The 55,884-nt window shown below is 69.1% G+C and carries 53 protein-coding genes and 8 pseudogenes (1 of these 61 only partly in view); 24 read left to right on the top strand and 37 right to left on the bottom strand.

The window, feature by feature from the left end; translation table 11 throughout:
- From IEJ02_RS30630 to IEJ02_RS30620, 3 genes are all read right to left on the bottom strand, one after another.
- Positions 1–457: the beginning of an MBL fold metallo-hydrolase gene (locus IEJ02_RS30630; protein ID WP_191067778.1), read on the bottom strand. Its footprint begins 458 nt before the window's first position; 457 of the gene's 915 nt are visible here — the first part of the coding sequence; its start codon is at positions 455–457; its stop codon lies off the left edge, out of view.
- 63 nt (positions 458–520) lie between these two features.
- A complete protein-coding gene (locus tag IEJ02_RS30625) occupies positions 521–1,744 on the bottom strand; it encodes an MFS transporter (protein WP_275562761.1) in 1,224 nt (407 codons plus the stop codon).
- A 188-nt stretch (positions 1,745–1,932) separates the two neighbouring features.
- Positions 1,933–2,427 carry a TetR/AcrR family transcriptional regulator gene (locus IEJ02_RS30620; protein WP_317985965.1) on the bottom strand — a complete coding sequence of 165 codons (495 nt, stop codon included), beginning with the start codon at positions 2,425–2,427 and terminating at the stop codon, positions 1,933–1,935.
- A 9-nt stretch (positions 2,428–2,436) separates the two neighbouring features.
- On the opposite strand from IEJ02_RS30620, the gene IEJ02_RS30615 reads away from it, so the two are divergent.
- From IEJ02_RS30615 to IEJ02_RS30605, 3 genes and pseudogenes are all read left to right on the top strand, one after another.
- Positions 2,437–3,009, top strand: coding sequence for a TetR/AcrR family transcriptional regulator (locus IEJ02_RS30615; RefSeq protein ID WP_317985964.1), 573 nt, complete (start codon positions 2,437–2,439; stop codon positions 3,007–3,009).
- Between the two features lie 1,050 nt (positions 3,010–4,059).
- Positions 4,060–4,425, top strand: a pseudogene (locus IEJ02_RS30610) (zinc-binding dehydrogenase); the annotation flags it as partial.
- A gap of 128 nt (positions 4,426–4,553) precedes the next feature.
- Positions 4,554–5,105, top strand: coding sequence for a hypothetical protein (locus IEJ02_RS30605; protein WP_191067776.1), 552 nt, complete (start codon positions 4,554–4,556; stop codon positions 5,103–5,105).
- A gap of 336 nt (positions 5,106–5,441) precedes the next feature.
- Here IEJ02_RS30605 and IEJ02_RS30600 read toward each other — a convergent pair whose 3' ends face one another.
- On the bottom strand, positions 5,442–6,467 hold the full coding sequence (locus IEJ02_RS30600; RefSeq protein ID WP_191067775.1) for an Lrp/AsnC family transcriptional regulator: 1,026 nt from the start codon (positions 6,465–6,467) through the stop codon (positions 5,442–5,444).
- A 148-nt stretch (positions 6,468–6,615) separates the two neighbouring features.
- On the opposite strand from IEJ02_RS30600, the gene IEJ02_RS30595 reads away from it, so the two are divergent.
- Genes IEJ02_RS30595 through IEJ02_RS30585 form a run of 3 tightly spaced genes read left to right on the top strand, consistent with a single transcriptional unit; the run spans position 6,616 to position 11,080 of the window.
- Positions 6,616–8,004 (top strand): type III PLP-dependent enzyme domain-containing protein, encoded by a 1,389-nt coding sequence (locus IEJ02_RS30595; protein ID WP_275562756.1) that lies wholly within the window; start codon positions 6,616–6,618, stop codon positions 8,002–8,004.
- Between the two features lies 1 nt (position 8,005).
- Positions 8,006–9,424, top strand: a complete 1,419-nt coding sequence (locus IEJ02_RS30590; protein WP_191067773.1) for a Na+/H+ antiporter NhaC family protein — start codon at positions 8,006–8,008, stop codon at positions 9,422–9,424.
- A 51-nt stretch (positions 9,425–9,475) separates the two neighbouring features.
- On the top strand, positions 9,476–11,080 hold the full coding sequence (locus IEJ02_RS30585; protein WP_191067772.1) for an N-acyl-D-amino-acid deacylase family protein: 1,605 nt from the start codon (positions 9,476–9,478) through the stop codon (positions 11,078–11,080).
- Positions 11,081–11,319: 239 nt separating this feature from the next.
- Here the strand turns inward: IEJ02_RS30585 and IEJ02_RS30580 are convergent, their stop codons facing one another.
- The 3 genes from IEJ02_RS30580 to IEJ02_RS30570 all read right to left on the bottom strand — a co-directional run bounded on the left by IEJ02_RS30580 (position 11,320) and on the right by IEJ02_RS30570 (position 14,097).
- Complete coding sequence (locus IEJ02_RS30580; protein WP_191067771.1) at positions 11,320–12,408, bottom strand: acetate--CoA ligase family protein; 1,089 nt, start codon at positions 12,406–12,408, stop codon at positions 11,320–11,322.
- Between the two features lie 435 nt (positions 12,409–12,843).
- Positions 12,844–13,140: a type 2 periplasmic-binding domain-containing protein gene (locus IEJ02_RS30575; RefSeq protein ID WP_191067770.1), complete on the bottom strand. Its 297-nt coding sequence runs from the start codon at positions 13,138–13,140 to the stop codon at positions 12,844–12,846.
- A gap of 147 nt (positions 13,141–13,287) precedes the next feature.
- On the bottom strand, positions 13,288–14,097 hold the full coding sequence (locus IEJ02_RS30570; RefSeq protein WP_317985963.1) for a maleylpyruvate isomerase N-terminal domain-containing protein: 810 nt from the start codon (positions 14,095–14,097) through the stop codon (positions 13,288–13,290).
- A gap of 111 nt (positions 14,098–14,208) precedes the next feature.
- On the opposite strand from IEJ02_RS30570, the gene IEJ02_RS30565 reads away from it, so the two are divergent.
- The 4 genes from IEJ02_RS30565 (at position 14,209) to IEJ02_RS50505 (ending at position 16,451) form a co-directional block, all read left to right on the top strand.
- Positions 14,209–14,715: a 3'-5' exonuclease gene (locus IEJ02_RS30565; protein WP_191067769.1), complete on the top strand. Its 507-nt coding sequence runs from the start codon at positions 14,209–14,211 to the stop codon at positions 14,713–14,715.
- 144 nt (positions 14,716–14,859) lie between these two features.
- Entirely contained in the window at positions 14,860–15,852 is a 993-nt protein-coding gene (locus IEJ02_RS30560) for an amidohydrolase family protein (RefSeq protein WP_191067768.1), read from the top strand.
- Positions 15,853–15,951: 99 nt separating this feature from the next.
- Positions 15,952–16,188 carry a hypothetical protein gene (locus IEJ02_RS50890; protein ID WP_369075657.1) on the top strand — a complete coding sequence of 79 codons (237 nt, stop codon included), beginning with the start codon at positions 15,952–15,954 and terminating at the stop codon, positions 16,186–16,188.
- On the top strand, positions 16,146–16,451 hold the full coding sequence (locus IEJ02_RS50505; protein ID WP_223864737.1) for a PaaX family transcriptional regulator C-terminal domain-containing protein: 306 nt from the start codon (positions 16,146–16,148) through the stop codon (positions 16,449–16,451). Before IEJ02_RS50890 ends, IEJ02_RS50505 begins: the two co-directional genes overlap by 43 nt.
- Positions 16,452–16,776: 325 nt before the next feature.
- On the opposite strand, the pseudogene IEJ02_RS51455 reads toward IEJ02_RS50505, so the two are convergent.
- The 4 genes and pseudogenes from IEJ02_RS51455 to IEJ02_RS30540 form a co-directional block, all read right to left on the bottom strand.
- Positions 16,777–16,971, bottom strand: a pseudogene (locus tag IEJ02_RS51455) (IS30 family transposase); the annotation flags it as partial.
- Between the two features lie 151 nt (positions 16,972–17,122).
- On the bottom strand, positions 17,123–18,424 hold the full coding sequence (locus IEJ02_RS30550; RefSeq protein WP_191067767.1) for a replication-associated recombination protein A: 1,302 nt from the start codon (positions 18,422–18,424) through the stop codon (positions 17,123–17,125).
- An 89-nt stretch (positions 18,425–18,513) separates the two neighbouring features.
- On the bottom strand, positions 18,514–18,882 hold the full coding sequence (locus IEJ02_RS30545) for an MmcQ/YjbR family DNA-binding protein (protein ID WP_191067766.1): 369 nt from the start codon (positions 18,880–18,882) through the stop codon (positions 18,514–18,516).
- Positions 18,879–19,265 (bottom strand): MmcQ/YjbR family DNA-binding protein, encoded by a 387-nt coding sequence (locus tag IEJ02_RS30540; RefSeq protein ID WP_191067765.1) that lies wholly within the window; start codon positions 19,263–19,265, stop codon positions 18,879–18,881. The genes IEJ02_RS30545 and IEJ02_RS30540 overlap by 4 nt, the downstream gene beginning before the upstream one ends.
- Before the next feature lie 142 nt (positions 19,266–19,407).
- On the opposite strand from IEJ02_RS30540, the gene IEJ02_RS30535 reads away from it, so the two are divergent.
- Entirely contained in the window at positions 19,408–20,343 is a 936-nt protein-coding gene (locus IEJ02_RS30535) for a helix-turn-helix domain-containing protein (RefSeq protein ID WP_191067764.1), read from the top strand.
- Positions 20,344–20,373: 30 nt separating this feature from the next.
- On the opposite strand, the gene IEJ02_RS30530 is transcribed toward IEJ02_RS30535, so the two are convergent.
- Entirely contained in the window at positions 20,374–21,396 is a 1,023-nt protein-coding gene (locus IEJ02_RS30530) for an alcohol dehydrogenase catalytic domain-containing protein (RefSeq protein ID WP_370467156.1), read from the bottom strand.
- Positions 21,397–21,527: 131 nt separating this feature from the next.
- The gene (locus IEJ02_RS30525) at positions 21,528–22,964 is read right to left on the bottom strand and encodes a carboxylesterase family protein (protein ID WP_191067763.1); all 1,437 of its coding nucleotides are present in this window, start codon (positions 22,962–22,964) and stop codon (positions 21,528–21,530) included.
- Between the two features lie 215 nt (positions 22,965–23,179).
- On the opposite strand from IEJ02_RS30525, the gene IEJ02_RS30520 reads away from it, so the two are divergent.
- Together IEJ02_RS30520 and IEJ02_RS30515 are read left to right on the top strand one after the other, a co-directional pair.
- On the top strand, positions 23,180–23,527 hold the full coding sequence (locus IEJ02_RS30520; protein ID WP_191067762.1) for a hypothetical protein: 348 nt from the start codon (positions 23,180–23,182) through the stop codon (positions 23,525–23,527).
- Positions 23,528–23,746: 219 nt separating this feature from the next.
- Positions 23,747–24,964, top strand: a complete 1,218-nt coding sequence (locus IEJ02_RS30515; RefSeq protein WP_370467155.1) for an MFS transporter — start codon at positions 23,747–23,749, stop codon at positions 24,962–24,964.
- 383 nt (positions 24,965–25,347) lie between these two features.
- On the opposite strand, the gene IEJ02_RS30510 is transcribed toward IEJ02_RS30515, so the two are convergent.
- The 5 genes and pseudogenes from IEJ02_RS30510 to IEJ02_RS30495 all read right to left on the bottom strand — a co-directional run bounded on the left by IEJ02_RS30510 (position 25,348) and on the right by IEJ02_RS30495 (position 28,865).
- On the bottom strand, positions 25,348–25,596 hold the full coding sequence (locus IEJ02_RS30510; RefSeq protein ID WP_191067761.1) for a hypothetical protein: 249 nt from the start codon (positions 25,594–25,596) through the stop codon (positions 25,348–25,350).
- A 710-nt stretch (positions 25,597–26,306) separates the two neighbouring features.
- Complete coding sequence (locus IEJ02_RS30505; protein WP_191067760.1) at positions 26,307–26,519, bottom strand: hypothetical protein; 213 nt, start codon at positions 26,517–26,519, stop codon at positions 26,307–26,309.
- A 691-nt stretch (positions 26,520–27,210) separates the two neighbouring features.
- Positions 27,211–27,363: pseudogene (locus IEJ02_RS51450) on the bottom strand (IS30 family transposase); the annotation flags it as partial.
- A gap of 14 nt (positions 27,364–27,377) precedes the next feature.
- A complete protein-coding gene (locus tag IEJ02_RS30500; protein WP_317985961.1) occupies positions 27,378–27,938 on the bottom strand; it encodes a transposase in 561 nt (186 codons plus the stop codon).
- A 249-nt stretch (positions 27,939–28,187) separates the two neighbouring features.
- A complete protein-coding gene (locus IEJ02_RS30495; protein WP_191067759.1) occupies positions 28,188–28,865 on the bottom strand; it encodes a class I SAM-dependent methyltransferase in 678 nt (225 codons plus the stop codon).
- 280 nt (positions 28,866–29,145) lie between these two features.
- On the opposite strand from IEJ02_RS30495, the gene IEJ02_RS30490 reads away from it, so the two are divergent.
- Positions 29,146–30,279, top strand: a complete 1,134-nt coding sequence (locus IEJ02_RS30490) for a lanthionine synthetase LanC family protein (protein WP_191067758.1) — start codon at positions 29,146–29,148, stop codon at positions 30,277–30,279.
- Between the two features lie 59 nt (positions 30,280–30,338).
- On the opposite strand, the gene IEJ02_RS30485 is transcribed toward IEJ02_RS30490, so the two are convergent.
- Positions 30,339–31,862: an MFS transporter gene (locus IEJ02_RS30485; RefSeq protein ID WP_191067757.1), complete on the bottom strand. Its 1,524-nt coding sequence runs from the start codon at positions 31,860–31,862 to the stop codon at positions 30,339–30,341.
- Between the two features lie 95 nt (positions 31,863–31,957).
- Between IEJ02_RS30485 and IEJ02_RS30480 the strand changes: the two genes are divergently transcribed.
- Positions 31,958–32,686, top strand: a complete 729-nt coding sequence (locus IEJ02_RS30480) for a TetR/AcrR family transcriptional regulator C-terminal domain-containing protein (protein WP_191067756.1) — start codon at positions 31,958–31,960, stop codon at positions 32,684–32,686.
- 50 nt (positions 32,687–32,736) lie between these two features.
- On the opposite strand, the pseudogene IEJ02_RS30475 reads toward IEJ02_RS30480, so the two are convergent.
- Positions 32,737–33,447, bottom strand: a pseudogene (locus IEJ02_RS30475) (integrase core domain-containing protein); the annotation flags it as partial.
- Positions 33,448–33,606: 159 nt separating this feature from the next.
- Between IEJ02_RS30475 and IEJ02_RS30470 the strand changes: the two are divergent.
- On the top strand, positions 33,607–35,019 hold the full coding sequence (locus IEJ02_RS30470; RefSeq protein ID WP_223864710.1) for an IS4 family transposase: 1,413 nt from the start codon (positions 33,607–33,609) through the stop codon (positions 35,017–35,019).
- An 82-nt stretch (positions 35,020–35,101) separates the two neighbouring features.
- A pseudogene (locus IEJ02_RS49060) lies at positions 35,102–36,214 on the top strand (integrase core domain-containing protein).
- A gap of 18 nt (positions 36,215–36,232) precedes the next feature.
- Here the strand turns inward: IEJ02_RS49060 and IEJ02_RS30460 are convergent.
- Complete coding sequence (locus IEJ02_RS30460; RefSeq protein WP_191067754.1) at positions 36,233–36,508, bottom strand: hypothetical protein; 276 nt, start codon at positions 36,506–36,508, stop codon at positions 36,233–36,235.
- Between the two features lie 232 nt (positions 36,509–36,740).
- Here IEJ02_RS30460 and IEJ02_RS30455 point away from each other — a divergent pair, with 232 nt between their 5' ends.
- Positions 36,741–37,391 (top strand): formylglycine-generating enzyme family protein, encoded by a 651-nt coding sequence (locus IEJ02_RS30455; RefSeq protein ID WP_191067790.1) that lies wholly within the window; start codon positions 36,741–36,743, stop codon positions 37,389–37,391.
- Positions 37,392–37,613: 222 nt separating this feature from the next.
- Here IEJ02_RS30455 and IEJ02_RS30450 read toward each other — a convergent pair whose 3' ends face one another.
- From IEJ02_RS30450 to IEJ02_RS50500, 4 genes are read right to left on the bottom strand one after another with little or no spacing between them, the layout of a single operon-like run.
- Positions 37,614–38,285, bottom strand: a complete 672-nt coding sequence (locus IEJ02_RS30450) for a hypothetical protein (protein WP_191067753.1) — start codon at positions 38,283–38,285, stop codon at positions 37,614–37,616.
- Positions 38,195–38,746 (bottom strand): TniQ family protein, encoded by a 552-nt coding sequence (locus IEJ02_RS50885; protein WP_191067752.1) that lies wholly within the window; start codon positions 38,744–38,746, stop codon positions 38,195–38,197. Before IEJ02_RS50885 ends, IEJ02_RS30450 begins: the two co-directional genes overlap by 91 nt.
- A complete protein-coding gene (locus IEJ02_RS30440) occupies positions 38,743–39,810 on the bottom strand; it encodes a TniB family NTP-binding protein (RefSeq protein WP_191067751.1) in 1,068 nt (355 codons plus the stop codon). Before IEJ02_RS30440 ends, IEJ02_RS50885 begins: the two co-directional genes overlap by 4 nt.
- Positions 39,804–40,274, bottom strand: coding sequence for a hypothetical protein (locus IEJ02_RS50500; RefSeq protein ID WP_317985960.1), 471 nt, complete (start codon positions 40,272–40,274; stop codon positions 39,804–39,806). Before IEJ02_RS50500 ends, IEJ02_RS30440 begins: the two co-directional genes overlap by 7 nt.
- Positions 40,275–40,818: 544 nt before the next feature.
- On the opposite strand from IEJ02_RS50500, the gene IEJ02_RS50495 reads away from it, so the two are divergent.
- Complete coding sequence (locus IEJ02_RS50495; protein WP_317985959.1) at positions 40,819–41,145, top strand: hypothetical protein; 327 nt, start codon at positions 40,819–40,821, stop codon at positions 41,143–41,145.
- Here the strand turns inward: IEJ02_RS50495 and IEJ02_RS50490 are convergent.
- From IEJ02_RS50490 to IEJ02_RS30425, 3 genes and pseudogenes are all read right to left on the bottom strand, one after another.
- Positions 41,119–41,820 carry a hypothetical protein gene (locus IEJ02_RS50490; RefSeq protein WP_317985958.1) on the bottom strand — a complete coding sequence of 234 codons (702 nt, stop codon included), beginning with the start codon at positions 41,818–41,820 and terminating at the stop codon, positions 41,119–41,121. The genes IEJ02_RS50495 and IEJ02_RS50490 overlap by 27 nt on opposite strands.
- A gap of 83 nt (positions 41,821–41,903) precedes the next feature.
- A pseudogene (locus tag IEJ02_RS30430) lies at positions 41,904–42,565 on the bottom strand (TnsA-like heteromeric transposase endonuclease subunit).
- 24 nt (positions 42,566–42,589) lie between these two features.
- Positions 42,590–43,183, bottom strand: coding sequence for a DinB family protein (locus IEJ02_RS30425; protein WP_191067750.1), 594 nt, complete (start codon positions 43,181–43,183; stop codon positions 42,590–42,592).
- 191 nt (positions 43,184–43,374) lie between these two features.
- On the opposite strand from IEJ02_RS30425, the gene IEJ02_RS30420 reads away from it, so the two are divergent.
- On the top strand, positions 43,375–44,457 hold the full coding sequence (locus tag IEJ02_RS30420) for a PLP-dependent cysteine synthase family protein (RefSeq protein ID WP_191067749.1): 1,083 nt from the start codon (positions 43,375–43,377) through the stop codon (positions 44,455–44,457).
- 119 nt (positions 44,458–44,576) lie between these two features.
- Here IEJ02_RS30420 and IEJ02_RS50880 read toward each other — a convergent pair whose 3' ends face one another.
- From IEJ02_RS50880 to IEJ02_RS30395, 5 genes and pseudogenes are all read right to left on the bottom strand, one after another.
- Complete coding sequence (locus IEJ02_RS50880) at positions 44,577–44,993, bottom strand: transposase (RefSeq protein ID WP_191067748.1); 417 nt, start codon at positions 44,991–44,993, stop codon at positions 44,577–44,579.
- 48 nt (positions 44,994–45,041) lie between these two features.
- Positions 45,042–46,076 carry a transposase gene (locus IEJ02_RS30410; RefSeq protein WP_191067747.1) on the bottom strand — a complete coding sequence of 345 codons (1,035 nt, stop codon included), beginning with the start codon at positions 46,074–46,076 and terminating at the stop codon, positions 45,042–45,044.
- Positions 46,077–46,382: 306 nt separating this feature from the next.
- The gene (locus tag IEJ02_RS30405) at positions 46,383–46,916 is read right to left on the bottom strand and encodes a hypothetical protein (protein WP_191067746.1); all 534 of its coding nucleotides are present in this window, start codon (positions 46,914–46,916) and stop codon (positions 46,383–46,385) included.
- A gap of 283 nt (positions 46,917–47,199) precedes the next feature.
- The gene (locus IEJ02_RS30400) at positions 47,200–48,180 is read right to left on the bottom strand and encodes a threonine ammonia-lyase (protein WP_191067745.1); all 981 of its coding nucleotides are present in this window, start codon (positions 48,178–48,180) and stop codon (positions 47,200–47,202) included.
- Positions 48,181–48,235: 55 nt separating this feature from the next.
- A pseudogene (locus IEJ02_RS30395) lies at positions 48,236–49,378 on the bottom strand (IS256 family transposase); the annotation flags it as partial.
- 75 nt (positions 49,379–49,453) lie between these two features.
- Here IEJ02_RS30395 and IEJ02_RS30390 point away from each other — a divergent pair.
- The 3 genes from IEJ02_RS30390 (at position 49,454) to IEJ02_RS30380 (ending at position 51,497) form a co-directional block, all read left to right on the top strand.
- The gene (locus IEJ02_RS30390; protein WP_191067744.1) at positions 49,454–49,669 is read left to right on the top strand and encodes a hypothetical protein; all 216 of its coding nucleotides are present in this window, start codon (positions 49,454–49,456) and stop codon (positions 49,667–49,669) included.
- Positions 49,670–49,937: 268 nt separating this feature from the next.
- Positions 49,938–50,756, top strand: coding sequence for a helix-turn-helix domain-containing protein (locus IEJ02_RS30385; RefSeq protein WP_191067743.1), 819 nt, complete (start codon positions 49,938–49,940; stop codon positions 50,754–50,756).
- Positions 50,757–50,822: 66 nt separating this feature from the next.
- Positions 50,823–51,497, top strand: coding sequence for a hypothetical protein (locus IEJ02_RS30380; protein WP_191067742.1), 675 nt, complete (start codon positions 50,823–50,825; stop codon positions 51,495–51,497).
- Positions 51,498–51,516: 19 nt separating this feature from the next.
- Here the strand turns inward: IEJ02_RS30380 and IEJ02_RS30375 are convergent, their stop codons facing one another.
- The 3 genes from IEJ02_RS30375 to IEJ02_RS30365 all read right to left on the bottom strand — a co-directional run bounded on the left by IEJ02_RS30375 (position 51,517) and on the right by IEJ02_RS30365 (position 54,133).
- Positions 51,517–52,368, bottom strand: a complete 852-nt coding sequence (locus IEJ02_RS30375) for a class I SAM-dependent methyltransferase (protein WP_317985957.1) — start codon at positions 52,366–52,368, stop codon at positions 51,517–51,519.
- Positions 52,369–52,613: 245 nt separating this feature from the next.
- Positions 52,614–53,042 (bottom strand): GNAT family N-acetyltransferase, encoded by a 429-nt coding sequence (locus tag IEJ02_RS30370; RefSeq protein ID WP_191067741.1) that lies wholly within the window; start codon positions 53,040–53,042, stop codon positions 52,614–52,616.
- Positions 53,039–54,133 carry an IS256 family transposase gene (locus tag IEJ02_RS30365; protein WP_223864707.1) on the bottom strand — a complete coding sequence of 365 codons (1,095 nt, stop codon included), beginning with the start codon at positions 54,131–54,133 and terminating at the stop codon, positions 53,039–53,041. The genes IEJ02_RS30370 and IEJ02_RS30365 overlap by 4 nt, the downstream gene beginning before the upstream one ends.
- Positions 54,134–54,522: 389 nt before the next feature.
- Between IEJ02_RS30365 and IEJ02_RS30355 the strand changes: the two are divergent.
- Positions 54,523–54,982, top strand: a pseudogene (locus IEJ02_RS30355) (VOC family protein).
- A gap of 154 nt (positions 54,983–55,136) precedes the next feature.
- On the opposite strand, the gene IEJ02_RS30350 reads toward IEJ02_RS30355, so the two are convergent.
- A complete protein-coding gene (locus IEJ02_RS30350; protein WP_191067740.1) occupies positions 55,137–55,706 on the bottom strand; it encodes a DUF6262 family protein in 570 nt (189 codons plus the stop codon).
- Positions 55,707–55,884: the final 178 nt, after the last annotated feature.

The raw sequence follows: 55,884 nt of genomic DNA, 5'->3' as shown, positions 1-55,884 counted from the left end.
TGGTGAGGTAACGGGCGTTGGGAAAGGTCGGCACCCATTGGTCGCCGTCCAGGCGGGTGTTCCAGCCGACGTGGTCGGTGTGCAGGTGCGTGACGATCACCAGGTCCACCGACTCGGGCGCGAATCCTGCAGCCGTGAGGCGCCGCAGGTAGTCGGTGTCAAGGCCGTTCCAGGCGGGGTTGGCGCGTTCCTTGCCGTTGCCGATGCCCGTGTCCACGAGGATCCGCAGGCCATGGGCCTCGACGGCGAAGGTGTGACTGGCGAGGTACGGCACCTCGGCGTCGGCGAAGTGCGGGCGCAGCCATGGCGCCTGGTCGATGACCTCCTTGGTGGCTCCGGGGAGCAGCCAGGGGCCGGTCTGCGGCGGTAGGGCGATCTCGTCGATGCGGTGGACGGTGATCCCGCCGAGGTCCCAGGAGAGCGGGGTGTCGGTGGCGGCGGGGGTGGGCTGGTTCATCGTTGTGTCTTTCGGTGTGCCGTCCGGCTGGTGCGGCGGGGTGCGGGGTGTGTGCGGGCGGGTTCAGCGGGGTGCGGTGTGGTGCCGGGTCAGGAGCGGTATGGCGAGGGCGGCCAGGGCCAGGAGGATGACTGTGGCGCCGTAGAGGGACACGGCGGTGGTGAGGCCGTACCGGTTCGTCAGGACTCCGGCGAGGATCGCCGGGATGCTCATGGCGAGGTAGCTCAGGACGTAGTAGGCCGCGAGGGTCCCCGCGCTCTCGGCGGCTTGTGTCCCGGACAGCAGCCGGCGCAGCGCGCCCTGCGTCACCGACCCGAAGCCCACCCCGGCCAGCACCGTGCCGGCGAACAGCGCGAGCAGGCTGTGCTCGTAGGGGCTGCTGAGGGTGAGCAGGGCACCGGGGACGAGCAGGGCCGAGCCGGCGATGCTCGCCGTGCTCGCCGGCAGTGACCTGGCGGCGAGCACTGCCAGCGCGGCGGCGAGGCTGAGAGTGAAGAACACCAGGCCGCCGACGGCCCGGGGCGTGAGGGGGGCGATCGTACGGGCCAGGGAGGGGCCGAGCGAGGAGTAGAAGCCGCCGAGGGCCCAGGCGGCGATGACGCCGGGGGCGGTGAGCAGCATCGTCCGGCGGGCGGAGGGGGCGATGGCGATGCTGGGGCGCAGCGAGTGCCACGCGCCGGGGTGCGGGTGCGCCGTCTCGGGGGTGAGGGCGACAGCGGCGGCCTGGGCGGTGAACAGTAGGAGCAGGATGAGGTACACGGTGCGGGTGGGCGCGGGTGCGAACTGCACGAGAGCGGTGGACGCCAGAACGCCGGCCGCCATGCCGCTCACCGGGGTGACGCTGTTGGCCAGTGCGGCCCGGCCCGGGCGATGGGGGTGCTCGAAGTCGAGCAGCGCGGCCCCGGCGGCTCCGGATGCCGCGCCGGTGGCCAGGCCCTGGACGACCCGGGCGGTGATGAGGTCGGCCACCCCGTGCGCGGTGGCGAAGATCGCCATGGAGGCGGCCTCGGCAAGCAGCGCTCCGGCCAGTACCGGGCGCCGGCCCAGGTGGTCGGAGAGGGTGCCGGCGGCGAGCAGCGCCACGAGCAGGGCGAGCGCGTAGGCGCTGAACACGACCGTGACCGTGAGCGCCGAGAAGTGCCACTCGGCCTGGTAGAGGGCGTACAGCGGGGTGGGCGCACTCGAGGCGGCCAGGAGGCCGATCAGGACGGAGGCCTGGAGCGCGAACGATCCTCCGCGACGCAGCAGAGCGCGGGGGCGGGACGGGGTGGCGGTGGCAACGGACACGGACGCCTCCAAGCACTTAAAGCAACATCTTTGCGATAAGACTTTAGCGCCCCTCGGGCTATTAACGCAAAAGCTTAGCTTTTGTGTTCGCGGCGGGCGTGCCCGGACGGCCGTCGCCGGTGCACGCCGCCCACGCGCCACGCGCCGACGCACGGGCAGTGGGGGACCGGCCGCACGCCGCTGGACGCTCAGGACGGGTCGAGCGCGGCCGCCACCAGGCGGTTGACGTACTCCGTCGACAGGCCGTCGGGACGGAAGAGGATGCGGTACATCACCGGCGCCACCACGCGGTCCAGCAGACTCTCCACGTCCGGCACCGCCTCTCCGCGCCCGGCGGCGCGCACCCCGATGGCCTTCAGCTGCTCGACCGCGTAGTCGGAGCAGCGGGCGGCGCCGCCGCCCGCCGGATCACCGGCCAGCGCATCGCGAATGTAGACCACGCCCACCTGCGAGGACATCTCCTCCAAGAACTGCTCCGCCCACGCCTGAAGGTCCGCCCGAAGACTGCCGTGGTCGGCCGGGGGCTCCTCGGGGCGCAGTCGCTGCACCGCCACGTCGGCCAGCAGCGCCTGCAGGTCACCCCAGCGCCGGTAGATCGTCGAGGGAGTGACCCCGGCGCGGGCGGCGATCAGGGGCACGGTCAGCCCGGCCCGGCCGACGCCCGCGTACGCGCCGCCGTGCACCGGGCTGTCGTGGACTTGGTGCAGGAAGTCGGGACCGAGAAGGTGACCATCCCCGCGGTGGCGCGCCGCGCCGGCGTCAATCCCAGTTCCGTCTACCGGCGTTGGGGGACGACCTCCGCGCTCCTGGCGGACGTGGCCGCCCAGCGCCAGGACGAGGGGGCGCCGGAACTGCTCGGGGATCTGCGCAAGGACCTCGAACGAGCCGCTCTGTGGACGCTCGCCGACCTGTCCCGGCCGGGAGGCGTGGCGTTCTTCCGCGCCGAAGTAGCTCCGGACGTTGACGAGCGCCGAGCCGGACTGCGCGAGTGCCTGGAGCGGGTCAGCACCCGGTTCCACGCCGCCCTCAAAGCCGCGGCCCAGCGGGGCGAGGCGACACCCCCACTGGAACGGGTACTGGACCACGTGGTCGCACCCCTCTACTTCCGCGTGGTGTTCTCGATCCCGGAAACCGACGAGGACTACGCACGCGGCCTCGTCACCGACCTGTACGACTCCGCACACGCCACCCCGCAACCACCGCGCTCGCACCCCGACCCGGCCCCGCCCTCGGACGCAAACGCGACGCAGCCCACCCACACGTAGCAGAAGCAACGCCCGAACCCCGCCCCGCTATCACGGGGGATGGAACGGGCGGGGTGGAGACTGGTAAGGAGCGTGATGTCGGTGTGGTCGAAGTCGTCCCGTAGCCGCCCTGCGTCTTTGGCGCGCTGCACCAGCTGGGCGAGGTCGTTCTCGACGCGGGTACGTACGCGCTCGTAGTCGAGGCGTCGGGGAACCTGGCAAGGAACGCGGCCGTGAAGCCGCCCCAGCTTCTCGCGGACCTGTCCGCGCAGCCGGTCGTGGAACTCCCTGACCAGGCCATGGTCACGCCAGCGACGGAAGAACGCACAGACCCGGCCCTACGGCGGGAAGTCGGTGGGCATCGCCCGCCGTGGTGAGGACGTACCGGGAGAGAAACCACGGCCGAGCGGCAGGTCGACGTGCGACGTCGGCTGGCCAGGCGTGATCTGCCGTCGAACGAGCGGCGGTCGCGTCCGGCTCTTGCGGCCGCTGTCCGAGGTGCCGGCAGCGGTGGACGTGGCTTCCTCGATGCGGTCGGGCCGTTCGTACGGGGTGCACAAGCCGGGCGCGGTTCTGAAGGCAGCGCACGGTGTCCTGCAGCAGAGCCGACAGCCGTCACTCCGTTCCCAGGACGACTTGGGCGAGGGCCCGACGGCTGCTGTCAGCGGGGCGGCTGGGCGCCGCATGACCGGCCCTGGATCTCATCCCCTACGTGGAGAAGGACGTGCCAGGGCGAGGCAGCCGTCCTCGAGGGCGGGCTCGGCCGGGCGTGCGCCTGCGGTGGGCGCTCCTCAGCGATGATCCGGCAGGTGATGTGGTCGCCTCGATGCTGGAGGTCGAAATGGCGCGGGCGGTGGCGGGGTGTGGCGCGGTAGGTCGAGCAGCCAGGTCCGGCCATGGGCAGCGGTGAGCAGGCTCACGGTGTCGCCGGTGTGCGGAATCCGCCCGCCCGCCAGCCGGGGGCAGGTCGAGGCGATGCCCTCGGCGATGTGTGTGGACAGCAGCACGGTGCGGTCCTGGGCCAGGAGGTGATCGACGACACGGCGGTCGTTTTCACCGAAGTNGGGCCAGGAGGTGATCGACGACACGGCGGTCGTTTTCACCGAAGTGGTCCGCGACATCGACGTCGTGCTCGACACGATCGGGGGCGAAACCGTCGAACGGTGGCTCGAAGTGCTCCGCCCAGGAGGTCACCTGGTGACGGCGGTCGCCGAGGAGGATTCCGAGCTCATCGCCACCTACGAGGTGGCCGGCATGTGCTTTAGCGGCATCGCGGTCGACCCCGATCCGGTCGCCCTGCGAGGTCTCGGCGAACTCGTCGAACAGGGCAGGGTCCGGGCCCACGTGCAGGGGACGTTCCCATTCGAGTGCCTCGCCGACGCGCACCGACTGCTCGACAGCGGTCACTTCCAGGGCAAGCTCGTCCTCACCATCTGATCCCGTCGTGGGGCCTCGCGTGAGCAAGGCCCCACGGATGAACGGCTGGTGAGTTCCCGCTGTCCTGAACATCGAGCGGGCGATCCGCCCCCTCGGAACGTTTCTACGCTGTGAGGGATTGACAACTCTTGCCGGATCGCCACAGGCTCCTGCACCGGATGCGGCCGAACCTGCCGTTGGATCCGACCGCCGCACAACACGAGGCATGGGTCGAGCTGGTCAGCCTGCTCCGGGACGACGACTTCCGCCTGGCCGTCCGCTCGTTCTTCCATGACGCGTTCAGCGGCGCCCGGTCGTACGAGGTCACGGCGCCGTCGATGCTGGAGCGCATCGAGAGGCTGCGGCGGGTGCAGTTGGAGGCGATGGCGGCACGGCGGTCCGGTCTGCCGGCGGATGGTGCTGGGGCTCGGGACATCGCCCGCCGGGTGGTGGCGTCAATGGCCGACGTCGTCGGGCAGGAGTACACAGGCGAGCTTCGACGGCGGATCGCGACCACCGTCCCGGGCAGGACCGGCGCCACCGCGGGGTTCGCGGGCGGGTTCACCGGTGTGCTCGGCCGCTACCACGAGCTGATCGCGACGATCAACAAGACACCGCTGTTGGAGTCGGCCGATCTCGCGGCACACCAGGCGTGGCTCGCCACCGCCGCCACGGCGGGCACCCGCTGCGACACCGAATAACAGCAGCTGCCCGGTGCGAGCCGTCGGCAGTGCCCCAGGGGAGAACCACGAAGCCATGACGCGGCAAGTGCTCGCCGGGTCCCGCCCCAAGCAGGCGGTGCTGAAAGGAACGGGGAGGACTGGGGCCCTGTCGGTGACGGCCTGACCGAAGCGGCGCGTGGGGTCCGCCGTGCGGGGCCGTGGATGAGCCGGGCTGGCGCCGAGCGCCGTCCGGATGACGTACGCGACATCTCCCGAGGTCTACGCGCCACCGATGCACCCGCACCGAACTGACTCACCAGAACCAGGCCCTTGTTTGAATCCCACCGACCACACGGACGGATAGAGACCAGCCAGTCAGACGCCCAGGAACACCTCCACATTGGGCGGCACATGCCCGACGCTGCGGCCCTCGCTGTCGAGCAGTCGGCCCATCTGTTTCACGGTGTGCAGGCAGGCGGCCCGGTCCACGATGCACAGATGTCGCGAGCGTTCAGTGAGCGTTGCCTCCAGCTGCGGCAGATCTCCGAGCGACCGTAGCCAGACCATCATCAGGAGATTCCGCTCTCCCGTGAGGGCGCAGCACAGGCGTACGTCAGGGAGAGTGGTGAGCGACCGCGCCGTGGCCTCCAGGTGCTGCGATGCCACGCTCGCCCACAGGACGGCCGAGTCGGGCCAGCCCGACAGGGACTGAGCCATCTCGCAACGCAGCCGGAGCAACCGGTGGGCGAGCAGGCGCTTGACGCGGCGGCGCGCGGTGGGCTCGCTGATCCCGGCGCGGTCGGCGAGCTCGGCGTAGGACATGCGGCCGTCCTCGTGCAGCAGGCGGTACAGCTCCCGGTCCACTGTGTCCACCCGCGCACCGCCTACCGTCGCGGACGGTGCACTGGCCGGTTCCAGCACGCGTTGCTGCGACCGTTCGAGGCTGCGCAGCCGCCACCGGCTCGGCTCGCTGTAGCCCACGGTCCGCATCTGCGCTCGGTATGCCCGGACACCGGGCAGCCGTCCCACCGTGCCGCGCAGGTACGCCGATACCTCTGCGGGTGTGCGCAACGCCGCCACGGCCAGCAGGTCGTATGGGCCTGTGAGGTGGTGGACGTAGCGCACCTGGGGCTCGGCACTCAACGCGGTGGCCGTGTCGTCCAGCCGGTCGGGAATGCACTCGATCTCGATGTAGGCCATGCAGAATTCGCTGTGCAGGGCCGGGCCGACCACGCAGGTGACCCACGCCAGCCCCGCTTCGTTCAGCTGTTCCCAACGGCGCGCCACCGTCACCGGATCGAGCGCGAGGGCCCGGCCCAACTGGGCCCAGGAGGCGCGCGGACTGAGCTGGAGCGCGTTGATCAGCTCCAGGTCCTTCTCATCGACGGAATCGTGCGGCATGCCCCTGCTTATCACAGGGTGCGACTCAGTGGATAACCCTGTTCATCGGATGGTCGTGACGGAATCCTGCGTATCGTCGGCCGTTCTGCGCGGCCTGACGATTCTGGTGGCCCGAACACGCTCAGTGTCATTAAGGAGGTCCCAGATCGTGAGGGTTGCGAGAGTCGACCAGGACGGTGGAGGCGGCCGGCAGCGGCGCGACCGGGTCGTACGCGAGGCGGTGCGGTCCGGTCTGATCGGCTCCGCCCATGTGGTGGCGGGGTTCGTCGACGCCGACGGGATCCAGGAGTCCGTGCGCGACCTGCGCCGGGCCTTCGGCGACGCGCCGGTACTGCACACGTTCGCTGCCAAGGCCGCGTCGCTGGTCCCCGTGCTGCGGCTGCTCGCCCGGTCCGGCATGGGGTGCGAGGTCGCCAGCCCGGGCGAGCTGGCCCAGGCCGTCGCTGCCGGCTTCCCGCCGGACCGCATCGTGCTCGACTCACCGGCGAAGACCCGCGCCGAACTGGCCCACGCGCTCGCCCTGGGGGTGTCGGTGAACGCCGATAACTTCGCCGAGCTTGACCGCATAGGCGAACTGCTCGCTGCGAAGATGAGTACCTCGGTGCTTGGCCTGCGGATCAACCCGCAGGTCGGCGCCGGAGCCATCGACGCGATGAGCACCGCCTCGCTCAGCTCGAAGTTCGGCGTGCCACTGCGGGACCTGGGGGCACGGCAGCGCATCCTCAAGGCGTTCGCCGAGCGGCCCTGGCTCACCCGGCTGCATGTGCACGTCGGTTCGCAGGGCTGCTCCCTGGAACTCATCGGCGAAGGTGTGCGCGCCGCCTTTGCACTCGCCGAGGAGATCAACACGGTGGCGGGACGGCAGCAGGTCACCAGTCTGGACATCGGCGGCGGCCTGCCGGTCAACTTCGACGACGACGAGATCCGCCCGACGTACGCGGACTACGTCCGGCAGCTGCGCGCCGCCGTTCCCGAACTCCTGAGTGGACGCTACGGCTTGGTTACCGAGTTCGGCCGTTCGCTGGTCGCCAAGAACGGCTTCACGGCCGCGGTCGTGGAGTACACCAAGGACACCGGAGGCCGCCGCATCGCGCTGACGCATGCGGGCGCGCACATCGCCACCCGTACCGTCTTCATGCCGGAGGCGTGGCCGCTGCGGATCGCCGTGTACGACTCCGACGGCAGGCCCAAGCACGCTCCCGAGTGCGTGCAGGATGTCGCGGGCCCGTGCTGCTTCGCCGGGGACCTCGTCGCCCGCGGGCGCACGCTGCCCGAGCTGGCGCCCGGTGATGTCGTGGTGCTGCTGGACACCGGCGGCTACTACTTCTCCACGCCCTGGTCGTACAACAGCCTCGCCCGTCCCGCCGTACACGGCTTCACCACACGCGGACCAGAGATACGGTTCGCCACGGTCCGCCGGGAGCAGACCCTCGCCGAGATCCTGGCCGAAAGCGGCGCCAGCCAGGCAGACGCACTCCTCTTCCGGAACGCGGACAGCACCGCGGCCCACGCACGCCTCGTGCAGACAGGAGCCTGACGTGGCACTGACCGAAGCGCCCGCGACGCCCGTCCGCCGTATGCCCGCGGCCAAGGCAGCCGCACCCTACGCCATCGCCGGCGCGGGACTGATCGGCGCACTGATACTCGGCTTCGTCGTCCACGCGCCGACGATCTGGGGCCTGCTCCCGATCATCATGTACGCCGTGCTCTCGCTGTGCGGAATGAACCTTCTGCTGGCCACCGTGGTCTCCCTGCTGGCCGCGATCCTCCTTGTCCACCGCCCACCCACCGACGTCGGCACCCTCCTTGGCACCTCGCTCGGCGACACCGTCACCCTCATCGGCCTCATCTGCCTGCTCGGCGCCGGCCTGGGCGAGGTGCTGCGGCAGACCGGCGCGGCCGGCATCCTGGTCCGGGGCATCCTGCGCATGGCCCGCCGGGAAAGCCAGCTCGCGATATGCCTCAGCGTGATGATGTCCTGTCTGGTCCTCACGTTCGCCCTGGGGACCCTTGCGGGAGCGTTGGCGATCGTGGCTCCGATCGTCATCCCCGTCACGGCCCGCGCGGGCCTCACCCGCTCCACGACCGCGACCGTCATGTTCCTCGGCGGCTGCGCGGGACTGGCCCTGGCCCCCTTCGCCGGATCCAACATCGCCATCCTCGACGCCTCCGGCCTGGACTACGGCACGTATGTCCTCGTCGGCGCGGGCCCGCTCACCGTCCTGTCCCTGGCGCTCGCGCTCCTCGTCGTCCCACGCGTCCAGCGCCGCTCCGCAGCCAGCGGCGACGACTTCTACGCGGACATCGACACAGGCGCGGGCGACCAGCCCTCCGAGGCCCGTGGTGTGCGCGCCACCTGGGCGTTCTCGGTGGTGCTCGTATTTTCCGTCGGGTATGCCACCGTCAGCGCGTCCGGTACGGCATTCCCGCTGCTGGCCCTGCCGGCCATGGCCGCGCTCACCGCCGCCGCGGGCGGCCTGTCCGTCAAGGACACCATCGACGCGTTCTGCCGGGGCGCGGCACGCATGGTCGAGACGTTCCTGCTGTTCTGGATGCTCGCCGCGTTCTTCCTGACGGTCAACGAACTCAAGCCCTACGACGTTCTCCTGCACCGCTTCGGCCCCCAGCTGCACGGCCTTGCCCCGCTGCCCTTCGCGATCGCGGTGGCGCTCCTGGGCTGGCTCGGCGTCCCGGGAGCGACGGCCGCGCACGTGGTGTTGCTCAACAAGGTCTTCGGGCCGCTCGGTACCAGCATCGGCCTCACACCCACCGCCTGGGCGGTGACCTATCTGTGGGGATCGAAGGCCGATACCTACGGCCCCTACCCCAACCCGAACATGATGGCCGCTCTTGGCTTCGCCGAAGGTACCCGGCTCAGGACCCTGCTCTCGGTGGGTTGGACGCTCCTCGTCCCAGCAGCGGTCATGTACGCCCTCATCCTTGCGCTGCTCCTCTGAGTGACCGCGTATCCGGGCACCGCACCGAATCCCCCCTGAGAAGGAAGAAAATTGTACGAGTACGACGTACTCGCCGTCGGCGGCACCGTCATCGACGGCACCGGCGGCCCCGCCCGACGGGCCGATGTCGGCATCCGCGGCGACCGGATCGTCTTCCTGGGCCGGGCCACCCCCCACGCCAGCGCGCGGGAGGTGCTTGACTGCGCCGGCCACGTCGTCGTGCCCGGCTTCATCGACTTGCACTCGCACGCCGACTTCACCGTGCGGGACGTGCCCAGCGCCGAAGCGTGCATCAGACAGGGCGTGACCACCATCGTCACGGGCAACTGCGGCAGTTCCCCCTTCCCCGTCGTCCCGGAGCGACGCCACGCGGTGGACACCACGCTCGCCCGCACCGGCAGCGGCGACATGCCTTGGGAAGACTTCGACGGCTTCGCACGCGCGGTCGAGGAGGCCGAACCCTGCGTCAACCTCGCCGCCCTGGTCGGCCACTCGGCCCTCCGCGTCGCCGCGGTCGGCACCGAACTGCGCCCCGCGACAGCCAACGAAACCGTCCTCATGCGGGGGCTCCTCGCCCGGGCTGCCGGACAGGGAGTGTTCGGTCTGTCCACTGGGCTCATCTATGCTCCCGGGTCGTTCGCCGCAACCGACGAGGTGGTGGCGCTGGCGACCGAGGCGCAACGGGCCGGGCTGCTCTACAGCACCCATATACGCGATGAGGGCGACCATCTCCTCGAGGCCGTGACCGAAGCGCTGGACACCGCCCGGCACAGCGGCGTGCGCCTCCAGATCTCCCACCTCAAGGCGATGGGCCCCGCCAACCACGGCAAGGTGCACAAAGCGCTGGCTCTCATCGACTCCGCCGTCGAGGAAGGACTGGATGTGGCGTGCGACGTCTACCCCTACGCCGCGTCCTCCACCCGGCTCACTTCTCGACTTCCCGACTGGGCGCTGGACGGCGGCCTCGACGCGCTCCTCGCCCGACTGAACAACCCGAAGACCCGCGAGGCGATCGCCGCAGAACTCCGCGCGAAGACCGGACACACCTTCCTTCCCGAAGGCACCGTCATCGCCGCGCTGCCGCCGGGCCGCTACTCCTCTTGGGTGGGAAGCACCGTCCAGGACATCGCCGCCGCCACCGGCCGCGACCCGGCCGAGGCATCCCTCGACGTGCTGCATGCCCACCAGGCTCAGGTCTGGATCATCAACCACGCGATGTCCGAGGCGGACGTGGAGACAGTGCTGCGCCATCCCCTGAGCGCAGTGGTCAGCGACGGCTGGGAACTGGACACGGCCACCGACGACCACCCCCACCCCCGTCACTTCGGCGCGTTCGCCAGGGTCCTGGCCCGCTACACCCGCGACCGCGAGGTCCTCACCTTCCAGGAGGCCGTCCGTAAGATGAGCGCACTGCCCGCGGCCCGCCTCGGCCTCACAGACCGGGGCACCCTGAGCGAAGGCATGGTCGCCGACCTCGCCGTCTTCGATGCCGAGACAGTCAGCGACACCGCCACATACGACGCACCGCTCTCCTACGCCGAGGGCACCCGCCACGTCCTCGTCAATGGCCGCCCCGTATTGCGCGACGGCGCCTTCACCACGCACCGTCCCGGCACGGTGCTCCGCAAGACGGCCGCGCGATCGCTCTCCCACTGACTGGGCGGCATGCTGCGCCCCAGCGGCGTCCGCCAGGAGGGTCCGCAGCGGCAGTACTCCGTCCCACCGGCTGCGTCCCCCCGGCCTGCTTCTGCGCGGTGCGGCCTGCTTCCTTGCCCGAGGGCCGCACCCGGAGCACACCGAAGCGCGAGGTCATTTTGCCCATGCTGCCCTGCCCTCAGGTGCCCTCCTCGAACACCGCGGCCTCAGCAACGAGGCTGCGCAGCGAGCGGGGCGTTTCACGGTATCGGGGGCAGGATCGGCGGTCCAAGGCCGTAGGAGGCGATCTTCTTCGCCCGCTCCACGACGGCCTCGGCGCCGTCGGCCGTACCGGAGATGGTGTTGTCCCCGGGGAGCGTCGCGGGGGAAGGACGAGTGCCGGGGGGGACAGTGAAGTGGTCCGCTCGCAGGCGGTCGCGGGCCGCGGCGTCCTCCACGAGCGCGCGCACCATGACCGAGCCGGAGGCGGGCGTGGCAGCGCACGGGATGCCGGCCTCGCCGAGCCCCCGGCGGGCCTGCCGCGCCTGTTCCACGGGCCCGCCGACGACGGCGACGAGCGGGATGGAGGTGCGGGCAGCGGCAAGCACGCCCGGCAAGTCCACGGCGGTGGGCTCCAACAGCCCGTACACGGCGGTGACGTCGACACCGCGATCCTCCGAGACCCGCTCGACGACGTCCACCAGTGCGGGCGAGGGACGACCGGTGTCGACGGGGTTGTTCAAGAACGTCAGGGCAGGCAGTAGCTCTCGCGGCTCCTTCACCGTCCGTTCGACCGGCGCCGGGACCGCCACGCCGTGGGAGCGCAGGCTGTCGGTGAGCAGCAGCCCGGGGCCGGCCTGCGCGGTGACCAGGCCGACGCCTGGGCGCGCGTTGCTGGGGAGGCGTACCCGGCTGAGCGTGGTGACGGCGTCCACGAGGTCGCGTTCGTCGTCCACGAGGACCGCGCCGGCCTGGCCCAGTGCCGCCCGCGTCACACGCCGGGAAGTGGCCAGAGCGCCGGTGTGCGAGCGGGCGAAGTCGCCGATGTCGCTGCGGCCGACGACCAGGGCCACGGCGGGGACCCGGTCGGTGAGACGGCGTACGGCCTCGGTCAGGCGGCGGCCTTCCGCGGCGGTCTCCACGTGCAGGGCGACGGCCCGTACGCCGTCGTCCGCCACAAGGTGGTCCAGTACGTCGGCCTGGGTGACGTCGATGCTGTTGCCGAGCCCCACTCCGAGTCGCAGGCCGAGGCCGGCTTCGGCCAGGGCGAAGGCGAGCACGTGGTTGACCCCGCCGCTGGCGGCCACGACCGCCACCGGGCCCGGCGCCAGCTCCGCGGCGCCCGGCACGAAACTGGCCGTGAGCTGCTGGTTGGGGGGCGAGGAAGCCGGACGTGTTCGGGCCCAGGACGCGGATTCTGGTGTCCCGCACCACCTCGGCCAACGCCTGTTGGTGCATCGCACCATCGCCACCGGCTTCGGCAAATCCGCCGGCGCAGACGAGGGCGGCGCGGGCCCCGGCGGCCGCTCGCCTCGCGCAGGGCGTTCGCGGTCACGACGGCCGGGATGCAGGAGATGACCAGGTCCGGTGGTGTGCCGTGGGCTTCGGTGGCCGCCGCGACGGTCGGGAAGTAGCCACGGTCGGGGTCCGGCCGGCGTCTACCTTCATCACCGGCCCGGGGAAGGACGCCAGGGAGGCGGTCATGGCCGCGTCGAGCTCGCCGGGCGTGGCCGAGGCGCCGAGCACGGCTACGGAACGGGGTGCGAACAGCGGCTCCAGATTCGTCACTTGGTGCCCCCGCTGGTGTCTCCGACGAGGTCTGCGCGACCGGACAGCAGGAGCGTGGTCGCGCCGTCGTCGTCGTATTCCACGATGACCGCAGCGGGCAGGCCGTGCGCGAGCCGGGCCTCCTCCGCGACCAGCACGCGGGTCAGCGGCGTACCGCCGCGTACGCCGACAAGCGGGGCGCCCGCCTGCGCGGTCTCCCGGACCTGGCCGAGGGCGAGCGGCAGGCCCTGTTCGGTGTCCGGGGCGTCGATCCAGACACCCGCGCAGGACGACTCGCCGCTGCAGGGGACCATGGGGATGTCGGTACCGTCGGACCCGGTCAGGTGGCTGTCGCCGACCGTGACGCGTCGTGAGGGAAGCCGGAACGGCCCGCCGCTGAAAGGCGACTCCAGGGGCCCGGCCCCATGATGTCGGCGCCACCATCCGTCGACGCGGTCCACCTACAGGGCGTCACGTACGGCGAGTTTGCCGCGCGGGATGCTGCGGGTGAGGAAGTGGAAGGCGAACTGCGTGGGGTCGTCGAACGAGCGGACGTAACGGCCGAAATGCTCCCACCACGACAGGCTGGGCCGAGCCGAGTTCTGGATCTTCTCGACCTTGGGGCGGCGGTGCTCCTCGTAGAGCCGGAGTGCTTCCGGCACGCCGTCCGGCGTCTCCTGCGGGGCCTCGGCCGGCGCGACCGCGTCCTCCATGGCCATCTTGGTGCCGGACCCGACGGAGAAGTGCGCGGTGTGCGCGGCGTCGCCCAGCAGCACCCACTTCCCGCTTGCCCATTCCGCCGACGCGTTCTCGTGCGCCGTGCACCCGGACCTCGATGTCGTCCCAGTGCCGGCCGTGCTTCTCCAGCGCCTCGCTGAGCACGGGGTCTGCGGCGTCGATGGCGCCGAGTGCGGCGTCGGAGAAGACCACTCCGAAGCCGAAGGTGCCGTCGGGGCGGTTGCGTTCGAGGACCACGACCTCAGCGTCGGGCCGGCTCGGCCGTCCGCCGCGAGCAATTCGGCGCGCAGGTCCTCGGGGCGGCGCCGGGCATCCTCCTCGATCTCCCGTGCACGCTGGTCGGCACTCGCGTACATGGAGGTCTCGACACCCGTGCGCGCCCAGTTCAGCAGGTTGACGAGCGCGTCGGCGTCGCGGGCGACATGGGCGACGAGGTGGGCCCGGCTCCAGCCCGGCAGGGCCGAGGGCCGGGCGAATCCCACGTCGGTCATCCAGTGCACGGCGGCCTCGAAGGCCGCCGTGCCCTTGGTCACCCACTCCAGCGTTTCAGTAAGCCTTCGGCCCCCATCGTCACAAGATCCTCGACAGAGCCGAATCGGCTGACCGTCGACAGGGCCGCGCTGTTCAGTGCTGCGGTCACGGTGGTGAGCCTGGTTTCGGAGGACGACGACTCGGCGGAGATCGCCATGCGGAACGCGCTGGCGCTGCGCTACAACACCGCGGTCCGCGCGCTGCGGCGCCCGGCATCCTGGCCGCGCGAGCGCGAGCAGGTCGCCCGCTGGGCCGGCAGCCTGCTCGCCGACGAGACGCTGACCGCCGTCGATGTGGAGACGACGGGGTTGGAGAACGCGTACGCGGTGCAGATCGCCGCCGTCGACCGCCACGGCGGCGTGATCTTCAACGAGTACGCGCAGCCGAACGCCGTCCTCGAGCCTGAGGCGATCGCGGTGCACGGCGTCATGCCGGAGCGGGTCGCGTCGGCCCCGACCTTCGCCGAGCTGCTGCCCGTGCTCACCGAGCTGTTCGACGGGCGGACGGTGGTGGCCTACTGGGCGGCGCCGCCGAAGGGGCGGTGGGGGACCGGCGCCGTACGCCCGCTGGCCCGGCCCGGCCGGCAAGGGGTGTGGGGGATCTCGCGGGCTGAACTGTAGGGCGCCTTGTCGCTCCGTTGTCGCTTGAACGGAGGAGCATGTGAAGCGGGTCAAAGGTGCTGACGCTTCTAATGGGTTTCGGTGTGGGGCCCACGGCGACCGCGGATTCTTCCGCACGACTTCCCTCAAGAAAGGCACGTCTCCATGCTCGGCAAGATTGCTCTCGAGGAGCACTACGAGTCGCCGGACTTCCCCGCCACGGGAAGCCACGACTTCACTGCCAAGGACTACTTCGCCGATGTCCAGCGTCGGCTGCGGGAGGTCGACCAGCGCGTTGAGGACATGGACCGCAATGGTATTGGCATCGACATCCTGTCGCTGACCCAGCCTGGTATCGAAGGCCTCACCGACACTCAGCAGGCCGTTGACCTGGCCCGCCGGATGAACGACCACGCCGCCGAGCAGCTCGTGGTCCGGCACCCCGAGCGGCTGCGCGCCTTCGCCGCCGTGCCACTGCAGGACCCGCAGCAGGCCGCCAACGAACTCGAGCGCGCAGTCCGGGACCTGGGCTTCGTCGGTGCCCTGATCAACGGCTATAGCAACATCGGGGACGAGAACACGGCCCAGTATCTTGACGAGCCCCAGGTCGAACCCTTCTGGGCGAAGGTCGAGGAGCTCAATGTTCCCGTCTACCTGCACCCGCGCATCCCGCTCCCCAACCAACAGCGCATCTACCAGGGGTACGAGGGTCTTCTCGGTTCCGCCTGGGGCTTCGGGGTCGAAACAGCCACCCACGCGGTGCGGCTCATCCTCAGCGGGCTCTTCGACCGCCACCCGAATGTGAACGTCATTCTCGGTCACCTCGGTGAAGCGCTGCCCTTCACCCTCCCCCGGCTCGAGCATAGGCTGCGCCATCAGCGCCGCGAGACCCACGGTGCGCACGAGAAGCCGCCGATGCACTACCTGCTCAACAACTTCTACCTCACCACCAGCGGGGTCTTCCGCACTCAGGCCCTGATCAACACCCTCACGGAGGTCGGCTCCAACCGCATCCTGTTCTCCGTCGACTACCCCTACGAGTCCATGGACGAGATCTCACCCTGGTTCGACACCTGCCCGATCAGCGACAACGACCGGGAGAAGATCGGCCGGACAAACTCCGAGAGGCTCTTCGGCCTCAACCAGGCAGCCGCCTGACGCGTGTGAACTTTTCCTTCGCTCGCGACGGGAGTTGCTGGAGGAGGGGCGGAACCGGATCTTCAACCGCGCGCGGGACCGTGGGACGGCCACTGGCACATGGTCGTCTATTCAGTCCCCGAGACCGAGCGGGCGCTGCGGGAGCAGCTACGCAAGAAGCTTGCCTGGTTCGGCTTCGGTCCCTTGTCCTCGGCTGCGTGGCTCAGCCCGCACAACCGCACCGGCGAGGTTCGTGCGGCCTTCGCGGATTATCCGGCCGTACGGCTCGACACCTTCCGGTCGCGTTCGGGGGGCTGGAGGCCGACCGCGACATCGCCAGCCGCGCCCGAGACCTGAAGGAGCTGGACCAGGACTGCGCCGAGCTGCTGGAGGTCTACCGGCCGCGACTCACCCGCTACCGGGCCGGCGAGTACATCGGCATATCGACGCTGGTGGAGCGCATGCGATTGGTCCATGACTATCGCCTCTTCCCCTTCCACGACCCCGACCTGCCCCCGGAGCTGCTGCCCGCCGGCTGGCACGGGCGCCGGCCCACGAGATCTTCCTCGACGCGTCCGGATCCCGCCATGGCCCCGTCTTCGTGCCTGTCGTCCTCCTGAGGCTCGGCGGGACAACGGCGGAGGCGTTCGCGGCTGTCGTCGTCCCCCTCACGCCCCTCGCGTGGCAGGTCGGTACCACACAGTGGACCGTCGCCGACTGGAGTTCCTGGAGCAGCCTGTCGGCTTCCTCTGTGAAGGTGACCCGCCCTTTGCGTGCACAGGACGTGTCCGGCCCGTATCGCCGCGGCCTGTTCATCTTCGGCCAAGCTGCCAGCTGGGAAGCGCGCCTGACTCCGCGAGATGCCCCGCCCGGTGGGCCGACGGGCGATCTTCGGGCGGCGCATGGGCCGCCCGGCCCGCAGCCGCTGGGTGAGGCTGCGGCCGATCGCCTGACGCCGGTCACATGCCGTGGTGATCGCTGCTGCGGGGTGGGACGGACGCCGCCGCTCTGGTACAGGAACCGGCGGACGTGCTGCATCGGCGCCCCGAGCGCCCGCCCGATCAAGCTGAACGACTGCCCCTCGCGCCAGCGTCTCCAGATCTCATCCTGCTGAGCTGGCGAAAACCCGTAGTCACGCACCTGTGCCTCCACGACCACATGATCATCCGTGGGTGGTGCGTTGATCACTCGAGGGTGCCAAGGTTTGACGACACCCACGTGAAGGCCGCCGAGAAGGCCAGAAGAACCGGACAACAGGGATGGTCCGGTGGGGGCCCGCGGTTTCTCAGAACTACTCATTTCTGCGTGCGCGCAGGGCAGCCCAGTGGCGCATGCGGTCGGCGATCTGGGCTTCGTAGCCGTTGCGGGTGGGCCGGTAGTAGGTCTCGCGGTCCATGCCGCTGGGGAAGTAGTCGGCGCCGGAGAAGCCGTCGGCGGTGTCGGGGTCGTACTGGTAGTCCTTGCCGTAGCCGAGGTCCTTCATCAGCCGGGTCGGGGCGTTGAGGATGTGGGCGGGCGGCATGAGGGAGCCGGTGCGGCGGGAGGCTCGGTGTGCGGCGTTGAAGCCGCGGTAGACGGCGATGGATTTGGGGGCGGTGGCGAGGTAGACGACGGCCTGGGCGATCGCCAGCTCGCCTTCGGGGGAGCCGAGCCGCTCGTAGACGTCCCAGGCGGCAAGGGCCTGCTGGACGGCGTGCGGGTCGGCGATGCCGATGTCCTCGCTTGCGAAGCGGACCAGGCGGCGGGCCACGAACAGCGGGTCCTCGCCGCCGTCGAGCATGCGGGCGAGCCAGTACAGGGCCGCGTCCGGGTCGGAGCCGCGCATCGACTTGTGGAGCGCGGAGATCAGGTTGTAGTGGCTTTCCTGTGCCTTGTCGTACAGCGGGGCGCGCTGCTGGATGTGGTGGGCGAGCGCGGCGGGGTCCAGGGTGGTCCCGGGGTCGGGGAGTGCCTGGAGCTGTTCGGCCATGTTGAGGAGGTAGCGGCCGTCGCCGTCGGTCATGGCGATCAGGGCACGGCGGGCGTCGTCGTCGAGGGGGAGCCGGTGGCCGGTGAGGTGTTCGGCGCGGTCGAGGAGGGTGGACAGGGCGGTTTCGTCGAGGCGTTTGAGGACGAGGACCTGGGTGCGGGAGAGGAGGGCGCCGTTGAGTTCGAAGCTCGGGTTCTCCGTGGTGGCGCCGATCAGGGTGATCGTGCCGTCCTCGACGTAGGGGAGGAAGCTGTCCTGCTGGGCGCGGTTGAAGCGGTGGATCTCGTCGACGAACAGCAGGGTGCCCTGGCCGATGCCGCGTCGGCGTTGCGCGGTGGCGAAGACCTTGCGCAGGTCGGCCACGCCGGAGAAGGTGGCCGGCACCGGTTCGAAGGCCAGGTTGCCGGCGTGGGCGAGGAGCCGGGCGATGGTCGTCTTCCCGACGCCGGGCGGCCCCCACAGGATGGCGGAGCTGAGGCGCTGCTGGGCCACCATGCGGCCCAGCGGGGCGTCCGGGGCCAGGAGGTGGTCCTGTCCGACGACCTCGTCCAGCCGGGTGGGGCGCAGGCGGTCGGCGAGGGGCCGTGCGGGCTCCTGGTCGAAGAGCGGCAGGGTCGGTTCCATGGGTCTCTCGGTCGGTGGCGAGCGCAGCGAGCTTCGTACGGGGCGCTGGCAGGCGTCGGCTCAGCCGCTGGTGGGCGCGCTGGGGGTGCTCATCGGGGGCCGGGGCGATCGCGTCGTGGCAACCGCTCGACGACCAGGTCGTAGGAGTCCTCGACCGCCTCGGTGATCAGCCGTTTGGTGATGCCGGGCCCCGGCCCGAGCGTGATCCAGTGGCGTTTGTCGAGGTAGCGGCCCGGTGTGATCGAGGCGTGGGCGTGCACGTGGGCGCGGGCGCGTTCGCGTTCGCACTTGACCGTGATGATCTGCTCGTCCGGGTCGTCGGTGACGATGAGGAACACCTTGCCCGCGACCTTGTACACGTCGAGCTGGGGGGTGAAGGGGCGTCCGTGGCTGACGTCGGGCAGGGCGAGGGCCGCCTTGCGGGCGGTGTCCTGGAGCCGGTCGCCGGCCGCGCTCACCGGGATGCCCGCGTGCCGCCGGCGTAGGTGTGCGGGTCGACGGGCTGCCTGGCCTTGGGCAGGTGGGCGACGACGAGCCGGTAGGACTCGGTGACGAGCTCCCGGACGAGGGACTCGTCCACGCCGTCCCCGTCCTCCAGGGTGATCCAGTGCTTCTTGTTCATGTGGTAGCCGGGGGTGATGTGGCTGTTGTGTTCCCGCAGGGCGAGGGCCTCGCCGGGGTCCGCCTTGAGGATCACGACGGGACGCCCGGGGACCTCGGTCATCAGCATGAACACCTTGCCGCGCACCTTGAAGACCTCCCAGTCGTCCCCGAAGGGATGCCCCAGCTCGGCTCCGGGAAGCTCCTGCGCGCAGTCGGCGGCGGTCTGGTGCACAGTCATGGGGTGTTGTCCTCCGTGAAGTGGTGGCGGGCTGCGGCGCTGAAGACCGCAGAGTGCGCGCTGAGTGCGCGTCCCGCGGTTGCGGCGGCACAGTCCATCCTTGCCCGGAAACCGCCGAAAGCGGGCGGTAGGCTGCGGACACATGATGGTCGACAAGCGACATCCAGGCTCGAATGGCCAGGCCGGACCGGCCGAGGTCCCCTTGTACGGCTTCCAGCCCCCGGTCGGCACGCCCTTCGGGCTGGAGGTGAGCACCGTGGAGGACTTCTTCGCCCAGCACGACGACTGGCCGTGGAACCCGCCCCGCCCGGGCCGCGCCACCTTCCACTACCTCATCGCGGTCACCGAGGGCGAGCTGCTCCACGACGTCGACCACCTCACGCGGACCGTCGCCCCCGGCCAGTGGCTGTGGGTGCGGCCCGGGCACACGCAGTGCTGGCATCCGCCCGGCACCGCCCGCGGCCCGTTCATCCTGTTCGAACCGGACGTCCTGACACCCGGCACCGCCCGCCTGCTGGCCCCGCTCACCTCGCACGAGGCCCCCGCCGTGCTGAGCCCGCACACCGACGACGTCACCTGGCTTGAGCAGACGGCGCTCCAGCTCCTCGACGAACACCGGGCGCTCGGACGCCGCCCTCTCGATGTCCACCATGCCCTGCGGCGCAGCCTGCTCGAGTCGCTGCTGCTGCGCCTGGCCAACGCCCCCGGCATCACCGCCACGGGCGCGGCGTCGGCCGGCACGGGCCGTGGTGGCACCTACGGCCGGTTCGCGGACGCCCTGGAGCTGCACTTCCGTGAACGGCATCGGGCGGCGGACTATGCCGAGCTGCTCGGCTGCTCGGTCCGCACCCTCAGCCGCGCCGCCCGGGACGCCACCGGCAAAGGGGTGCGTGACCTCATCGACGAGCGGCGCCTGCTCGAAGCGAGGCGCCTGCTGGGAGGCGCCCGGTGGGACGCCCGGAGTGTGGCCGCTCATCTCGGTTTCTCCGATACCGCGAACTTCGGCCGCTTCTTCCGCGACCGCACCGGCCTGACTCCGGGCGCGTTCGCGGCCGGGGAAGACACGACCGGTCCGTGAGCGGAGCGCGGCGCCCCGTATGCTCGCCGCTCAGTCGTTCAGGACGACGACGTGCTTGCCCGGGATGGTGGCGGACTCGACGTCGGCCTGGGCGTCACGGACCTGTTCCAGGCCGTGGTAGACCTTCGCGACCGGGGCCGTGAGGCGCCCGTCGGCCAGGGCCTGGAGCTGGCGGGCGAAGACATCGGACGGCAGGTCGGTGGCCTGGCCCCCGTAGCTGGTCAGCCGCACCCCGCCGGGGATCATGAACGGGGTGAAGTCCGGGAGGGACCACCCGCCCGCCAGGGCACCGGTGAAGCAGACGGTACCGTGCACCCGCACACATCCGAAGGTGTCCGGCAAGACGGTGCAGCCCACCAGCTCCAGCGCCGCGTCGACGCCCTGCGGCACAAGGGCCCGGATCTTCTCGGCGAGGTGCCCGTCGTCCACGACCGGGTGGTCGACACCTATCGCCCGGAGTTCCTCGGCGCGGTCGGCGTGCCGCGTGGTGGAGATGACGGTGGCGCCGATCTCCTTGGCCATCGTCGCCGCGCTCAGACCCACCGTGGAGGTGCCGCCGCGGATCAGCAGCGTCTGCCCTGCCTTCAGTTCCAGGCCGCGGGTCAGTGAGCCGTACGCGGTCTGGAACATCTCCGGCAGGGCGCCGACCACGTCCCACGGCAGGCTGGTCCCGAACGGGATGACCTGGCCGGCGGGGACGGTCACGTACTGGGCGTAGGCGCCGTCGTAGGTGCGGCCCATGCCGCCCATCATGGTTGCGACCTGCTGTCCCGGGTGCAGCCCGCTGTCCTCGTCGGCCTCGTCGACCACGCCGACGCCCTCGATGCCGGGGATGCGCGGATAGGTGACCTCCGCGTCCGACTCTCCCTTGCGGGTGGTGACCTCGGACTCGTTGACGCCGAACGCCTTCACCTCGATCCGCACCCAGCCGGGCTTGCGGACGGGCACCGGCACGTCCTTGATCTCCAGGACGTCGAGGTCGCCCGGGTGGGTGACGACGACGGCCCGCATCGTCGCCGGTGCGGCGCCGTCGGCTGTTGTGGGGTGGCTCATGCCAAGCTCCTTGTCGTGTGCGTTCGCCCCCGGGTGCGGTCGTGGAGCCGGGTGAGGTCGTGGAGCCGGGTGGGGTTCCTGGCGCGGGCACCCGGCTGATCACGTCGGCCCTGACCGTTGTCCGTTGGCTGTCAGGGGCGGTCGATGCCCTCGAACAGGCCGAGGGCCGCCTGGTAGTGCGCGGTGGCCTCGAAAGGCATGGTGCCGACGCTGCCCGAGGTGGGCCGGTCGACGACGGCGGGCCACAGGCGATTGTGCTCGCCGGTGGCGAAGTCGAGCACGATGTCGCGGATACGGGTGTCGCGCTCTGCCTGTTCGGCGCTGCGGCCCGGCTGCTCCTGGCCGACCAGGGCGTACATCTCACTGCCGTGCACGGCGGGCACACCCTCGGCCGCCCCGACCACCAGGAGATGGGCGTTGCCGCCCGCGGCGGCGTGGGCCAGGGTGCCGCGCGCGGCGGGGAGCCCGTAGACGTAGTCCGCCAGGAGCGCGGCGCGGACCTCGGCCGGGGTGCGGCCGCCCTGGTCGTAGGCGTCGACGATCTGCCGGGCGCGGGAGCGGGGAAGGCGCCACGCCGCGACTTGATCGACGATGCCCTCGATGGTGTGCGGGTCGAACCGGTCGAGGTCCCTCGCCACCCACCAGCCCATGTCGTCACTGGCCATGCTCAGCAGGATGTCGACGTCCCGGTGTGTGCCCGAGGCCAGGACGTCCATGGGGTGGGCGCGCAGCACCGCACCGGGCTGTCCGGCGTCCAGGACGACACCGATGGCCTTGGAGTCCATCCCGGCGCGGACGCCGAGGTCCGTCGGGGTGACCTTGTGCAGGGCAGCAACCATGGCGGCCGTGTCCAGGTCGAGCAGCTTCTCCGGGTTGTCCGCGACGCCGAGTTCAGTGACGAACCGGTGCGCGACCTCCTCGGCCCACCACGCCGGCTGGACACGCGCGGCACCGCCGGAGAACCCGGCCAGACGCCGGTACAGACCGTTGGCGGAGGGGGCGCCGAGCAGCCCGAAGGCGGAAAAGCCGCCGGCGCTGTGGCCGTAGACGGTGACGTTGTCGGGATCGCCGCCGAAGTAGGCGATGTTCTGCTTGATCCAGGTCAGGGCGCAGATCACGTCCTGCAGGCAGAGGTTGCTGGCCTCGGCGAGAGCGCCGCCGTACTGCGACAGCGAGACCGCGCCCAGGGCGCCGAGCCGGTAGTTGATCGACACGCCCACCACGCGCCCGGTCGCGGCGAGACCGGAGGCGTTCGAGGTGATCTGCGTGTTGGCGCCGTACTCGAATCCGCCACCGTGGATGTACACGGCCACCGGGAGCGCCTTCCCGGCGGGCTCCTCGGGAGCCCACACGTTCAGGTTCAGGCAGTCCTCGCCCATTCCGCTGTCCGCCTCCAGCCAGTCGCCGCTGTCCGGCTGGACGGAGACGATGCCCTTGCGGTCACAGGGGCGGTCCGGATCGAAGTCCACGAGCAGCGGACGGCGGAACCGCTCGGCGGTGGCGTACGGAATCCCCCACCAGGAGCGCACCCCTGGTGCCGTCGGGGCCTTAGGTGCGGTGGCGGTCATGACATGTCCTTCCGGTGCGGTTCGGGTGTCTTCCATCGTTCTCCGGGGTCCGGCGAATCGTCCGGCAAGCAGCGGTCACCCGGTGGTCACCAGAGGACACTTCTCTGCGCTTGCTCTTCTCGTAGCGCGGACCGCCGGGGTCAGGCTGCGGTCCTGCCGTCAGCAGGCCGGTGGGCCGTGGCCTGGGAGAGACCCCTCCGAGCCTGCGGGCGCTTGTGCGCGAGGACGTCGACCAGGCCGTCCTGAGGCAGGACAAGCCCCGGCGTACCGGTTCCACCCACCTTCATGACTTCGGCCTGCAGTTCTTCGGTCCCGAGTACCTGACGTCGTGGACTGTCGGAAACTTCGACTTCCCGGGGCTGCCCGAAGGGCTGACAGTGAAGGAAGTGGTCAGCCTGCTGGGGCCCTTGGTCCGCTCTCCGCTGCACGCGAGGAGCGGGGTCGTGCCGTGTGAACTGTCCGGTCTCGCAAAGGGACGGTTCGGCACAGTGATCTATGCGTCATCGATGGCAGAGTTCCATCGCCTGGTCCGCCAGGTCCACGAGAAAATCCAGCAAGGTTGAGGTTAGAGCAAATGATCTCAGACGACAGCGCCGTTCACAGCAGGCGCTGGCTGATCCTGGCAACGGTCGCAGGGTGCTTTCTCCCGGTGGCAGCGGACGCGACAATCCTCAATGTCGCCGTGCCGTCGCTGACGGAGGCACTGGGAGCCTCGGCCCGGGAACTGCTGTGGATCGTGGACATCTATCGCCGGGCGCGCCGCCCTGGCAGTCGGCGCGTCTATGATCATCCCCGCCACCCTGGCCATCATCCGGCAGGTCTTCCACGACCCCCGTGAACGGGCCTTCGCCATCGGTGTCTGGAGCGCGATCGCCGCGAGCGGAGCCGCCGTGGGGCCGGTGGCCGGCGGCCTGATCCTCGCGCACTACTGGTGGGGCGCCGTCTTCCTGATCAACATCCCCCTTGTCGCGGCCGCGCTCTTCCTCGTGTTCTCACTGCTCACCAACCAAGTGCCCGAGGACAAGGACCCCTGGGAAGCCACTTCCCCCGTTCTTGCGGTAGTGGGGACCGTCGGCATCGTGTACGCGGTGAAATCGGCCGCGCACCAGGGCTCGGCGCCCATCGAGACATGGGTGCCCGGAGTGATCGGACTCGTCGCGGCTACACTCTTCCTGCGACGCCAACTCCACTGCGAACAGCCCATGCTTGACCTCGCCCTCTTCCGCGAGCAGCACTTCCGCATCGGTGTGATGGCGGCGACCTTCCCGGTCTTCGTGCTCGTCGGCTTCGAACTCCAACTGGCCCAGCATCTGCAGTTCGTGATCGGTAAGTCCCCCTGGGAAGCGGGCATCTTCCTGCTCCCCATGCCGATCGCCGCGTTCGCCGCCGCACCTTTGGCCGGACTTCTCTCCTCCCGGTACGGAGTGTCGGTCATTATCCCCGCCGGACTCGGGCTGGCAGCCCTCGGATACGTCGGCATCGCCATATCGGCCGACAGCAGCGCCTCACTCACTCTCATCGGTTGTCTGATCCTGATCGGCGCAGGCCACGGAGGAGTCCAGGCCGTGGCTTCTGATGCCATCATGACCGGCGCCCCGCCGAACCGGGCCGGAGCGGCGGCCTCGATCGAATCGGTGTCGTACGAAGTGGGAGCCGGGCTCGGCATCGCCCTGCTGGGCAGCCTCATGGCCGCTGTGTACAGCCACACCTTCGCCCTGCCACCCACTACTGAGGCAGCCGTCCCGGACAAGGCGTCGGACTCCATCGGGGAGGCTGTTTCCCTCGCCCACAAGATCCAGACCGATGTGGGTCAGGCCATCACCGTCGCCGCCAAGGAGGCATTTATTCACGCCTACCGTGTCACAGCGATTAGCGCCGCGGTCATCGTCGCCGTCACCGCGGTGATAATCGCCCTCATCCTCAAGCGGAGCGCCCCTGGCCATGGAGAAGAAGAACAGGTCAGCCACCGATCTGACCCCATGCCTGATAGCCGTCGCTGACCCGCGTCAGTGCCGCATTTTCACCCGAAAAGAAGCGTTCTGGCGGCCACTCACGGCTATCGAGCACGGCCCCGTCCTCGCTCTCGAACGACGTCATCGGCACCAAGGTGCCAGCTCTGGCGAACCGCGAAGCCGTCCGCGACCGTATCGACGTCCACACCGCCTCCCGCCACCACACCACAGCCGCCCTCGAAACACTTGGCCGCCGCCACGCCCGGACGAGTCCTGCCTCGAAGACCTCCAAGCCCGCCTGGCCGGCGCTGAGTGGTACGAGGACGAGGAATTCACCGTCTACGGCCTCGCTGCTCGAGCAAGGCGACATTGACGAACTCCGGCAGGGCACGCGGACCGTCTCCACCGCGAGTTCAAATCGCGTGTCCTGGTCATGCAACCGCTGGCGGCCGCCCTCCAGCGAGAACGATGCCAGCCGCCACTCGGACGCCCGCACCTTCTTGGCAATCGACCCGGCCCGCATCCAGCTGTTGCGCGGTGACGCCGTAGGCCCACAGGCGATCTTTCAGGCGCTGCATCTCCCGGCCCTCGAAACCGTTCGCCCGCGCGCGGGCCACCTGCTCCGCGTCCTCTGCCACCCGGCGAGCGGACGCCAGCACCGGGTCCTCGTCCTCCAGCATCCCGGTAGTGGGGCCCCGTAAAGCCTTCAGGGCCCGGAGCGTGTCGCGAGTAGTCACACTGATCCCTTCAACCATCTTCTATGTCTCTCTCGAGGCTTGTATGGAGCGAGGAAGGGAAAACTCGCGCGACATTTCAAAGCAAACTTCGGCGCACCGATCCCGGAGCAATCCGACGTGCACGCTGAGCCAGGGAAACGGCAGGATCAATCGCTGTAGATCCCCAAGTCATAGCCGCACTCATCCCCACTCCGGTCGCCGTCCTCGCTGCTGTGACCGCCTACGCCGCGGGCAAGGCTCAAGGCCGCGGCACTGTAGACGCCGTACGCCGCCAGCATCAACGCGACGCCTACGCCGCCCTGCACGCCGCTACCAGCAAATACCTGAGGGACACTTCCCTTGCTTCCAGATCCCGCACCGCACGCCTGGAAGGGCCATCACCGCAGGATGAGTCCACGCGCGAGCGTCCTCGCTGCCGAACTCAGCCGGTTCACCGAGGTCGCCCGCGCACATCTCAACGGGCACCCGCCACCGCCCATTAGGCGGTGGGCAGCCCACATAGGTATCCGGCGCCGGAGTCGGTCCCGTTGAGATGTCCATGAACCGATCGGTTCCCGAACACCGGCAGTCGGCTCTCCTTGACCGCACTGGGGGTGTTCGGGAACGGTCCAACAACGGTGGGTCAGCGGCTGGACCGTGGAGACCTCAGGTCCTCATTGGCGGTTGCGTATGCCGATCTGTACGCCGCCGATAGCCGTGACGGCCGTGCCGATGCTGCCGACGGCCGCTGCAGCCTCCGTGTTGTGTGTCAGGGACAGGATGACCACGGCGACGATGGAGACGAGGCCGGCCAGGATGGTCAGCCACCCGAGGGAGGCGGAGCTGGGATCCCGGGTCGCGCTTGGGGTACGGTCGACGGACGTCACTCGGTCAGTTCTTCTCACGGCAGGACGGCCCACCTCGACGTAACGAGAGGGAGACCTCCGCGCGGCCAGCCGTAGGAAGCAGGGACCGCGAAGAGGTCTCCCTTCGTCATGCCGAAGGGGTTTCGGTGAGGAGCAACCCTACTCAGCCACGTCGACAACCGGCGGGCACGCCAAAGTGCGGTCGGGTATCCGGACGGCCAGTTGTCCACAGCGGGGGAATGAAATTTCGGCGGTCAGCTAACGTGTGGGTTGACCTCTTGCCTGCATGTCGCCTGCTGGAATTTCAGCAGGTCAAGGCGCATGGCCTGCGTGCGAAACCGGCTGAGCCGATGACGAGGAGGGGCACCAGCAGCGTGATTGAAGCCACGAGGTGTGTCGGCCTTGGGCTCGAAGGCTGGTCGACGTCGATCTGGTCGAGGTGCTTGTTGGATGAGGCTCCGTCTCCTTCGCTTGTGTTCTCGCGGCCTCGAAGTCGAGGAACGCGAACATGAGGAAGATGTTCCTCAGCGCGGCACGACGCGGTCCCAGAACATCCGCCCGATCTCGTCTTGCGCGTCTTGGTGAAGACCTCGATCTGGTCGTCGAGCTCGTCGCCGACGTACAGCATGCTCCGGCGTTTGGGGATGATCAGCTGGCCGCGGTCACGTTCCGCAGTTGGGTCCGCGTCGGGTGTCGTCAAACGATGGCGGGCTCAAGGGGTCAGCGCATCACCGCTGTTCAGGAGGCCGACGTAGGCCTCTGCCGGAGTGCGGTACCCATGGGTCTTGCGTGGGCGGTGGTTGAGTTCGTGGGCGATGGCGTTCAGGTCGGTCTGGCTGAACGTGCGGAGGTCCGCGCCTTTGGGTGCCTCTGTGTTTGTCAAGGTGTCTGGTGCGGTGGCGTAGGCTCGGTTTCGGCGGGTCCGGGAAGTGACTTGTCCGAAGAGTCGGCCGTCGGGGTTGGGCCGACCGCGCTGGATGCTGCAGTCGCCCCCGGTTGTCCTCCTGGGCCCGTCGTTCGGGTGTGGCGGCGTCCGTCGCCGACCATCGTGCGCCAGACGTGATCAGCCAGGCGGCGCTTCAGGCAGCGCTGTGCTTCCCTGGGTGTCTTGCCTTCTGCGATTTTGGCCTGGAAGTAGGTATGACCCCGGGTGCCGGGCATGCGGATCTGCGTGATGGCCACGGTGTGGAGTGCCGTGTTGAGCTGGCGGTCGCCGCGCCTGGACAGGCGGTGGCGTGTGCGGCCGGCGCTGGCTATTTCGATGGGGGCGGTGCCGGCGTACTGTGCGAAGGCGCTGGCAGTTGGGAAGCGGGTGGGGTTTCCGGTCCGGCTCAGGAGGCGGGCAGCGGTTATCGCTGCGATGCCCGGAGTGTCGGTGAGTCGGCTTCCGGACTCTGCGACCAGTGCGGCCATGGCTTTGGCGTTGTCTTTCAGCTTCACGTCCCATGCGCGGACCTCCGTGATCAGGTCGGCGGCGAGGGCGTGGCGGGTGGTTTCGGCGGGGCCGACGGGGACGACCGTCTCCAGCAGCTGCCCCCGGCGGCGTCCTCGCGTACTGGGACGACACCCTCGCCGCGGCCGCGCTCGAGCTCACCGGCCACGCCCGGGCAGTCGCGATTTATATCACGGGGCCGTCCACATCCAAGGGCTCACTCGGCGGCATGGTGGGAAACCGCGGGAAGGGACCTCTCAAGCGGCTCGCGGGTCAGGCCGGGCTGTGCCCGGCGGGGCGTCGTAAACCAGGCTGTACCGCCAGAACAGGCGACGCCGGATCCGGGCGCCGGGCAGCTCCTGCGCGGCCGCAGCCCGGATGTCCCCCATGGTCTCCTGCGGAGCGGTGGTGGGTGCCGTCATGTGCAAGGGGAGTGCGGCGGCGCGGGCCGGATGCTTGATCAGTCCCATGACCGGATTCAAGAGCGCGGCCAGCAGGGATATGAGCAGATCGACGCGCCCTGCCTCCCGATAGCAGCCGACGACCACAAGACGCCCGCCCGGAGCGAGACAGCCGCGAAGTTCCCGCAGGGTGGGCACCAGCGGCAGATGGTGCAGGACGGCGACCAGGGTGATGGCGTCGAAGCGCCGGTGCGGGTCGCGCCCAGTGAAGTCGGCTTCCACGATGGTGACCGCCGGGTCGTCGGCGAAGCGCTTCGCTGCGGCGCGGGCCATCCCGGGGTCGGGTTCAAGCCCGGTGACGGTGACTGCCCGACGACGCAGAAGCGCCGCAAGATTCCCCGCACCACACCCGATGTCGAGGACGTGGTGGGCCTTGGACGCGGCCACCCGGCCGGCGATCCAGGGGCCGTAATGGTCGTTGTGGCTCCATGGGTGCCGCTGATTGAAACGGTGGAGGTAGGTAAGTAACGCCATGGGGTCACGGTAGACAGGAACGGCGCCTCACCGGGCGCCCCGGCGCCGACGTGCGGGCGACCCTCCTGCGGCAACAGCACACTCAAGGGTCCCTTTGCAATCCCCGGATGACATCACAGCGGAAGTCCCCTGTCCGGACTGTCGTAACAGATCCACGCTACCCCTGCCACGCAGGGTGATGCTGGGTCAGCGAGATGATCAGCCAGCCCCGAGCAGGCTCGGCCTGGGCGGACCTCGTCACGCTCGGAGTGCGGATCAGGTCTCGGAGACGTCGCTGTTCGTGCGCCGGTCCAGGCGGCGGATCAGCAGTTCGGCCCGGATCAGCGGCCGACGGCGCTTCACCTCGCTGGCGCTGGACGTGGCCGACGAGGTGGTACGCCGGGTCCACGCGCGCGCTGCCGCCACATCTCGTGGCCCCGCCGCGGGCAACGGCACCGACGACGACATCGGCGCGTTCGGCGGCTGGAGGGGACCGCTGTACTTCCTGGCTCACCTCGACCGGCTGCACGGCGGAACCCCGCATCTGGCCGCGGTGCGCGAGCCGGTGCTGACCGCCGCGGAACGGGCCCTGGGCGGCACGAAGGAGTTCGACGTCGTGGGCGGCTCGGCGGGCTGCGCCCTGGTGCTGCTCGCCCTGGTCGACGCCGGGCTCGACGGAGGCGGACGGGCGGCGGCCCTCGCCCGCCGCGCCGCCCGGCACCTGGTCACCGGCGCCGTGCCCAGCGGCACCGGCCGGGGCCTGGCGTGGCCGCACCACCGGATCGACAGCGCCCGCCCGCTCACCGGTTTCGCCCATGGCACGGCGGGGATCGTGACCGCCCTGGCCCGGCTGGCCTCCGTGGCCCCCGACGAGGGCTGCGCCGATGCGGTGGCCGGCGGGCTGGCGTATGACACCGAGGTGTTCGACGCCGCGGAGGGCAACTGGCCCGACTTCCGCGGCGAGGCCCCCTCGCCGTTCCGGTCGCTGTGGTGTCACGGGGCCGCGGGCATCGGCATGTCCCGGCTCGACCTGATCGGCAGGCCCGATACGGACGGCCGGGAGGAGGAGCTGGCCGCCGACGCCATGGTGGCGCTGCGTCCCGACGCCCCCGGCCACGAGGCGGACACCGAAGCCCACCGGCTCACCAGCCGGGGCAGCGACAGCATGTGCCACGGCGACCTCGGTAACCTCGAACTCGTCCTGCTCGCCGAGCGAACCGGACGGAACCGGCCCGGCCGTCTGATGCGCTCGCTCGGGGAGAAGCTCGACGCCGCCGTGGCGGGGGACTGGGTGTGCGGCTCGCCGACCAGGAGCGAGACCCCTGGCCTGATGACCGGCTTGGCGGGCGTGGGACACCAGCTGCTGCGGTTCGCCCACCCCGATCAGGTGCCCTCGATCCTGCTGCTGCATCCGCCGTTGCCGGAGCACACCTGAGCGGTGGGCGCCCACGAGGTGGCGTCCGGGTGCCGCGCGCCCGGGCGCCGTACCCCCGCTCAGCCCGACTGTCCCGCCTCCTCCGCCTCCGGCTCGGGAGCCGCGGACCGGGCGGCGCGGCCCGGCAGGGCGCAGAGCGCCACGGCGGCACCGGCCAGGGCGGCGGCCACGCCGATGGTCATGGTGAGGGACTGGGCGTCGGTGAAGGCCGAGCGGGCCGACTCGGCCAGGGCGCTTCCGCCCGCGTGGTCCTTCGCGTACGCCAGCGTCGCCCCCAGCGAGGACACCGCATGATCGGGCATGCCGTCCGGCAGGTCGCCCCGGTACGCGGTGGCGAGCAGACTGCCCAGACCGGCCACCCCCAGCGCGATGCCGAGCTGCTGATGGGTGTCGTTGAGCGCGGAGCCCATCCCGGCCCGCTCCGGCGGCACCGCGCCGAGCACGGTGCTGGTGGCCGCCGGCCCCGCGATGCCGGAGCCCACGCCGGCCAGCGCCAGCCCGGCGGACACCGCCACGTAGCCGCTGCCCTCGGACAGCGAGGCCAGCACCGCGAAACCGGCCGCGGTGACGGCGAAGCCCGCCACGATACAGGCCCGCGGCCCGAACCTGGCCGGTGCCCGGCCGCCCACCGTGGAGCCTGCGACGACCCCCGCCGCCAGCGGGATGGCCGCGAGCCCGGTCTCGAACGCGCTGTAGCCCAGCACCAGCTGCAGATACTGGCTCAGGATGAAGAGGGTGCTGCCGGTGGCGACCGTCATCACCGCCACCGCGAAGCTCGCCCCGGAGAACCTCCGGTCCCGGTACAGCCGCAGATCGACCATCGGCACCGCGGAGCGGGTCTGCCGTACGCCGAAGGCGACGAGCGCCACCACCGCCACCAGCGCCCCGCCCAGCACCGCGGGGGAGGTGTACCCGTACGCCGGGGCCTCGATCAGCGCCCACACCAGGCCGGTCATCCCCGCCGTCACCAGGATGGTGCCGAGCAGATCCAGTCCCCGGCCGTCCCCGGTCCGCGTCTCGGGCACCAGCCGGACGATGCCCACCAAGGCCACCGTCACCACGGGGATGTTGATCAGGAACACCCCGGCCCAGCTCCACACGTCGACCAGCGCCCCACCCAGCAACGGCCCGGCGGCCATGCCCACGGACGCGACCGCGCTCCACACCGCGAAGGCCCGCGGGCGCTCCCGCTCGGGGAACACCGCGACGAGCACCGCGAGCGTCGCGGGCATCACCAGCGCCGCGCCCACGCCCATCAGGGCCCGCATCGCGATCAGCCACTCCACAGATAGGGCCGCCGCGGCCAGCGCCGACGCCACGCCGAACACCAGCAGCCCCGCCACCACGGTGCGCCGCCTGCCGTACCGGTCGGAGACCACCCCCGCGGTGATGAGAAGCCCGGCGAAGACCACGACATAGGCGTCGATCACCGCCTGGAGCTGGCCCGTCGACGCCTCGAAGGCGTCGCCGATGGCGGGCACCGCGACGTGCAGCACCGTGTTGTCGATGACGATCACGAGGAGTGCGGCACACAGCGCCACCAGGATCGCCCACCGTCGCGGATGACCTTCTTCGTCGCTCATGGCCCTCCCTCGTTGCTTGTTCTCAAACACTGTAGGAATATCCACCACTGTAGGAGTCGCGGACGGGAAACGGCAACGAGGTAGGCTGCGGCCTCGTGAGCGCGAAGCCGAACGGGAACAAGGGAAAGAAGACGCTGGAGAACGCGCCGGGAGCGGTGTGGTTCCGCGCGGAGAAGACCTCCCGCCCACGGCCTCATCTGTCACACGAGCGGATCATCGCCACCGCTGTTGAGCTGCTGGACCGCGACGGCGTGCAGAAACTGAGCATGCGCCGCCTCGCGGAGCGGCTCGGTGCCCATGCGACCAGCCTCTATTGGCACGTGGCCACCAAGGACGACGTCCTCGATCTGGCCCTCGACGCGGTGTTCGCCGAACTGGACCTGCCCGACGAGCACAGCGCCTCCTGGCAGGATGACATCGAGGCGTTCATGACCGGGCTGCGGTCCGTCCTGCTCCGCCACCCCTGGGCCGCGGCCCTGGCCAACTCCCGCCCCCTCATGGGCCCGCACGCCCTGCGGTCCTCGGAGTTCGCCTACACCGCGCTCACCACCGGCGGCTTCGACGGGGTGCACCTGTCGTCCGCTGCGGCCACCCTCACCCACTACGTGATCGGCTCCGCCTCCTCCGAAGCGGTGTGGCGCAAGCGCTCCGACGAGGCGGCCACCCGCTCGGCCGTGGACGCCCACCTCCGTGCCCACATCGACGAATACCCCACCCTCGCAGGTCACTTCCCGCTCCTCGATGAGGACGACTGGGACGCCCACTTCCACCGCGGCATGCGGCTCCTGCTGACCGGCCTCACCTCACCCGAGGCCCGAGGCTAGCCTCGGGCCTCGGGTGAGGCTGTAGGTGCCAAGAACTACGTCCGTGCTGGTCACGCAGCATGTCGGTACTCGTGCAGGAGGCCGCCGAGGCGATCGCGTCGATGGACGTGGAGATGGGTGAGTTGGTCGGGGACGGTGATCGGTTCGGGTAGGGGGTGGAGTGGTGCGGCGCTTGCGAGAGTGCGGTGAGGTCTGTGCTTGTTGTAGAACGCCTCGTATTCGCGCAGTGCGTGGAGGAGATGGCGCTGGTTCCAGATGAGGGTGCGGTCGAGGAGTTCGGTTCGGCATGACCGCACCCAACGCTCCGTGATCGCGTTCATGCGCGGCATCCGGACGCCGGTCTGGACGACCGCGATACTCTCGGCTTGTAGGACAGTGTCGAAGGATGTCGGGTATCGAACGTCCCGGTCCCGGATCAAGAACTTCACTTTGGTGCCTGCGTCTTGGAGGTCCATTGCCATGTTGCGGGCGAGCTGGGTGACCCAGGTGGCGGTGGGATGTGCCGTCGCGCCGAGGATCCGCACGCGGCGGGTGGCGTGCTCGATCACCGCGAGGACGTAGAGCGTCGCTCCATTGAGAGTCTTGGTCTCGAAGAAGTCGGCGGCGAGGATGGCCTGGGCCTGGGAGCGCAGGAAAGTCGCCCAGGTGGTGTGGTCGCGTTCGGGCGCTGGGTCTATGCCGTGCTCCTTGAGGATGTTCCACACGGTACCGGCGGCGACCTTGATGCTGAGGGAGGCGAGGTGGCCGTGGATACGCCGGTAGTGAAGGGTGTCTTTATTGCAAGCCCGGGAAGTTAGGCAGGTGGGCTGGTTGTCAAGCGGTTCGTCGAAGGCGGGGTAGGCGAACGGGGCTCCGCGTAGGACGGAAGTCGACCAAGACACACCGTCTCTGTAGGAGCCCCGTTGCATGGTCAGTCCGGCATGCCCGCTGCTTTCGGCCGTCGTGCCTTTGCATCTGGGCAGCTTGGAGAGTTGACGCAGATCATCACGCCAGAGCTGGTGGATGATGTGCTGGCGGTAACTCGACGGGTGCAAAGACGGGTACGGAAGCTGCCCTCGCGGGTGGTGGTGTATTTCGTCCTGGCCATGACGCTCTTCCCGGGCTGCGGCTATGCGGGTGTATGGGCGTCGATGACCGCGGGGGTGCGCCGATGGGCCGGTGAGCCGTCGGCTGCTGCGTTACGGGCGGCCCGCCGCCGGGTGGGGGTCGAGCCGTTTGCGTTGCTGTTCGCGCGGCTGCGGGGCCCGGTGGCCACGGCGGTGACGGCCGGCGCGTTCTGGCAGGGGCTGCGGCTGGTGGCCTGGGACGCCACCACGGTGGAGGCAGCGGACACCGCGAACAACGTGGCCGTCTTCACACGGCACCGCGCCAGCCACGGCACCGCCGGATACCCACAAGTTCATCTTTCGGCACTGGTGGAATGCGGCACCCGGGCTTTGATCGATGTTGTGTTCGGTCCCCGGGCGGGTGGTGAGGTCGGACAGGCACGCCGTCTGCTGCCCAGCCTCACTCCGGGCATGCTGCTGCTGGCTGACCGCGGCTACGACAGCTACGCACTCATGCGGGAGGTCGCCGATACCGGCGCTCACCTGCTGTTCCGGTCCAGAACCCGGCACTGGGTGCCGGTCTTGCAGGCCCTCCCGGACGGCTCGGGAATCTGCTTCCTGCCTCTGCCCGGACACTCCACCCGTTACCGTCAGTGGGCCAGGCGCGGTGGCATCCCGCCGCAGGCCCACGGCCTGCTCGCCCGCGTCATCGAGGTAACGGTCACCACTGACACCGCCGGTGGCGACACCCGGACTTCGTCCATGCGGCTGCTCACCACGCTGCTCGATGCCCACCGCTACCCCGCCGCCGACCTCGCCCGCCTCTACCACCAGCGTTGGGAAGCCGAGACCGCGTTCTTCGCTCTCAAGGCCACCCTGCGTGGCCCCGACCAGGTACTGCGTTCCCATGATCCGGCCGGGGTGAATCAAGAGATCTACGCCTACCTGATCACCTACCAGGCCCTGCGCCTCACCATGGGCCAGGCCGCCGACACCGCCCGCACCGACCCCGACCGGCTCTCCTTCACCGTCGCCCTGCGGACCCTCCGGCACAGTGTGATCAGCGCCGCCCGCAGTTCGGACAACATCACCACAGCCCTCCTCAACCCCCGCCACCTCCAGCCCCGAAAACGACGAGCCAGGAGCAGCCCACGTACTGTCAAACGCACACTCTCGCCCTACGCCTACAACAAACCCAAGGCAAGAGCCGAATGGGCAAAATGCCACACCACCACGAGCTTCACCATCACACCAACATCCACCTTGACCACCAACGCCGGCCCTTAACTTCCCGGGCTTGGTCTTTATTGCCGTACGGAGGTTGACCTGGGGCTTTGCGATCGTCTGCGTGTGGGCACGATCAGTGATTGTGGGTCTGCGACTGCTCTATCTGATCTTCTCTCGACTGCTGGGCTGTTTACTCTTGCTGGGCCGGTCGACCGCCGCGAACAATGCTGAGATCCTCGTGCTTCGTCATGAGGTCGCTGTGCTTCGTCGGCAGGTCGAGCGGCCGCGGTTTTCGTGGGCTGATCGTGCCGTGCTCTCCGCTCTCACGCGGTACCTTCCCTCCGCCTTGCGCCGCTGTCGGCTGGTCACCCCGGGCACGCTGCTGACCTGGCACCGGCGTTTGGTGCGCTGGAAGTGGCGCCAGACGGTGGTCGGACCCGGTCGGCCATCGTTGCCGGAAGAGACGGTCGTGCTCATCCAGCGCTTGGCGCGGGAGAACCCGACCTGGGGTACGTCAGGATTCAAGGTGAGCTGCGGGGGGTCGCCCATCGGGTCGCCGCCGCCACGATCCGGCGCCTCCCGCGCCGCTCTGGTCTACCGCCCGCACCGCAGCGCGCCTCGCAGCAGACTTGGCGCTTGTTCCTGCGCTCCCAGGCCCACACGCTGCTCGCCTGCGATTTCATGCATGTGGAGACCGTCTTCCTCAAGTGTCTCTATGTGTTCTTCGTCATGGAGGTCGCCGCCCGGCGTGTCCATGTCCTGGGCGTCACCGCACGCCCTACCGGTGCATGGGTCACTCAGCTCGCCCGCAATCTGCTCATGGATCTCGGCGGCAGGGCCGGATGCTTCCGGTTCCTCATCCGTGACCGGGACAGCAAGTTCACCGCCCGCTTCGACGCCGTCTTCGCCGGCAATGGCACAGCCGTTATCCTGACTCCGCCGCAAAGTCCGCTGTCCAACGCGTTCGCCCGACCGATGGATACGTACAGTCCGTACCGAGTGCACTGACCGTCTTCTGATCACCGGTGAACGGCACCTGCGTACGGTCCTCGACTGGTACGCCGAGCGCTACAACGCGGGGCGGGCCCACCGCAGCCTCGGCCTGCGTGCCCCTGACGACGACCTGAACGTCATTCCTCTTCCCGCTGCCGCGGTCAGACGCCGCCAGGTACTTGCCGGGCTGCTCAACGAGTACCGCACCGCGTCGCCCCGGTTGCCTCATCATCCACAGAAAACGCCCAGCTCAGCCGCCTGATCGCAATGTTGACACCCTTCAGGCGGGATCGAAGTCCAGGGCCATCGCCGCATCCCGCTCCACCCACGACTCGTAGCCCACCATAGACCGCGAGGTCACCGCCCAGTAGTCGCCCGTGAAGTTCTTCTGACCCTTGAAAGCAGCGAACCTCGGTGCTGGTGAGGCAAGTTCGAAGGGCTCACCCCAGTACCGGGCCAGCGAACCGAGCCGCCCGACGCCGTCGGCACCGACGAATCCCACCTGGACGTCCGACTCGTACCAGCCGGCGGGAAGCGCTGCCGCAGGCTCGCCCAACGCGCACCCCCGATCTCTTCCGCCCAGCGGTACGAGTGTGGAACAACCGGTGGTGCCCGGCCCGAGGAAACCGGAAGCATCACCCCATCGGGCGACGCCTCGCTTCAATCCTGCGGTCCCCCGATGACAGTCGAGTTCGAGCCGACGCGGGGGACAGTGCGGAAGGTCGGCCGCGGTCGTTCAGAACAGGTACCGATATGATCACCTGTCCATGAATGCGAGCGCAGGAAAGATGATCGCCATCCCGCCGGGACAGGTAACGCTGTCGGACCGGCGGACACAGCGCAGCTGGTCGGTCGAGCTCGCGCCCTACGAACTCGCGGCCATTCCAGTCACCCAGGCACTGTACGCACAGGTCACCGGCCTGCGGCCAAGCACCGCCCAGGGGGCCCAATTGCCTGTTGACAGCGTTTCCTGGTGGGACGCGGTCCGATTCTGCAATGCCCTGTCCCAACACGACGGGTTCGCACCCGCCTACCGCCTCCACACCGACGGCGAAGACATCGAGTGGGACACGTCCGCCGACGGTTACCGGCTGCCGACCGAAGCCGAATGGGAGCACGCCTGCCGTGCCGGTACGACCGGACCGCACTACGGACCTCTCGACGAGATCGCTTGGTACCGCGGCAACTCCGACGAGCAGATCCACGACGTGGGTCGCAAACGGCCCAACCCGTGGGGCCTGTACGACATGCTCGGCAACGTCTGGGACTGGTGCTGGGACATCTACGACGCCGAGGTCTACGGCGCCTACAGGGTGCTACGCGGCGGAGGCTGGTTCGACGAGCACTGGAGCTGCCGGGCCTCCGCGCGGCGCCGCAGTCACCCGACCTTCCAGGTCGACGACGTGGGGTTCCGCATCGCACGTTCCCTCGTGTGCTGATCCAGGTTGTGTGCATGACCGCTTCCCGCGCGTCTTACCAGATCACCTGAGACCAGAGACGAATCGGACCAGATCGCTTGAGACGCGGACCATATTGTCCCGTCTTAAATGATCTGGCTCCGAGTCGGGCTCCTGGCCTGCGGCGACCAGTTCAGCTGAGACATGGAGATGCTGGGAATCTCAGGTGATGTGGTCCCGGGCGGGTGAATGCCGGATGCTGTCTCAGCCGATCTGGTCCGGCTCCGCCGTTTCGAACTGATACCACGCCTGAGTCGTCAGCCACGACTGATAGTCCCTGAAGATCCGCCCAAGGCCGTCGGGCTGTGCTCGCGCGTCGAAGAAGTCGCCGAGGAGCCGGTGGAGCGCGGTCACCGCTGCGGTGTCGGCCTGCTGGGCGAGGGGATGGACCCATCCCCCGGGGGCGAGGTGGCGGACGAGGATGGGCCAGGTCAGGTCGTGTCCTGTGCCGCGGCGGACGACGAGCCATTCCTGGAAGCCGGCGAGCATGTTCCAGTTGCTTCCGGCGTCCAGGCCGAGAACGAAGGCGGTGGTCGTGGTGAAGGTGCCGTCGAGGCCGTGCCGGGCGGGCTCGCGGCGGACTGCGGTCAACAGCGCCCGGTACTGCTTGAACGCGGCGGCGTGGAAGGTCTGTTGGGTGGCGGCGAGGTAGTTTCCCGCGGTGAGATCCGTGTGGCTGGTCAACGTGTCCGGGTTCTTGAGCGGGTGGCTGGACATGTAGCGGTGGACTGTTCCGTAGGAAACGGTGGCGTCGTGGTCGTCCAGCAGCTTCTCCCAGACCTCTCTCACGGTGGGGAGCTGGCCGGCGTGAGTGGCGGCGTACTCGTCGAGGATCGCGTCGATGGTGGCGGCGACGCGTTCCTTGGCAGGGCCCACGATGGGGGGTCGTTCTTTCGGGGCTGCGGAGTTGGCGACTTGAGGGCCTGCCGGACGGTGGCGTGGCTGACGTGGTGGCGCCTTGCCAGATGAGAGACCGGCAGTTGTTCGGCTTGAGCGTCCTTGCGGATCGCCGAGAACAGCGCGGGCTTGTCTTCAGCCCTCGTGACGCGGCGCCTGGGCTTGTCGGGTTTCGCGGGCTTCTGTCTGACCAGGTCGGACAGGGCTCGTTCCAGCGCGCCTTGCCGTCGACCGGTGACCGCTGCGAGCCGGTCGGCTCGCGGGCGTTTGCCGCGTCCGTAGTCCGGCGGGCCGACGAGGTATCCGCGCAGGTAGCGGGGCTTGAGGTGGTTGGCGCGGGCCAGGCGGCGGACGTAGGAGTCCCTACTTTCTCCGGGTTTTGGCCGTGGGCGGACCGGCAGCAGGCGGAGTCGGCCGTCGTCGTTCGCGCCGGTGGTCATGAGGCTGGTCGGGCTCTGCGGTTCTGGGCCGCACGGTCGAGTTTCACGCTCTGCAGGGACTTGCGGGTGATCTTCTCGGTGCCGTTCAGGATCGCGTCGATGGCCGCGCCGCGGATGAGGTGGGACAGGGAGCCGATCATCCCGCCGGTGCGTTCGTGGAGGTAGCGGGCCGGCCCTTCCAGGGTTCCGGATCGGTGGTGGTGCAGTCGCAGGGCCTGTTCGAGGGTGGTGACCAGTCCGGCCCACTCCTCGGTGCGGGGGAAGGGGACGGTCTCGATAACGCCGAATCGTCCGGCGATCTGCCGGCCCCGGGTGCCATCGAACAGGCCGTTCGCCTCCAGGTCGACGCCGGCGTAGACGAAGGTCGCGGGGATGCGCTCGGAGAAGTACTTCAAGGTGTCCGAGACCTCGGCGCCGTTGCGGGTCGCGAGGGAGAGATTGTGGAGTTCGTCGACACACACGACGGTGACCCTCGCATCGATGAGGACACCGCAGACGGCTTCGATGACGTCGGTGATGTTGGCTCGGGTGGTGACGGGCAGGCCCAGGAAGCGGGCGAACTCCACGGCCAGCATGCGCGAGGTCGCGGCCGGCGGGACGGTGACGTAGACCACCGGGATCCGTCCGTCGACTCCGGGGTGCCGGCGTCGGTCGATGGCTTCGATGGTCTTGCCGAACTGGGTGAGTGCGGTTGTCTTGCCGGTGCCGGCCGGACCGGACAGGATCAGGCCCCGGCGGGCGCTGATCGCATGCCGGTTGAGCAGGGTCAGGCGCCTGCCGGTGTGGACGACGGTGCGCAGGGTGGAGGTCTCGGCCACGGTCAGCCGGGTGTGGTAGTCGATGCGGCCGTCCTCGTAGTCCAGCCGCTCGTCCGGGTCCAGGCCGTCCAGGACGCGGTCGGGCAGCAGGTCGGGCGGGGCCGGATCACGGACGGCGAACTCCCGCCAGCCTTCCAAAGTGGTGAGGTAGCAGTGCAGTTCCTCCTGGCCCAGAGCCCGTCGCCAGCCGTGCTGCCGACCTGGGTCCGGCTGCTGGCCGGGGGCAGGTCCGGTCGCGGTCACCATCGCTTGTCAGCCTCCTTGAAAGGGTCGAAAACGCCGAGCGGGATGACCTTCGCGCCCAGTTCGTCCCGGGCGTCGCAGCCCTCCTCGTCGTCGTGGGGCAGCGGGCCGTCTGTGCTGGCTGGTGCCGTCTCGGGCTGGGGCAGCCGAAGGCCAGGGTTCTCGGCGGCGGCGCGGGTCCGGGCGGCGACCCGCCGGTCGCGGCGGGAGGGCCGAGCCTTCCCGTCGCCGCTGGGGCCCTGGCTGGCTCTGGTCAGGAGTTCCGTGACCGCTTGGGCGATCTGTTCCTCGGTCGGGTCGCTCCCGCCTCGCTGGCGCAGGTCAGCCGCGGCGTGGTCCCAGGCCAGGTCGCCGAAGGGCTGCGGGACGGTGCCGAGGTGTTTCCAGGGAACCGGGATCCAGCCGCCCTCCCAGTGGTTGCGGACCCAGATCCAGTTGGCGTCATAAGGGGCGCGGTGGACTTCCACAGATCCCGCTTGCGGGTGGCGCCGGAGGGCTGGCGCCGCAAGGGGCCCAGATCCGGGCAGCCGTAGATGCGGTGATTGATCTCGATGCCGTAGGAGTTGACGGCCCGCCAGGTCGCGGGCAGCAGTTCGACGTAGTCGTCCTCGGCGAACGCGAGAGGGACGTAGCCGGCGCTCTCGATGAGGCTGGCGTACTTCTCGTTCGGTGTGAAGTCCGGCCGGGGCCGCCGGGGGCCCTGAGCCCGTCGTGGCACCTGTTTTGCCACTTGGCGACAAGCCATTCGTCCAGAAATTCCTGGATCTCCGGCATCGACCAGAGCGGCTCGTCCTCGACGCGCCGACCGCGGTGTTCGGCCGTGCGGCCCGGGTAGCCGGGGAGGAACTGGCAGAACAGCGTGGCCACTGATTCGAGCGTGGGTTCGATGTGGGGTTTCTCCGCGGGGGAGCGGGGGTGGCAGGGCTGGAAGCTGATCTCCAGCGCGCGGCAGGCGGATCGGAAGTTCTCCGAGATGAACGCCTTGCCCGGTCACAGACAATGGTCTTGGGGATGATCACCGGCCGCGCGGCAGCGTGTTCCAGGCGCTCGTCCAGGGACAGCAGCCTGCGGTGCGGCAAGACCGACCGGGACATCTTCAGCGCGTCCACCCAGCCGGGCCTCATCGGCTCCGGCGTCAGGGCGCGGGCCAGCAGCAGCGAGGCATCCACCGACTTGGTGGTCGGCCGTACCACCACGGCAGCGATGGTCCGGGTGGCGACGTCGACGAGGCCGCAGAGCTCGACCCGGCCCGGCATCCCCTCGTCGAGCCGGACCAGCACGTCCAGCGGGGTGGAGTCGATCTGCATCAGCTCACCCGGCGCCGCGACCTGTTCGTAGCGGAACGGGCCCTCGGGCTGGTCGGCGAGGGACCGGCGGGTGCGGGCCGAGCCGGTCACGTGGACACCACGGGACAGTTTGCCGAAGAGCCGGTAGAACGTGGCCCGCGACGGCATCTCCACCACGTCCTTGCCGTGCTCGGCGGCCAGGATCTGCCCAGTCCGCCAACGCGCGGACTCGATCGTGCGGGTGGAACGCCTCCACGCTCTTGGCAATGGCCTGACGGACCGCCGCCACGACGCGCGGGTCAGCCTGGCCCAGCAGCGAGGCATGCGGGGCGAGCCGGTGGTCCACCACCGCCTCGACACCGCCGGCCTCGTAACGCTGCCGCTTGCGCTTGACGGTCCGCGCGCTGATCTCCTCACCCAGCGCGGCCAGTTCAGCCGCCTTGGCCCGCTCGCGCTCGGCCAGCGAGCGGGCGGCCGGGTCGTACTCAGACCGGGGCCGCATCCCCGCTGGAGCATCCGGAGGCAAGCCGGTCAGCAACTCGACGAGGTGCCGCTGCCACCACAGCGCGCGGTCCGCCACTTCCTTGGGTAGATGACCCAGCGGCGCAGCCGAACCCAACGCGGCCCGCTCACCAGCGCCGAGAACAGCGAAGTCCTCGGCAGCCTGGAGATGGATCTGGTCCACGAGCATGCCCGTGCCGTGAACATCGGCCAGACGGACCATCATCCCGGTCAGCCCGACAACTGTGTAGGTGTGTTCCTGGAACCGGACACGGTCACCCAGCCGTAGCCGCCCCGGACGCGCGGACCTCACGGCCGCCCCCGAGCCGCCAGGCGGACGACCGTATCGGCGCCAAGCGGGGCCGCAATCAGGTCCGCCATCAGTTCGTGCTGCCAGAGCAGGTGATAGAGCACCGGCAGCACCGCCAGCCGATCCCCGATCCGCTCGGCACCCGCGAGAAGCAGCTGCGGTTCGGTGAACACCTTCCGCAGTCGGTCCGCCACCGACGTTCGATGGCAGCGCGGGTGGCGGTAGCGCGCCAGCCAGCGCAGATTCGCCCGGAAGGGCTGGTCCAGGTCCCCGACCAGCCGGAACTGCCAGCCCACTGCCGCGCAGATCCGCGCGGTGACCGCGAAAACCTCGGCGGCCCCTCGTCGACCAGGCTCTGGGGCCGGACATCGACGACCACACCAGTGCCGTCGGCGAGCCGTGCGAAGTCGTCCGGGGTGTGCTCGCGATCCCGCTCGTCATCCGTCCAGACCAGGCGGAAGGGCTGGGAGGCCAGAGCGACGACGGCAGGAACGAAATCCAGGGCCATCGCGGCATCCCGCTCAACCCACGACTCGTAGCCCACCAGACAACGCGAGGTCGCCGCCCAGTAATCGCCGGTGAAGTTCTTCTGCCCCTTGAAGGCGGTGAAATTCCGGGGTGGCGAGGAAAACTCGAAGGACTCGCCCCAGTAGCGAGCCAGCGGACCAATCGGCCTGGTTCGAGGTCACGCGTCTCGGCCGGCTTCCTGAGCTGCACGCTCCAGCCGGCTTCGGTGGTTCTCCCACCACGCCGAGTCGCCCGGCGGCATGCTGTCGTTGCCCTTGTTCATCCCGACGGCACCGTCCATGAGCTCCCGGAGGATATCGGCGTGCCCGGCGTGCCGGTGCGTATCAGCGATCACGCGCACCACGGCATGATGCAACGTCACCTCGTCCCTGTCGTCGGGCCACCACGGCACCCTGCCAGTCGTGTCCAGCGCCAGCGCGTCAATTGTCGCGTCCGCGTGCACCCACGCCCGGCGGTAAAGCTCCACGATGTACTCGCGTGACTCATCGGCGGTGGCCCACATATCCGCGTTCGACTCCGCACCGTCATCGAGCCAGGGCAGCGGCTCGCCGGACGGTCGCCCGAAGGTGTCGCCGAGGTAGCCCAGTTCCACACTGGCCACGTGTTTCACCAGGCCCAGGAGATTCGTTCCGGTCGGCGTCAGCGGGCGGCGGATGTCGTACTCCGAGAGCCCTTCGAGCTTCCACAGCAGGGCATCACGGGCGGACTGCAAGTAAAAGTGAAGGTCAGCCTTGGCATCTGATGCGGTCATGCGGCCAGTCTGCCGCCTGCGCGATCTTTGTCCACCGCCTTTTCCACCAGTCGCCGTGTCATCCAATCCAGTCGATCAAGCAGTATGGCCGAGCCGAAGCGCGGTAGCAGGCGCAGCGGCAGGTTGGTTGTCGACCATGACCGTTGAGCATGGCGACCTGTCCGGTGTCGCGGCTCCAGTAGGGTCCGATCATGACTACGGGACACCCGAACTCGTGGGCTGCCGACGCGATCCGGCGGGTACGGACAGACGGCCTGCATCTGACACCGACACCCCTGCGTCCGCTTCCGCTACTTGCGATCCGGGACGTCGAGATCTACATCAAGGACGAGTCCGCGCATCCCACAGGCAGCATGAAGTATCGCCTGGTGCGAGCCATGTTCTGTGAGGCGATCGCCAGCGGCGCTATCAGGTCGGACACACCGGTGATCGCAGCTACGAGCGGAGCGGTTGCTGTCGCCGGAGCCCACTTCGCGAGGCTGCTGGGCCTGGTGTTCACCGCCGTCGTACCAGCGAAGACCTCTGCGGACGTCCTGGCCAGGATCGAAGGGGAGGGCGGACGGTGGCAGGTGGGCGAGCAGCCGCCCGCCGCGGTGCAGGAGGAGGCGAGGGCGTTGGCCGAGCAGCTCGGCGGCCACTTCCTGGACCACTTCAGCGACGCGGAGCGGGCGGTGGCTGGGTGTGGTGAGCCGACGATCGCCGACGAGATCTTCGATCAGATGAGCGGGGAACCGCACCCGATCCCGGAGTGGATCGTCACCGGTGCCGGAACCGGGGCGACCTCGGCAGCGATCGGACGCCACCTGCGGCGACACGGTCATCCGACGCGGCTGGCCGTGGTGGACCCGGAGAACTCCGCCTACTTCCCCGCGTGGGCGAGCGGGTGTGGCGACTACACCACGGGGATGCCCTCGCGGATACCTGGCATCGGTCGCCCACGCACCGAGCCCGGCTTCCTGCCGGCGGTGATCGACTTGATGATCCCGGTACCGGACGCGGCGTCCATTGCGGCCATGCGGTGGCTTCGCACTGCTGCCGGGATCGAAGCCGGACCGGCGACCGGCACCAACTTCTGGGGAACGTGCCACCTCGTGGCACGGATGCACCAAACGGGGATGCGGGGCAGCGTCGTCACCATCATCAGCGACGTCGCTGATCCGTACCGGAACACCCACCTCAATACGGAATGGGTGCGTGCGCGGGGACTCGACCCCGCGCCGTACGAAGCCGACATCGAGCTGTTCGCCCGCACCGGGGACTGGCCGGTCGGGTAGCGACCCGCGTGACGGCCGGGCGCGGATGCCCCTCAGACCTCTATCCCGGCTGGATTGGATGAGACGGAGACTGACTTCGCCGAGAAGGGTCATCACGGAAAGGATGTTGTTGGTGATCTTTAGATCGTGAGTCTTTGGCGGATTCGCTGGAAGTGGCTCGTCGGTCGAGGCTCGCGGGGTGGGGCCGGGCCGGGTGGGAGGCGCTCGCTGAGGCGGATGATGTTGGCTCCGGCGGCTGTCAGCACGTGCTGGAGGTGAGCCTTGGCCAAGCCTCGGTAGCGGCAGCGGCGGAGTCCATGAGCGTGGACGGTCTCGGAGGCAGTGGCCTCGCAGCCCGCGCGGATGGCATAGCGCCGATGCCACTGATCGGTTTTCTGTTCCTTCCGGGCCTTCGTCTGGATCTTCTGCTGGGGCTCTGGCAGAAGGAAGATGTGGCGTCCTTTGCCGTGTCGACGTTGCCGGTGCACTGAAGCCTGTCCTGGCACTCTCTGCAGGCTTTTTTGGGGGGAAGAGAACCGACAGTCGGGGGTGTCCATCGCCGAGAGTGGATTTCCACGGCGGGCTGGTCACACCGCGCGGACAGGTCAGGGTGCGGGCCTGCCAGTCGATGCGGAAGTCCTCTTTGGCAAAACCCGGCCGTTGACAGGCACGGGGATCGTCGCGGACCGGACCGAGCAGTCCGATGCCCCACGCTGTTCGGTGCGGTGGATGGACCATGGCATTCGTGCCGAGGCGGGATCAGGCCGACCGTCCGCCTTGGTCTTGCCGGTTTTCCTCTGGTCGGTTGCCCGTCGGCTGGCCCGGTCGCGGGTGGACTTCGGTCCGCGCCACCGCAGTTGGCCATCGCCGTTGTACCAGTACTGCTGAACCCAGACCTGCCGCAATACCTGCACGGCGGGCAGGTCCCGCAGTCCGGGCGGCGCGTCGTCCTGGTAGACGGCCCGCAGAATGCGCATGCCCTCCTCGCCGGTCTTCAGAACGTAGGCGATCAGCGCGTCCCCGCCGCGAGGCGGCCGGTCATAACGCACCGGCCGGCCATAGCGGTCTGCCCAGTCCCGGGTGACGAGCCGGGCCAGCCATTCCTCACCGTGCTCCGAGAGTTCCTCCAGCGCGGTCCGTAAGGTCTCGGCGACCAGCTCTCCCCGGTTCAGGCGACGGACCGCGGTGAGCACATGGGTGGAGTCCGTCCGCACCCGGCCGCGGCGTTTGACCAGCCCAGCCGCCACAAGATGGTTGACCATCACAGCCAGCAGCCGGTCGGCCCGGTGACTCTGGGTCATCCGGTCCCTGAACTCGCTGAGTACCCAGAAGTCGAACCCCGGATCGTCCAGTTCCAAGCCCAGGCAGTACTTCCAGTCGAGACGGCACCGCACGGCCTCGGCGGCCTGCCGGTCGGTCAGGTTCTCGGTGTACTGCAGCACGGACGCCAACGCGAGCCGGGCCGGTGACAGCCCCTTTCTCCCGTCAGCCGGATACCAGTCCGCGAAGTCCTCATCGACGAACAGTTCATCCAGCCGGTCCCGCACCCACGTCGCGGTCGTGCCACGCGCATTGCCCGCCCGAGCCATCCGCACCGTCAACGGCGGAACCACCCGCCCCGCACCCGAGCCCATCGCCATCGCGGCCCTCCGACCGCTCGATCCGCCGCGCTCAGACAAGAGCAGCACACCCACAACCAAGCGAGAACGGAAGACCGCACAGTTTCACCCCAATGAGCGAAGATCACCAACAGCATCCGGAAGTTGGGCCAGACCCCGACATTGAACAGCAGTTGTTCAGCACTTCGGACAGCACCCTGACCAGTGCCCGATTCGAACATTCAGCAGCTCCGGCAGTGCGACAGATCCTCGCAGGCGGGTCCTCTTGGGTCGCGGTTTCGGCTCCAGATGCGAGACCTGGGCGAGTGAGGGGAATAGTGACGCGCGCTATCGCACCGGAGCGGCGAGCACAGTTCTGGCCTCCCGGATGAAGGTGCGCTGCGCCTGTTCGAGTGCCGTGCTGTGCTCTCCGAACATGCGGACACGCTGCGCGAGATCCGCTGCAGGAAGGCGCATTGCGTTCGCCTTCGCCTGGACTTCATAGTGAATGGCGGACGCCAAGTCGGCCATGGGGCCGGGGCCGGTGATTTCCACCGCTGTCACCGCCCGCTGTAGTGCCTTTAGGGCAGCGTTGGTTGGAGCCCATAGCTCCCCATGGTCAGCATCGTCATCCCAGCTGGGCTGGACACGAGCCCTGACGATCGGGCTGAAGGTGGCCTCTGCCTCGCTACATCGATCAAGGACCGCCGCGAACGCCGCTTGACGTTCCTCCCGCAGCCGATGTCTTACATCGGCGGCTTCTTGGTCCCGCACCTGCCGCCGGATTACCCGGCCTTGGACGAGCGCGCCTCCGAGTGCCCCCGCCAGCGTTCCAGCGATCCCCAGTGCAGCAGCCCACACGGCTGCATCCCCCTGATCCATGCCCCGTATCATGCCGCCCCGCCGGCCAACGAGATGCAGAGTCACATTGATTAACCACGCAGACCGACACCTCACCTGTCTGGTCATCGCCCCGAGCGATGCAGTCTTAACTCGGACAAGGAGGGGCGGTGACACGCATCAGCGATCCTCATCGGCACGGTCCGTGAATCGAACAGCCGCGGCTCAGGGCGCTGTCCGAAGTGCTGAACAACTGCTTCGGCGGACACCACGGCCAGCCTCTGGCATCAACCTAACCCGCCATACCCCTGGGATGGAGTAATGGTCAAGACCTGTGGGTGGGAGCCGCGTCGACCCAGTGGTGATAGGCGTCTACGTCGACGTTGCTGCCGCACACGATGGTGACCACGTGTCGGCCGGCGAAGCGGTCGCGGTCTTCGAGGATCGCTGCGATGCCGAGCGCGGCCGACGGTTCGACGACGAGGCCGGCGTGGTCGAGGAGCATCCGCATACCGGCGATGATCGACGCCTCCTGGACCAGGACGGCGTCGTCAGCGACCAGGAGGAGGTCGTCCAGGACGGCCGGGATGGGACGCCGGCCGGCGACGCCGTCAGCGATGGTGTTGGTCGAGTCGGTGGTGACGACGCGCCGCTCGTGCCACGAGTGTGTCATCGCCGGTGCGCCCAGCGGCTGGACGCAGATCACCTCGACCTCGGGCGCCAGGGCCTTCACCACATGCCCCACACCGGTGGCCAGCGCACCGCCGCCGAGAGCGATCAGGACGGCGTCGAACGACGGCACGGTGTCGGCCAGTTCCAGGCCGATGGTCGCCGCGCCCTCGCAGGTCTCGATGTCCAGGCTGTCTTCGACGAGCCGGATGCCGTCAGAGCGCGCGATGGCCGCCGCCAGCTCGCGCGCCATCTCGTGGTCGCCGTCCACCAGCTCCAACCTGGCGCCCAACGCGCGGATGCGGTCAAGCTTGGCCACAGTCGCAAAGCGGGACGCCACGACAGTCACCTCAAGCCCCCGGCCGCGACCGGACCACGCGAGGGCCTGGCCAAGATTGCCCGCGCTGGCGCACACCACGTCTCGTGAGCCATTCTCGGCGAGCAGACTCGCGACTACCTCGGTGCCGCGGGCCTTGAAGCTGCGCACCGGGTTCGCCGTTTCGAGCTTGATGCTCACCGTGCACCCGAGGCCGGGTTCCAGCGCCTCGCAGCGGTACAGCGGAGTGTCGAGGAAAACCGGGTCAATCACCCGGCGGGCCGCCCGGATCCGAGCAGTGTCGAGGCGCGTCTTCTGCACGACGCAGCAGCGTAGCGCGAGCAACAGTTCACGTCCTGTGGATCAAGGGGGCAGTTCAGGCTGCCTGAGCTTCGGGGCGCTCGACGAGGTGTCCGCGTTCGAATCGGGCTCCGGCGCGGACGAGAGCGACGAGGTGGGGTGCGTTCACGGCCCGCCACCGCTGTTGAGCGGACTCCAGGAGCTTGACGACCATGGCGAGCGCAGCGGCCGCACTGCCGGCACCCCGGGTGACCTTCGTGCGGAGCCGGACCGTGGCGGAAGGTGGACCCGATGGGATTCGTGGTACGCAGGCGGATCCAGTGCTCGGCGGGGAAGTCGTGGAACGCGAGCAGTTCATCCGCGTCGCCGGTGATCTTCTTGACGGTTTTGGGGAACTTCGCCCCGTACGTCTTGGTGAACTCGGCAACGGCCTGGAGGGCGTGGTCGCGGTCTTCGGCGTTATAGATCTCCTGCCGGGGCCTTCTTCGCGCTGGGCTGGGCGGACTTCGGCAGAGCGTTCGCGACGTTAGCGATCTTGTGGACCCAGCACCTCTGATGCCGTGCCTCGGGGAACACCTCGGCCAGGGCCTTCCAGAAGCCGAGCGCCCCATCGCCGACCGCGAGGACGGGAGCACGCATCCCACGCCGAGCACAGTCGCGCAGCAGATCCGCCCAGGAGTCGGCTGATTCACGGTAGCCGTCACTTCATAGTGATCATCTCCTTGGTGCCGTGCGCGCGCACGCCCATCAGCACGAGCACGCACGACTTCGCCTCGCGCAGGCGTATACGCAGGTGGATACCGTCGGCCCAGACATAGACGTAGTCGCTGCAGGACAGGTCGCGCTCGCCGAACGCGGCGTGGTCAGCCTGCCACTGCGTGGTGAGCCGGGTGACGGTGGCCGGGGACAGGTCGGCCGCCGAGCCGAGGAACTGCTCGAGTGCGGGCACGAAGTCGCCGGAGGACAGGCCGTGCGGATAGAGCAGGGGCAGCACCTCGCTGATCTTCGGGGGCTTGCGGCACCACGGTGGCAGGATCGCCGAGGAGAACCGCTTGCGCTCGCCGGTCGCCTCGTCGATGCGCTTGTCGTTCACCCGCGGGGCCTTCACCTCGACCACCCCGGCCGCGGCCGTGACTTCCCTCGGCTGGTGGTAGCCGTTGCGGACCACCAAGCGGCGCCCGCACTCGTCACGTTCGTCGGTCAACTCGGCTATATAGGCGTTCGGCCCCGCACGCTGCCGTAGTGCTGAACAGCCTCAGCGCTCTGCCGGACAGCTCAGACGAGACGATCGGGTGTGGCAGCAGTCGATCGGCGGGGCCCCGTCACGGATGACGCCATGCTCGCCGCCGCGCTCCACCTCTGCGACCAGGAACTTAGCCCGCGGGAGATCGCCGAGCGGCTCTTCAACTCCACCGGGAAGAAGAAAGGCCAGCACCCGTCAGCGGCCACCGTCATGCGGATGCTCCGCGACCGCGATGACAGGGCACTGGAAGCCTCTGATTACGGATAGCTACTTTGCCCCTGGCCGTGGTGTCAGGAGTTTGAGGCCATCACCGGCCGGGGTCGTAGCACACGAACTGGCCCGGGTGCTCGTCAACTTTCCGTGTGGAACGGCCTGCCGAGCGGCGAGTGGCCGACGCTGGTCAACCATGGACCGGTTGACACATGCCGGCGTGCAGTGAGTCAGCCCTTCCACCCACAGGTGAAGCGTGCCGTGAACTGCTGCGACGAGCTGTTCCGGTACGCAGAACCGGCCCGACGGGCAGCCGCTGGAGGTCTTGCTGCGCACCGCCGAGGAGATGGCACGCGAGGTCGAGTACTACGTGGCGGCGGTAGTTCAGGATGCCCGGAGCAAGGGAGTGGGCTGGGGCAGCGTGGCAGATGCCGCGAACGTCAGCAGGACGACGGCGCGGACCACGCGGGCTGAGAGCAAGGTCCGGCGGCAGCTTGAGCGCCTGGCAGCGGACCGGGCCGAGCGCCGCCCGCGCGCTGCGGGGCCTCACGCGGAAGGTCTGAGTCCTGAACAGGGCAAGGCTCTGTCAAAGGCATCGGAGCGCGCATCGGCGAAGCTCGCATCGGCGCTGTTGTATCTGCATCAGGCCAGTGGGCTGACGATCAAATGCGTGGCCCAGCACACTTCGCTGTCGCCGTCCCAGGTGTCGCGGCTGTTGTCGGGTGAACGGACGCCGGCGTGGTCGGTGTTGTGCACGCTGGTCAGGTTGTGCGGCGGCGATCCCGCTGACCTGCGGGTGCTGTTCGAGAACGCGCACGGCCTGGTACCGCTCACCCGGCATGCGGTTCCCGACGCGGCAGAACGGCAGTTGGCCGCGCTGCAAGGGCTGTATCTGGCCGCCGGACGCCCGGAATACGGGCAGGTCTGTCACGCGTCACACGGTGTGCTCACCACGCAGGACATCCGGGACATTCTCGAAGGGCAGATGGTTCCGACCTGGGAGGCGACATCAGCGCTGGTCTCCGCCCTGGACGCCTGGCCCGCCGACATCCGGCCCCTGTGGGAGGCCGTTCACTACGCCTTCTTGGTGTGCCGCGATCCGGTTCCTCACGAGTCTGCGGTCCCCCGGCCTGACGGCGGCTGAGATGTGCCGGTCGCCCGACCCCGCGTGACTGCGTTCAGCTGGTTGTCCAGCACCAGGAGTGACGTCATGATTCTGCCTTCACGCTGCCGCGAGCAGGCCCCTGCGACGGTGTCGTGTCCGCAGCCGCCCGACACCGCGCTTCCACGAGCGGTCGCTGTAGCGGTTCCGCGGGCGTACACCGCATTTTGCCTGCTGCACCAAGATCAGTACCTCAGCTACGCACGGGAGCGGGTACAGGATGAGTGGATGAGCCGGACGGTGGTTGAGACGGCGCTGGGGGACCTGGCCACGATCTGGCCAGCGGTCATCAGCAGTTCTCGTCCGGCGGCTGTCGTGTGGGGGCTGCTGAATACGTTGATTTCTTCTGCGGTGCACGCTCGGCGGGGGATCGCGGGGATGCCGGTGGATGCGGTGCACCGGGTACTGCCGGCCGCCCAGGGTGATTCGGTGATTTTGCTCTGCCGCCTGCAGCTGAGTGAAACGCAGGCGGCAGAGCTGATGGGCGTGGACGAGTGGGCGGTCACCAGCCAGTTACGGATGGCACAGCGGAACATGCCCGGCGAGTGGCTTGGAGGTGAGAGCCGGTTCTGGTCCACTTCGTGTGGTCGCGTACACAGGGTGACTGTTGATCTTCGCCTCATGGTGGGTTTGGTGGTCGTAGCAGGTCAGCGGCGCATGGCTGGCTGGTCGCGCATGAACCTGGCTCCACTCATCAGGACCCCGTTGGAATCGATCATCTAGGGAACCGGGAGGAGGCGCTCTACGGGCGGATCGCCGAGATCAGTCCGCCGGGCCGTTCCTCGCGCTGCGGAGGGGTGCTGATCGGGCGGCCGTAGGCGGCAGCGCGCTCGCGCAGGGTGTGGCTGTCGGCCTCCCAGCCGTGCCCGGCCAGCCAGCCCACCGGATCGTCGGGCATCTCCGAGACCCACATGGACGCCGCCGATCCCGGCACGGCGTTCGCGCCGAAGCGCTCGAGCACGCCGCGCGAGCCCAACGTCAGCCCCATCCAACTGCCTGCCGCCGACTGCGCGCTGATCCGGGCCAGCAGCAGCTCCACCGCGTCCTCGGGCAGATAGATCAGCAGTCCTTCGGCGATCCACGCGGTCGGCACGGCCGGGTCGTGCCCTGCGGCGGCCAGCGCGGCTGGCCAGTCCTCACGCAGATCCACCGCGACGGGGATCCGCTCGCAGCGTGCGACGGCCCGCTCCTGGCGCAGCACCGAAGCCTTGAAGTCCAGTGGCGCGGCGGTGTCGACCTCGAACAGTCGGGTACGCTCGGGCCAGTCGATCCGGAAGGCCCGGCTGTCCATGCCGGCGCCGAGCAGCACGACCTGCCGGACCCCGGACGCGGAGGCCTGCTGCAACAGGTCGTCGAGGAACTTCGTCCTGATGACGATGGAGAACGACACGGCCAGCCGGCGGCGGCGCGCGGCCTCGTCATCGGGCAGCGGCGGCGAGGAGGGCCACAGTCCGCCGGCGGTTGCGAAGGCCTGTGCCAGCGGGTCGCGGAACAGCGCGTTCTCCCGCTCGGTCTCCAGGGCCCGCACCCTGGCCACCCCCACCGCCGTGGCCCACACTCCCGACGGCTGCACCCGCTCCTGCTCATCAGTCACCGCGCCAGTCTAGATGATCGATTTCAAGGGGCCTGATGAGTGGAGCCAGGTTCATGCGCGGCCAGCCAGCCATGCGCGCACTGACCGACTACGACCACCAAAACCACCATGAGGCGAAGATCAACAGTCACCCTGTGTACGCGACCACACGAAGTGGACCAGAGCCAGGACTCACCGATAAAGCCAGGCGAGCTGACCTCGGCGCCGGCTTCGTCACGAGTCGTTGTCAAGATCTGTGGATCGGGTCAGGTGATGTCGTTATCGCCGTGGCGAGTGACTTCGTGCAGGCCCAGTCGCCGGTAGAGGGCCTGGGCCCGCTGGTTGACGACGAGGACGTCCAAGGCGAGGTCCCGGCCCTGCTGGCGGGCCTGGAGCAGGAGGCCGCAGATGAGCTGGCTGCCGATTCCGCGTCCCTGGTGGTCGGGGTGGAGCTCGATCCGCGCCAGGTAGATCTCCGCCGGCCGGTCCTCGACGTGGAGCATGCCCGCATCGGCGCCTTCGATGGTGATGATCTGCCACTGGCCGGGGCTGAACACGCGGGCGTGGAAGTCGCGTTGGACCTTCTCGTCCCAGCCCCAGATGGCCGTGACGTAGGCGCCCATGGCCGCTTTGTGTAGCCGGAAGCAGTACTCGCTGTCCGCGGCGGTGGCCAGCCGCAGGCCGATGGCCGTCATGCCGCCCTCTGATGGGGCCGCTCGATGAGGTGACCGCGTTCGAAGCGTGCTTCGGCGCGGACGAGGGCGACGAGGTGGGGTGCATTCACGGCCCGCCACCGCTGCTGGGCGGACTCGACGAGTTTGAAGACCATGGTCAGGGTGGCGGTGCGGGAGCCGGCGCCTTGGGTGGCCTTGGTCCGCAGCCGGACGGTGGCGAACGTGGACTCGATCGGATTCGTGGTCCGCAGGTGAATCCAGTGCTCGGCCGGGAAGTCGAAGAACGCCAGGAGCTGCTCGTGGTCATCGGTGATCTTCTTGACGGCCTTGGGGAACTTCGCGCCGTAGAGCTTGGCGAACGTCTTGACCGCCGCCTCGGCGTGGTCGTGGTCCTCGGCGTGGTAGATGTCCTGGATGGCCTTCTTCGCGCCCAGCTGCGCGGACTTCGGCATTGAGCCGAGGACATTGGCCGATTTGTGAACCCAGCACCTCTGCTCGCGGGTGGCGGGGAACACCTCGGCCAGGGCCTTCCAGAAGCCCAGGGCGCCGTCGCCGACCGCCAGGATGGGGGGACGCATGCCCCGGCGGGCGCAGTCGCGCATCAAGTCGGCCCAGGACTCGTCGGACTCGCGGTAGCCGTCCTTGAGCGCCACCAGCTCCTTGGAGCCGTCGGCGTGCACCCCGATGAGGACCAGGACGCAGGCTTTGGCCTCCTCCAGGCGGACGTTGAGGTGGATGCCGTCGGCCCACACGTACACGTAGTCGACCTCCGCGAGGTCGCGGTCCATGAACGCGGTGTGGTCGGCCTGCCACTGCTGGGTCAGCCGGGAGACGCTGTGTCGATCGCGATAGCGGGCCGCGGCAAGAGGGTTGATCGCGAACACCTGACGCTTGCCGGTACGCAGCACGGCCACGAGCAGGCCCCGGCTGGTCTCGATCGCCACTGGGATCGGGCTCTCTTCGCTGTCGCCGTGGTCGGCCAACAGCTCCAGCAGGACTTTGTACCCGGGCGCATCATCCGTGATGTGCCGTTTGGCCAGCAGCCGTCCTGTGTCGTCGACCAAGGCAACGTCGTGCGTCTTCTCCGCCCAGTCGATACCGCAGTAGATCAAGTTGTTCCCTCCTCATGGCACTGATGTTTGCGCCGGTCACGAGCGCTTGCGGGCCACGCGTCGGACTAATCCCAGGCCTCGACCATGCAAGGGGTCGGGCCGACACCTCACCAGTCGTTCGCGGCACCAGCGCACCGCACGGGCCTCTGTCTGTGCAGGAGCTCACGGCTCGCGTGCTGCAAGAGGTCACCGTGCAGCGGGCTCGCACCACCAATGCCAACCAGTTATCGAGACAGGGTTCAAGGACGCTGGAGGGTGCCGATCTACCGCTAGACCTGGCAAGTCCATCGTGCTCAAGGCATCCCTCCGGCGTCCTGAGCACGTTCTCCGGGGGATCACGAACACCGGTGACGGCGGTAGCTGTCAGAGGTGTGCAGTACGGTCCTGTCATGGCAGCCAAAATCGGTCTGACCCTCGATTGCGCGAACGCACAACTCCTCGCCGATTTAACGCACAACTCCTCGCCGATTTATGGAAGACGGCACTGGGCTATATCGACGAGCCGCCGCCTGCTCCCTTCAAGACCCGCGAGGAGTGGCTCGCGCAGTTTGACTTGCCGGAGGACGACTCCGAGGACGACGGGGCATGGCTCTGCGATCCCGACGACGTCGGCCCTCGCCTCTCCATCCTCAAGGTCCCCGAACCGAAGACGGCGAAGAACCGGCTTCATATCGACATTCGGGTGCCGGGACACGGCAGTGCCGGTGAGCGGTGGGCGCGGATCAAGGCTGAGTCTGAGCGGCTGGTGAAGGCGGGCGGGGCCGTCCCCGGCAGGAGTTCGACGGGCACCACGCTGTGATGGCCGACCCGGAGGGCAACGAGTTCTGCGTCGCCGCAGCCTCGACCTGAGGCTGGCAGAGCGCTGCTGTCACCGTCACCAATCCGTCGACGCCCCGTGGTGGCAGCTCGGGAGTCCGGCCGCTGTAGGCGGCCGGACTCTCCGAACCGAGTCGTGCCGTCAGGCGCGTTTCCCGGAACTATCGCGTCACTGCTGAACTACCTGTCAGGGACTGGTGATTTGGGCTTCGAGATCGGCGACGCGCCGGTCCTGGAAGCGGAGGTTGGAGCGGGCGGCCTTGAGTCGCTCGTCGAGGGTGCGGTTGTCGGCGGTCAACTGGCGGACCCTTTGCTTGAGGGTGGTGTTCTCGGTCGTGATCCGCTGGATGGCCTCCTCGGTCCACTCGGCTTGCAAGTCCCTTATATGGCCGAGGAGTTCATCGATTCGGGTGCGCTGGGCGAGGACCTCGGCCTGGGTAGCCTTGAGTGCGTCCTCAGCGTTCAGCGCGCGCTCGCGCCAGGTCGCCTCGCGCTCGTCATCCTGTTCGACGAGCGTCCGGGTCTTGCGATCACCTGCCTCGGCTATCGCCGTGGCGATGGCGGCCCGGGCCTCGGGGTTGGCATAGAGGAAGGTGCGTGAGACGTTCGCCCGCCGGGCGACAGCAGCGACGCTAACCTGGGCCTTCTCCCGTTGGAGCCGGACGATGGACTCGCGGACTCGTAGGAGGGCCATGTCGGTCCTGCTGCGGCGGGCTGCCAGGGCCGCGGCAGTGCGGGGTTCGGGGACGGTGTTCATGCGACGTCCTGTTCGGGGTCGGTGTCCTCGACTGTGCACGTATCGCTGTACTCGTCTGGCTCGGCACCGCCTGCCCGAGCGAGGTCGGATGCGCGGAAGAGTAGTCCTGGGGTTTACGCAGGTCTAGTAGCGCGTCGCTGCTTAATTGTGGCGTGTCTGGTGGGAGGCTGGCGTCTGG

Origin of the sequence: Streptomyces sp. 5-10 (assembly GCF_014712245.1) — a bacterium.
Taxonomy (GTDB): Bacteria; Actinomycetota; Actinomycetes; order Streptomycetales; family Streptomycetaceae; genus Streptomyces; species Streptomyces violaceusniger.
Note: the sequence above shows the minus strand (reverse complement) of the source record. Positions and strands in the feature narration are given on the sequence as shown.

Coding starts and splice junctions, on each gene's coding strand:
- IEJ02_RS30600 (WP_191067775.1), bottom strand. CDS start 6,467: ATGCCGCACGATTCCGTCGATGAGAAGGACCTGGAGCTGATCAACGCG.
- IEJ02_RS30575 (WP_191067770.1), bottom strand. CDS start 13,140: ATGGTCCCCTGCAGCGGCGAGTCGTCCTGCGCGGGTGTCTGGATCGAC.
- IEJ02_RS30560 (WP_191067768.1), top strand. CDS start 14,860: ATGCTCGGCAAGATTGCTCTCGAGGAGCACTACGAGTCGCCGGACTTC.
- IEJ02_RS50890 (WP_369075657.1), top strand. CDS start 15,952: ATGGTCGTCTATTCAGTCCCCGAGACCGAGCGGGCGCTGCGGGAGCAG.
- IEJ02_RS30550 (WP_191067767.1), bottom strand. CDS start 18,424: ATGGAACCGACCCTGCCGCTCTTCGACCAGGAGCCCGCACGGCCCCTC.
- IEJ02_RS30540 (WP_191067765.1), bottom strand. CDS start 19,265: ATGACTGTGCACCAGACCGCCGCCGACTGCGCGCAGGAGCTTCCCGGA.
- IEJ02_RS30535 (WP_191067764.1), top strand. CDS start 19,408: ATGATGGTCGACAAGCGACATCCAGGCTCGAATGGCCAGGCCGGACCG.
- IEJ02_RS30530 (WP_370467156.1), bottom strand. CDS start 21,396: ATGAGCCACCCCACAACAGCCGACGGCGCCGCACCGGCGACGATGCGG.
- IEJ02_RS30525 (WP_191067763.1), bottom strand. CDS start 22,964: ATGACCGCCACCGCACCTAAGGCCCCGACGGCACCAGGGGTGCGCTCC.
- IEJ02_RS30515 (WP_370467155.1), top strand. CDS start 23,747: ATGATCATCCCCGCCACCCTGGCCATCATCCGGCAGGTCTTCCACGAC.
- IEJ02_RS30510 (WP_191067761.1), bottom strand. CDS start 25,596: ATGCTGGAGGACGAGGACCCGGTGCTGGCGTCCGCTCGCCGGGTGGCA.
- IEJ02_RS30495 (WP_191067759.1), bottom strand. CDS start 28,865: ATGGCGTTACTTACCTACCTCCACCGTTTCAATCAGCGGCACCCATGG.
- IEJ02_RS30485 (WP_191067757.1), bottom strand. CDS start 31,862: ATGAGCGACGAAGAAGGTCATCCGCGACGGTGGGCGATCCTGGTGGCG.
- IEJ02_RS30470 (WP_223864710.1), top strand. CDS start 33,607: ATGCCCGCTGCTTTCGGCCGTCGTGCCTTTGCATCTGGGCAGCTTGGA.
- IEJ02_RS30455 (WP_191067790.1), top strand. CDS start 36,741: ATGATCGCCATCCCGCCGGGACAGGTAACGCTGTCGGACCGGCGGACA.
- IEJ02_RS50885 (WP_191067752.1), bottom strand. CDS start 38,746: ATGACCACCGGCGCGAACGACGACGGCCGACTCCGCCTGCTGCCGGTC.
- IEJ02_RS30440 (WP_191067751.1), bottom strand. CDS start 39,810: ATGGTGACCGCGACCGGACCTGCCCCCGGCCAGCAGCCGGACCCAGGT.
- IEJ02_RS50495 (WP_317985959.1), top strand. CDS start 40,819: ATGATCACCGGCCGCGCGGCAGCGTGTTCCAGGCGCTCGTCCAGGGAC.
- IEJ02_RS50490 (WP_317985958.1), bottom strand. CDS start 41,820: ATGATGGTCCGTCTGGCCGATGTTCACGGCACGGGCATGCTCGTGGAC.
- IEJ02_RS30425 (WP_191067750.1), bottom strand. CDS start 43,183: ATGACCGCATCAGATGCCAAGGCTGACCTTCACTTTTACTTGCAGTCC.
- IEJ02_RS30420 (WP_191067749.1), top strand. CDS start 43,375: ATGACTACGGGACACCCGAACTCGTGGGCTGCCGACGCGATCCGGCGG.
- IEJ02_RS50880 (WP_191067748.1), bottom strand. CDS start 44,993: ATGGACACCCCCGACTGTCGGTTCTCTTCCCCCCAAAAAAGCCTGCAG.
- IEJ02_RS30410 (WP_191067747.1), bottom strand. CDS start 46,076: ATGGCGATGGGCTCGGGTGCGGGGCGGGTGGTTCCGCCGTTGACGGTG.
- IEJ02_RS30405 (WP_191067746.1), bottom strand. CDS start 46,916: ATGGATCAGGGGGATGCAGCCGTGTGGGCTGCTGCACTGGGGATCGCT.
- IEJ02_RS30380 (WP_191067742.1), top strand. CDS start 50,823: ATGATTCTGCCTTCACGCTGCCGCGAGCAGGCCCCTGCGACGGTGTCG.
- IEJ02_RS30370 (WP_191067741.1), bottom strand. CDS start 53,042: ATGACGGCCATCGGCCTGCGGCTGGCCACCGCCGCGGACAGCGAGTAC.
- IEJ02_RS30350 (WP_191067740.1), bottom strand. CDS start 55,706: ATGAACACCGTCCCCGAACCCCGCACTGCCGCGGCCCTGGCAGCCCGC.